Source organism: Sporosarcina sp. SAFN-010, from assembly GCF_059415065.1.
This window is the reverse complement of the sequence record NZ_JBPFDS010000001.1, coordinates 1-57,671: the sequence shown is the minus strand read 5'-3', so window position 1 is coordinate 57,671 and position 57,671 is coordinate 1. Positions and strand designations below refer to the sequence as shown.

The following is a 57,671-nucleotide window of genomic DNA, read 5'->3' as shown; positions in this document are numbered from 1 at the left end:
CATTTTGAGTGCAGTTGTATTTGCGGTACTATTTCAACTTATACAGCCTGTCGCATCTACATTCCTGATCTTAATAGGTATCACAATCGTTGCGTCCGTTATTGGGCAACTTGGAGATCTTGTTGAATCCGCCTTGAAGCGAAATTACAACGTGAAAGATTCAGGTAAGTTGCTTCCTGGACATGGCGGCATTTTAGATCGGTTTGACAGTTTGTTATTTGTTTTGCCGCTCCTTCATTTATTGCACTTTGTTAGTTAATTGAAAGGGATGTTTTTGATGAAAAAAAAGATCAGCCTTCTTGGTGCTACAGGTTCTATTGGGCTACAAACACTTGAAGTAATTGCAGCTCACCCAAATCAGTTTGAACTTGTAGCATTTTCTGCTGGGCGTAATATTGAGAAAGTAAGGGAAATTGTTGCTTTCCAAATGCCGCAGCTTGTTTCTGTCATGGAGAAGGCAGATGCTGAAACACTTCAAGGTGAATTTCCAGCGATCCGCTTCCTTTATGGAGCTGAAGGATTAGAAGAAGTCGCGGCTAATTCGGGTGCAGATGTACTCCTTAACTCTGTAATCGGAAGTGTAGGACTTAAACCTACGCTTGCAGCCATTCGTCAAGGAATCACGATTGCAATTGCAAACAAAGAAACACTCGTAGCTGCAGGTGATATCGTGATGGCAGAAGCGAAACGCTATGGGGTGTCTATTTTACCGGTAGATAGTGAGCATTCCGCTATTTTCCAAGCGTTGAATGGCGAACAATCCAAATCAATCAGCCGTCTCATCTTGACGGCATCTGGAGGAAGCTTCAGAGACTTAACACGTGACCAGTTAGCTAATGTGACACTGGAACAAGCACTCGCTCATCCGAACTGGTCTATGGGGAATAAGTTGACCATTGACTCAGCGACGATGTTTAACAAAGGGCTTGAAGTAATTGAAGCCCACCACCTTTTTAATATGCCTTATGACCAAATCGATTGTCTTTTACACAAAGAAAGTATCATCCACTCCATGATTGAGTTTGAGGATACAAGTGTCATGGCTCAATTAGGTTCTCCTGACATGCGTGTGCCGATCCAGTATGCGTTGTCTTATCCAGAACGAATTCCCATGAAAGATCCGCAACGCCTAAAACTTGAAGACATTGGTGCGTTACATTTTGAAAAAATGGATCTAACTCGATTTAAAGCTCTTGCTCTTGCATACGAAGCAGGACGTGCTGGAGGCACAATGCCGACAGCTATGAATGCAGCAAATGAAATGGCTGTGAGTCAATTCATGGCTGGCCATATTCCATTCGTTCAAATCGATGAGTTGGTTGAGCGAGTGATGGAGCAACATAGAACCATTCATGAACCTGATTTGGAAACAATAATTGAGACGGATATGCAAACTCGTAAAATCGTCCATTCCATGATAAAATAAGGTATTTAGTACAGTAGCCTAGAAGGCTGAAAAGGTGGGTATAAATGGCGACGACAGTTATCTCGTTTATAATTATTTTCGGCTCATTAGTCTTTTTCCATGAGTTTGGACACTTTCTATTTGCCAAAAAAGCTGGCATTATGGTCCGTGAATTTGCGATTGGAATGGGACCGAAGATAATTGGTATTCAAAAAGGTGAGACTTTATATACGTTACGCTTACTGCCCCTTGGCGGTTATGTCCGGATGGCTGGAGAAGACTTTGACACAGTTGAATTATTGCCAGGCTATCGTGTAGGTTTAATACTTAATGCACAAGATGAAGTGACTAAAATTTATTTGAATTCAAATGTTTCGAATCCAGATGTGCTCTTTCTTGAAACAGAAGAAGCGGATCTGAATGATAAGTTATTCATTAAAGGATACGATGATGAAGGAAGTCTTGTTCGCTTTTCAGTATCTCGGACGGCTGTCATTCATGAAAAAGGACAGAAGACCCTTATTGCTCCTAAAGATCGACAATTCGACTCGAAACCCCTTATGGGAAGGTTCTTGACGATACTAGCAGGACCGGTCTTTAACTTCATTCTCGCATTTTTTGTCTTTGTTGCACTCGGTTTATTGAATGGTGTTCCAACTAACGAACCCATTATTACCGATGTTCAAGATAACAGTCCAGCTCAAGCAGCTGGTATAGAAAAAGGCGATTATGTAAAATCCTCGAATGGGGTAGCTGTAGATACTTGGACTGAATTCACAGAAACAATTCAAGATAATCCAGGAAATTCTGTTGATTTGGAAGTTGAACGTGACGGGGAAGTTATAACGTTGCAAGTAACTCCAGAAGAAATGGAAGATGCGGGCCAAAAGTTTGGCCAAATAGGTGTTTTCTATACAAGTCCAGTTGAGAAAAATCCTTTGAAAGCCATTGCTTATGGTGCCGAACAAACTTGGTTTTGGATTGCTAAGATATTTGAACTTCTTGGTATGCTGGTAACAGGTCAGTTTACTCTTGATGCCCTATCAGGACCAGTAGGGATTTACAAGGCGACAGAGGAAGTTGCGCAGTATGGTATTTTCAATCTCATGAATTGGGCTGCCGTTTTAAGTATCAACTTAGGAATTATGAACCTTTTACCACTTCCAGCACTTGATGGCGGCCGATTGTTGTTCTTCTTAGTTGAAGCATTGCGTGGAAAACCGATTGATCGCCAAAAAGAAGGTATGGTTCACTTTGTAGGAATCATGCTGCTTATGTTACTCATGCTTGTTGTAACATGGAACGACATTCAAAAGTTCTTTTTCTAGAAATGACGATCTAATCGATCAGAGAGTAACGGAGGCGACGCACGATGAAACAATCAGGTGTATTCATACCCGCTGCTGAAACTTCAACTAACTGTCTGGCAGATCAGCTTCTCACTCAATCTGGTTATGTCCAAGAAACATCTGAAGGTATGTATGCGTACTTCCCATTGGCTGGAAAGGTCTTGGAAAATATAAAACGTGTGATCCGGGAGGAAATGGAGTCAGCACGTGTCCTTGAAGTGGATCTCCCGTATGAACAATTTGAACATGCGACAGGAAAATCAGATGAAATGATTTTCCTGTCATTCATTGCAAATGAAGTTATTAGTTCAGAGCAATTACCCATATCAGTATTTCATATAAAACAGCATATCAGGAAGGCTTGGAAGCCCATTCAGGATTCCAGTCTTCTGTATGCGAAAGAGTATTCGTTGGTAAGTGGATATTCTTTCCACACGGATGTGATTGAAGCGAAAAAAAATGGTGAGACACTTTTTTCGGTCTTTTCAACAATTGCGAATAGAATAGGGATCCCATATCGGGTTATTGAGTCACAAAACGATAATGGAAGAACTGAATACGAGTTTATCGCATTTTCTGAATGCGGCAAAGAATCGTTTGCACAAAGTACGAATTCTCCTTATACGTCAAAAGCAGAACTAGCAGAAGCAGTCCGGGAAGAACTTGAAGAATCCAAAAAGCTGAAGAAAGCTGAAAAAGTTAGCGGGCAAGGTAAAGAAATCGGTCCTCTTGCTGAATCACTTGGATTAGACTGCTCACAAACTATACAAGCATTTCTATATGACATTAATTCGGAACCTGCACTCATTCTTATCCGAGGGGATCACGAACTGAATGAGCTGAAATTGAAGAAAGTATTTGGTACTTCAACTATCAGTTTATTAGACTCGAAGGAAATGAAAAAAGTGTTAGATGTCGAGCTGAAATCGATTGGACCAGTACAATTACCATTTGGTCTACCGGTTTATGCTGACTTTGGTGTATCGTCTATTGTTAATGGGATTTGTGGAGCAAATGAAAAAGATACATTCTTGTTGAATGTCAATCCGGATCGTGATTTTGCAGTCGATCGTTACGTAGACATACGTCTCGTGAAGGAGGGAGAACCCTCACCTGATGGAAATGGTACGATAACATTTCGTCAAGGCGTCACATTCGCCCGAATTATTGAACCTGAACCAGTATTTAGTAAAATTAACGTTGCCAACAAGGATTCCCTTGAAATCTTAACGGGATATTATTATATGGATATGACACGCCTATTTGCAGTAACTGCTGAACATTTCAGTGATTCACTTGGATTGAAATGGCCAATTCAACTTGCCCCATATGACATTCATTTATTGATTGAAGATACGGAAGATGAAATCCAACAGCAGCTAGCTGAAGAGATTCACTCAGTCATGAATGGATATCGGTATCGTGTGCTGTTTGATGATCGAAACGTAAGCTCTGATAGTAAGCGTAAAACTTCGAATCAGTTAGGCGTTCCAGTGAAAATAGTGGTTGGTGATGAAGCTTCTGCTGGAATGGTGGAAGTCACTTATCGAACAATGGGTGAGGCAGTTAGCATGCGGAAAGAAGAAGTGACAGAAAAACTTCAGGAATTTTTCAGAACAGAGTAAAGACATGGGAAGGCCGACTTACGGTCCTTCCCTTCTTTTTACGGGAAAGGAGAGACGGATGGACGCTAAAAGAAAGATGTCAATGTTACTCCAACAAATTGGACTTACGGAAGATGCGTTTGTCATGCATTTTCAAGATGCAGAGCTAGAGCGGGTGGATATTTACAAAAAATCGAAGGTGTGGCAATTCACCGTAACGCTAGAGAATTCATTGCCGTTTGATGTGTTTCAGCTATTCCGTAAACGAGTTGAACAAGCATTTTCTAATATCGCGGCAATTCGTTTACAAATCAGTACGAAAACAGAAGTGAATGATGCAGAAATGATCATTGCCTACTGGCCAGCGATTATGGACGAGTTAGGTGAAGTTTCTCCGCCAATACGGGAAGCGCTAACTTCACAAAAACCAGTTTTATCTGGTGATAAAATCACGGTTTGTTGTGTAAATGATGTTCAACAACGGACATTGAAAAATAAGTATGGGCATCTCATTTCGAATGCTTATGAGTCATTCGGATTTCCTCGGATCTATCCAGAATTTACGATTTCTGAATCTCCTGTTGAAGAAGAACAAGCCCGAGTTGCATTCTTTGAGGAGCGTAAAGCTGAAGAAGTTGCGTATGCACAAAAAGCATTAGAAGCGATGCAACAAAGAGAGACAACGAAAAAAGAAAGCGACGGAGTTCCAAGTGGACCGATTTCTCTTGGCACACCAATCCGTGCGGATGAACCACTACTAGAAATCCAACAAATACAAGATGAAGAACGACGTGTAGCAATAGAAGGCTATGTGTTTGATGCTGAAGTAAGAGAGCTGAGAAGTGGACGATCACTGTTAACGCTAAAAGTGACCGATTACACCGATTCAATTCTTGTGAAAATGTTCTCACGTGATAACGAAGACGCAGAACTCATGAAAGCACTCACGAAAGGGAAATGGGTGAGAGCACGGGGAAGTATTCAAAACGATACATTCGTCCGTGACCTGATCATGATGGCGCAAGATATTATGGAAGTTGCTCCGGTTGTTAAGAAAGACAAAGCACCTGAAGGACGAAAGCGTGTTGAATTACATACCCATACGAAGCTTAGTCAGATGGATGGGGTTTCGTCTGCCGCTGCACTTGTTGGACAGGCTGCAAAATGGGGCCATCCTGCAATTGCAATTACAGACCACGCGAACGTACAAGCTTTCCCTGATGCTTATAACGCGGGTAAAAAGCATGGCATAAAAGTTTTGTTTGGCTTGGAAGCAAATCTTGTGGACGATGGTGTTCCAATCGTCTATGACGAACAGCATCGTCTGCTTGAAGACGATACGTATGTTGTATTCGACGTAGAGACGACTGGTTTATCCGCTGTGTATGACACGGTGATTGAACTTGCCGCTGTTCGTGTCAAAAACGGAGAAATTTTAGACACGTTTGAGCGTTTTTCCAACCCCCATCATCCTTTATCGTCTACAACGACAGAATTGACTGGAATTACAGACGATATGGTGAAAGACGCACCTGAAGTTTCAGAAGTGATGATCGATTTCATTGAGTTTATTGGTGATTCAATTTTGGTTGCTCACAACGCTTCGTTTGATATGGGATTCTTTTACGAGTCCTGCAAGAAAGCGGGCATAGAAACTGCAGATTACCCTACAATCGATACGTTAGAACTAGCACGCCTTCTGTACCCGGATCTCAGAAACCATCGTCTCAATACATTAGCTAAGAAATTCGATATCGACTTGACTCAGCATCACCGGGCTATTTACGATACAGAAGCGACTGCTCATCTGTTTGTAAGGCTGATGAAAGATGCTACAGAAAAAGGGATCACCTGGTTGGATGATTTTAACAAAAATGTAGGGGAAGGGGATGCATATAAGCGTTCACGACCTAATCATTGCACGTTACTTGCTACCAGTGATGAAGGATTGAAGAACTTATTCAAACTCGTCTCTTTCTCTCACATGAATTATTTTTATAGAGTGCCAAGAATTCCACGATCATTACTCGTGAAATATCGAAAAGGGCTACTTGTCGGTTCTGGATGTGACAAAGGTGAAGTATTTGAAGCGCTCATGCAAAAGTCAATCGAAGAGGCGGAAGAAGTTGCGGGATTCTATGATTACTTGGAACTTCATCCAAAACCGGTTTACAATCATCTGATCGAATTAGATCTCATTCGTGATGAATGGAACTTGGAAGACATTATGCGCAAGATGATTAAACTCGGTAAAAAGACGGGACTTCCTGTAGCAGCTACAGGAAACGTACATTATATCGATGAAACGGATGCAGCCTATCGTCAAGTATTGGTTCGTTCCCAAGGAGGGGCGAATCCAATGAATCGTCATGAACTCCCTGCAGTCCATTTCAGAACAACGGATGAAATGTTAGAGGAATTTGCGTTTTTAGGACCAGAAACTGCCGAACAAATTGTGATTGATAATCCTCTTGCCATTGTAGAACGAGTGGGAGATGTCAAACCGATTAAAGATGACTTGTATCCGCCTGAAATTGAAGGGGCTGACGAAGAAGTGCGCCAGCTAACGTATACTATGGCGCATAAAATCTACGGGGAGACTTTACCAGAAATTATAGAAGCTCGAATTGATAAAGAGCTAAAATCGATTATTGGAAATGGTTTCGCCGTTATTTATTTGATATCACATAAGTTAGTTAAAAAATCTTTGGATGATGGCTATTTAGTTGGTTCGCGTGGTTCGGTTGGCTCTTCTCTAGTTGCAACAATGATGGAGATTACAGAAGTGAATCCAATGCCACCGCATTATGTATGTCCAACGTGTAAGCAGTCCGAGTTCTTTTCCGATGGCTCTGTGGGTTCAGGTTTTGACTTACCAAACAAAAATTGCCCGACTTGCGACGTCCCTTATACAAAGGATGGACATGACATCCCGTTTGAAACGTTTCTTGGATTTAACGGTGATAAAGTACCTGATATTGACTTGAACTTCAGTGGTGAGTATCAGGCGAATGCCCATAATTACACAAAAGAACTTTTCGGTGAAGACTATGTGTACAGGGCTGGTACGATTGGTACTGTCGCTGAAAAAACAGCTTACGGATATGTCCGTGGGTATATGAACGATAACGGGATTAATTTAAGAGGTGCTGAAATTGACCGTCTCGTTCAAGGATGCACAGGTGTTAAACGGAATACTGGTCAACATCCAGGCGGTATCATCGTAGTTCCAGACAATATGGAAATCTATGATTTTACTCCGATTCAATTCCCGGCGGATGATGTTGGTTCGAGTTGGAAAACGACTCACTTTGATTTCCACTCCATTGATAATAACTTATTGAAGCTCGATATTTTAGGACATGATGATCCGACAATGATAAAGATGTTAGAAGACTTATCCGGGATTGATCCTAAAACCATCCCACCTGACGATCCAGGAGTAATGGCTTTGTTTAGTGGGACGGACTCACTTGGGGTAACTGAAGAGCAAATCAACTGTAAAACCGGAACACTTGGTGTGCCAGAGTTTGGTACACGATTCGTTCGTCAAATGCTAGAAGAAACGAAGCCTTCAACGTTTTCTGAGCTCATACAAATTTCTGGATTATCTCATGGAACCGACGTATGGCTTGGCAACGCACAGGAATTGATACAGAACAAAACGTGTGTCCTTGCAGAAGTAATCGGTTGTCGTGACGATATTATGGTGTATTTAATCTACCAAGGGCTTGAACCGGCTATTGCCTTTAAAATTATGGAGTCTGTCCGAAAGGGTAAAGGCTTAACACCAGAATTTGAAGAGGAAATGAAAAAGAACAAGGTTCCAGCATGGTATATTGCATCTTGTAAAAAGATTAAGTACATGTTCCCGAAAGCGCACGCAGCAGCTTATGTTCTCATGGCACTCCGCATTGCGTACTTTAAAGTACACCACCCAATTATGTACTACGCAACGTATTTTACTGTGCGTGCGACAGACTACGATTTGGCAACGATGATTAAAGGACCTGCATCAATACGAGTAAAGGCAAAAGAAATATATGACAAAGGTCTTGAAGCTTCACCGAAAGAAAAAAGCTTAGTCACCGTATTGGAAATTGCATTAGAGATGTGTGAACGCGGATATACATTTGCAAAACCTGATTTGTACAAGTCATCCGCTGATGAATTCATTATTGAAGGAAACACACTCATACCACCATTCAATTCCATCCCATCCCTCGGAACAAATGTTGCGAAGACTATTGTAGAGGTAAGGGGTGATGGAGAATTCCTTTCAAAGGAAGATCTCCAGCGACGTGGGCGTGTGTCTAAGACAATTACGGAATATATGGACTCACTTGGCTGTTTAGAAGGATTACCGGAAATGAATCAACTTTCTCTGTTCTAAGTAGTGAAATGTATTCCAATGTCTGCTTAAGACGAAATATTGATGATTGCAGTGGGAGCCCATCGAAAAAAAAGCTTCCACCAATGAGAGAACTCAATATCTTCTTTTATCAGATATTTGTTGAAAGTGTTGGTATGATAAGCCTTTAATCCAAGTTTTACATTTGGAAAATTTGCGCGGTATATGAATGTATGGTATAATTGAAACAACTTTTGCTATAGTCTTACGCGAAAAGAGTGGGATTCCCCGCTCTTTTCTGTTGTCTGCCGTTATTATTTAAGCAAATTACAACCTGCAAGGGAGGGGTAAGATGAGTAAAATTACTGAAGAGGTAGAAGCGTTAGTGCTCCCGATTGTCAATGAGTTAGCGCTAGAACTAGTCGACATCGAGTTTTTGAAAGAAGGAAGAGATTGGTTTTTGCGCGTCTACGTTGATACGCAGGAAGGGAACATCGATATACTTCAATGTGCTCAAGTAAGTGAACGCCTAAGTGAAGAACTGGATCGTACGGATCCAATTCCGCAAAACTACTTTTTGGAGGTTTCTTCTCCAGGAGCAGAACGACCGCTTAAAAAAGAACAAGACTTCGAGAAAGCGGTTGGTCAGTACATTTATGTGAAAACTTATGAGCCAGTTAAAGATATGAAAGAATTTGAAGGTCACCTACTAGTCAACGAACCAGATGCAGTTGAACTTCAAATTCGTATTAAGACACGTACATTGACAGTCAGAATCGATAAGCAAAAGATTGCAGTTGCACGATATGCAATCGACTTTTCTGCATAATTGAATAATCAGGAGTGATGAACATGAGTAGTGATCTTCTCGATGCATTAACAGCATTAGAAAAGCAAAAAGGCATATCTAGAGAGATATTAGTGGACGCTATTGAAGCGGCGCTCGTAACTGCGTACAAACGAAACTTCAATCAAGCTCAAAACGTCCGCGTGGACTTGAATTTAGGAGTAGGAACTATTAAAGTCTTATCACGTAAAGATGTGGTAGCAGATGAAGTGGAAGATGATCGTCTGCAAATTTCACTTGAAGACGCATTGCTTATAAACCCAGCTTATGAAGTTGGAGACATCGTTGAGCAAGAAGTGACACCTCGCGACTTTGGACGAATTGCTGCGCAAACTGCAAAACAAGTCGTTACCCAACGTGTACGTGAAGCTGAACGCGGCCTTATTTATGAAGAGTATATTGATCGTGAAGACGATATCGTCAATGGAATTGTAGAGCGCTTTGACGCTCGCAATCTGTATGTAGGCTTAGGGAAAGTGGAAGCTGTACTTCCGATGACCGAGCAAATTGCATCTGAAAAGTATAACCCACACGAACGCATTAAAGTGTATATTACAAAAGTGGAGCGCACTTCACGCGGACCACAAGTGTTTGTATCCCGTACACACCCTGGCCTTTTGCGCCGTCTGTTTGAAATGGAAGTTCCTGAAATCTTTGAAGGAATTGTAGAAATCAAATCCATCGCTCGAGAAGCGGGCGATCGTTCGAAGATTTCTGTCTTTACAACAAATGAAGAAGTAGATCCAGTTGGTTCTTGTGTTGGTGCACGTGGGGCTCGGGTTCAATCTATTTCAAATGAACTTAATGGTGAAAAAGTCGATATTGTGGAATGGTCAGAAGATCCAGTTGTCTTTGTTGCGAACGCACTTAGTCCTTCAAAAGTATTGGACGTTCAAGTGAAAGAAGAAGATCGTTCAACAACTGTTGTCGTACCAGATTACCAATTGTCACTTGCTATCGGTAAGCGCGGTCAAAATGCACGTTTAGCCGCAAAATTGACTGGCTGGAAGATTGACATTAAAAGTGAAACAGATGCTCGTGAACTAGGAATTTATCCTCGTTTTGAAGAAGAACAAACTGAGGTAGAATACGATGAAGAGTCTGAGCAAGTAGATGTTTATTCAGATGATGAAACGACGCTAGATTCAACTGAAGAGTCGGAAGAAATCGATGAGGATTCAATCGACTTGTATTCAGATGAACATCAATAAGTAGTTACGAAAGGGTGCATACGCATGGCAGTCAATAATCGAAAAGTGCCGTTGCGCAAGTGTGCAGCTACCGGCCAAATGTTTCCTAAGAAAGACATGATCCGCGTTGTCCGCACTAAAGAAGGCGACGTATCAGTCGATTTGACTGGTAAGAAATCTGGTCGTGGAACATATGTATCGAAATCTGAAGCAGCTGTTGAAAAAGCCCAAGCGACTCGTGCACTCGAGAGTCAACTGAGCAGTGCTGTTCCGGAACAAGTGTATGCTGATCTTTTGCATGCAATTCGGAGAGAGGCCATCAAATGATTTCAAATGAGACTAAAATTTTTCAATTGCTAGGGTTAGCAGCACGAGCAAGGAAACTTACCACTGGTGAAGAGCTTGTAGTTTCTGAAGTTCGGGCACAAAAAGCAAAACTTGTTATACTATCAGAAGACGCATCCGATAACACCAAAAAGAAACTGTCGGATAAATGTAATAGCTACAACGTTGAGAAGCATGTTTTTGGGAGCCGCGAAGCACTCGGGCATGCAATCGGAAAAGAGTCGCGGGTCGTCCTCGCGGTAACGGACAGCGGTTTTGCTAAAAAGCTGTCCTCGCTCCTCAACGAATTATAACGGGGGTGGGCTAATGACGAAAATACGTGTACATGAATACGCGAAGAAGGTTAACAAATCAAGCAAAGAGGTCATTGAAGAACTAGGTAAAATGAATGTGGATGTTACGAACCACATGTCTATGATCGATACAAGCTCTGCGGAGAAATTGGATAAGAAGTTTACAACTTCGAAAAATGCTCCATCCAACAACCAAAGTGCGCCTCGTCCGCAAGGCCAAACAAGCAGCCGTCCACAGGGGCAAGGCAATAGCCGACCGCAAGGCCAAACAAGCAGCCGTCCACAGGGGCAAGGCAATAGCCGACCACAAGGTCAAACGGGAAGCCGTCCGCAGGGACAAAGCAATAGCCGACCACAAGGCCAAACAGGAAGCCGTCCGCAGGGACAGGGCAGCACTCGCCCAACAGGCCAAACGGGTAACCGTCCTCAAGGACAAAGCACGAATCGTCCACAAGGCCAAGCAGGCACTCGCCCGCAAGGTCAAGGCGGCAATAGCCGACCACAAGGCCAGTCTGCCAATCGTCCTCAGGGACAAACGAGCAGCCGTCCAGCAAGTGGCGGTCAGGGCACTCCATCAACTGGAGGACAAAACCGTCCTAACCAAGGGCCATCTTCTCAAAACCGTCAAGGCGGTGGCGGAGGGAATCGTCGTGGCGGACGTCCGCCAGCACGAGGTATTAACCAAGGTCGCCGCAGACACCGTCCGGCTAACCCAATGCCTAAAGTGGAAAAGCCGTTACCAGAAAAAATTACGTTTTATGAGTCACTTTCTGTTGGAGAACTTGCGAACAAACTAGGTCGCGAGCCATCTGAAATCATTAAAAAGTTATTCCTTCTTGGTGTAATGGCTACCATTAACCAGGAGCTTGATAAAGATGCAATTGAACTGATTTGTGCAGAGTACGATGTTGAAGTAGAAGAGGAAATCCGCATTGATGTAACAGATCTTGAAATCTATTTTGAAGATCCAGATACTGATGGTGATGCAGTAGAATCTGATACAGAAGCAATTGAACGTCCACCAGTTGTTACGATCATGGGACACGTAGACCATGGTAAAACAACATTACTCGATTCCATTCGGGATACGAAAGTCACACAAGGTGAAGCTGGCGGAATCACTCAGCATATCGGAGCATACCAAATCAAATCTAACGGTAAAAAGATTACGTTCCTTGATACACCAGGACACGCAGCATTCACAACAATGCGAGCACGTGGTGCAAAGGTTACTGACCTTACAATCCTTGTCGTAGCTGCTGATGATGGAGTAATGCCACAAACTGTTGAAGCGATTAACCACGCAAAAGCAGCAGAAGTTCCTATCATTGTTGCTGTCAACAAAATGGATAAACCATCTGCTAATCCAGATCGCGTCATGCAAGAATTGACAGAACACGGCTTAGTTTCTGAAGCTTGGGGCGGAGATACAATCTTTGTTGAAATTTCTGCACTTAAAGGTGAAGGAATTGACCAGTTGATTGAAATGATTCTCCTTGTGGCTGAAGTTGCTGAATTGAAGGCGGATCCAGGCGTTCGAGCTAAAGGAACAGTAATTGAGGCGCAACTCGACCGTGGTCGTGGTGCAGTGGCTTCACTACTCGTTCAAGATGGTACACTTCGTATTGGTGATCCAGTTGTAGTCGGAAACACATATGGTCGTGTACGTGCGATGATTAATGACGTGGGTCGCCGTGTTAAAGAAGCAGGTCCTTCTGCGCCGGTTGAAATTACAGGTCTTAGCAACGTCCCTCAAGCAGGTGATCGTTTCGTAGTCTTCAAAGATGAGAAAACTGCCCGTCAAATCGGTGAGAGCCGTGCTGGGGAAGCAATCCAAGAACAACGTACAGAAAAAACGCGCGTTACATTGGATAACTTGTTCGATCAGATGAAGGAAGGCGAAATGAAAGAATTGAACCTGATTGTCAAAGCTGATGTTCAAGGTACAGTCGAAGCAATGGCAGCTTCTCTCATGAAGATTGATGTAGAAGGTGTCAATGTGAAAATCATTCACACTGGTGCTGGCGCCATCAACGAATCGGATATTTCCTTGGCTGCTGCTTCAAACGCAATCGTCATCGGATTCAACGTACGTCCAGATGTCAATGCAAAACGTGCTGCTGATGAAGAGGGCGTAGACATCCGTCTGCACCGTGTCATCTATAAAGTTGTAGAAGAAATTGAATCTGCAATGAAAGGTATGCTTGATCCTGAATTTGAAGAAAAAGTAATCGGTCAAGTAGAAGTCCGTGAAACATTCAAAGTTTCTAAAATCGGTACAATTGCCGGAAGTTATGTAACTGATGGTAAGATTACAAGAGATTCCTCAGTACGTATTTACCGAGACAACATCGTCATTTTTGAAGGAGAACTAGATACATTAAAACGCTTCAAAGATGATGCGAAAGAAGTCGCAAAAGGATACGAGTGTGGAATCACGATTAAGAACTTCAATGATGTAAAAGAAGGCGACATTATTGAGCCATACATCATGCAGGAAATTAAGCGCGTGTGATTGTTTACGCAGAGTGTTCGTTCATCATTCCAATGGCGGCTTCTCTAAAAGATAAACGTTCCGTGCTTAAACGTATGATCGATCGTGTTAAAAATGGGTATAATGTTTCTATAGCTGAATTGGATCATCAAGATCTCTGGCAACGTACAACACTGGGTGTTGTCGCAATTGCCTCTTCAACGGAAGCCGCTGAACGTGAAATTCATCGCGTTCAGCGATTTCTTGAGTCCAATCCAGAGTGGGAACTAACTGAAATACAGATTGACTATCCAGGATAGTGAAGCGGGGTGAAACTCCATGTCAATGCGTGTTAATCGAGTCGCAGAACAAATGAAAAAAGAGCTTGGTGACATTATAGGCCAACGTTTAAAAGATCCTCGCATTGGTTTCGTCACAGTTACCGATGTGGAAGTAACAGGGGATCTGCAACAGGCGATGATCTATATTTCTGTTCTCGGAAAAGATTCTGAGAGAGAAGCGTCACTAGAAGGGCTAAAGAAAGCAAAAGGATTCATCCGCTCTGAAATTGGGAAACGAATCCGTTTAAGAAAAACACCAGAGATCGATTTCGCGTTTGATGAATCCGTCGCATACGGCAACCGAATCGAATCACTTCTACGTGAAGTGAAGGACGACGAGTCGGACAATTAAACAAAAGGGATCGGTATCCAATTGGATTTCCGATCCCTTTTTACGTTTACATAGCACTTAACTAGTTGGACAAGAGGAGGCGATGAAATGGACGGAATCCTGCCGCTGTGGAAAGAAAAAGGGTTGACCTCACATGATTGTGTATTTAAATTACGAAAAATTCTCCGCACGAAAAAAGTAGGGCATACAGGCACTCTTGACCCGAATGTAGAGGGTGTCCTTCCGATTTGCATCGGCTCAGCCACTAAAGTCGCATCCTACATTACAGACTCAGGAAAAGAATACATTGCTGAAGTGTTAATTGGAAAGGCAACCGAAACTGAAGATGCGGATGGGGCTGTTGTTCAGGAGGATTTATCGGAAAAGGTAATCACTCGCGAACAAATCCTGCAAGCATTAGAATCTTTGACAGGTTCTATCACACAAATTCCACCCATGTATTCTGCTGTTAAAGTAAATGGAAGAAAGCTTTATGAGTATGCAAGAAAAGGAATTAAAGTGGAACGTCCAGAACGGATAGTCCACATCCATGAAATCGAGTTAATAAGTGAAAATGAGCAATTCAAGGGAGTTGAGCCTCGTTTTACCATTAGAGTTTCTTGTGGTAAAGGGACGTACATCCGTACACTTGCAGTTCAAATAGGAGAACAACTTGGGTATCCTGCTCATATGTCCCAATTAGTTAGAACGGCTTCTGGAACGTTTACACAAAATGACTGTCGCACGATTGATGAAGTGCGCGAGATGCAAGATGCAGGTATTCTTGAAACGTTTTTAAAACCTTTGGAATCAGCATTAAATGGAATTGTTGAGGTGCAATTGGATGAAAACGAAGAACTGCTATCCAAGATTTTAAATGGCCAAGTTCTACCCCTTCATCCGATTTTCGATTCAGTAGACGAAGCCCTGTTTGTGTTAAACAGTAAAGCTCTAGCCGTGTATGCGCCTCATCCAGAAAAACAAGGGCTAATGAAACCGGTGAAAATGTTCCCGGTTAATAGAGCAGAGGAGGACAAGGACCGTGGAAATAATTGAGTTGCAAGTTGACCATGGGATCGTTCAAAATATAGACAAAGAATTCTCAGTAGCTATCGGTTTTTTCGATGGATTGCATGAAGGTCATCAGGCAGTCATACAACGCGCAATTGACACATCAAAACAACTAGATGTGTTGCCAGCTGTCATGACATTCAATCCGCATCCATCTCATCTATTTTCGGGTGAAAAAGGAAAGATTGGTTACATTACGCCTTTGGAAGAGAAAAAGAGGATTCTTAATGAAATGGGCATAGACACATTGTTTATCGTTACATTTGATCGTGGTCTTGCTGACTTGACGCCGGAGGAATTTGTTGACCAAGTGTTGAAAAAGTTGAATGTGCGTCATGTAACAGCTGGTTTTGACTTTACATTTGGTGCAAAAGGCAAAGGAACAATGGATCAGATGGCTTCTTTAGCAAATGGTGCATTTGGTACGACGCAGGTGGAAAAAGTTGCTGAGAATGATGAAAAGATTTCATCCACACGTATCCGTAAGTTACTGGCAGAAGGAGATGTAGCAAAAACTGCATCGTTACTTGGCAGACCATTTCGTTCAATCGGCAAAGTAGTAGATGGGGATAAGCGTGGTAGGCAGCTTGGTTTTCCAACCGCAAATATTATCCCGGGTGCTGAACTCATAGTTCCGCAAAATGGAGTCTATGCAGTTCGATTTACAGTAGACGGCACTACTTATGATGGAGTTTGTAATATCGGCGTTAAGCCAACCTTCGATCATCCTGATGAGGCACGAAAAACGATTGAAGTGAATGTCTTCGATTTTGATGGAGATCTATACGGCAAACAAGGAATTGTTGACTGGATTGCCCATATTAGACCTGAACAGAAATTCGATTCAATTGAAATGCTAAAAAATCAAATTGCGAAAGATAAAGAAACCGCAAAAAAGATTCTTTCTGAAAAAGACTGACGGTTGCAAGGGGAAGTTGCCCATGCTATGATAGGTGAGTGTACAGTGTACACGAACCTTTCCTTGGCATAACGATTCACCAACGTATGCTTGGGACTTGGGGATATTAAAGAATGGGAGGTGACTAGGATGGCTATTACACAAGAGCGTAAACATGAATTGATCAACGAATTCAAGATTCATGAAAACGACACAGGGTCTGCAGATGTTCAGATCGCTATCCTTACTGAAGAGATCAACAACTTGAACGAGCACTTGCGTTCACACAAGAAGGATAACCACTCACGCCGCGGTCTTTATAAGATGGTCGGTACACGTCGTCGTCTTTTGAAATTCTTGCGTGAAACAGAAGTTGCACGTTACCGTGATCTAATCGCTAAACTCGGCCTACGCCGTTAATATTGACAACCGAAAAAGCGGGCTTTGCCCGCTTTTTTCTATGCAAACGGACGGTTTTTCAGACGCCTTTGCTCCCTAAACCCCATTACTTAATGAAATATTTCGCAAACCATTGCTTAATTTGATACACTATTACGTAATACATACTACGTATACACTGGATGTAAATCGAGAGGAGATCAATCATGACAGAACATAAAAAGTTTACAATGGATTGGGCTGGCAGAGAGCTCACCATCGAAACAGGACAGCTCGCTAAGCAAGCAAACGGGGCTGTTTTCGTACGCTACGGAGAAACGACAGTCCTCTCTACTGCAACAGCTTCTAAAAAGCCAAAAGCATTGGATTTCTTCCCCCTTACTGTGAATTATGAAGAACGTCTATATGCAGTTGGTAAAATCCCAGGAGGATTCATCAAGCGTGAAGGACGTCCTTCTGAAAAAGCAATATTGACGAGCCGTTTAATTGACCGTCCAATCAGACCTCTATTTCCTGAAGGATTCCGTAATGACTTGCAAGTAATTTCACTTGTAATGTCAGTGGACCAAGACTGTTCGTCAGAAATGGCAGCAATGATCGGTTCATCACTTGCAATTTCCATTTCAGATATTCCATTTGATGGTCCAATTGCAGGCGTTCAAATCGGTCGTTTAAATGGCGAATTCATCGTCAATCCTACACCAACACAACTTGAAGCAAGCGAGCTTGACCTTGTTGTAGCCGGTACAAAAGATGCAATCAATATGGTTGAAGCAGGCGCGAAAGAAGTGTCTGAAGATATTATGTTGGAAGCAATCATGTTCGGTCATGAAGAAATCAAAAAACTCGTTGCCTTCCAAGAGAAAATCATTGCAGAAGTCGGCAAAGAAAAGATGGAGATCGAATTGTTCCAACTCGATCAGGATCTTGTTGCATCGATTAAAGAGAGCTGTAATAGCGACTTAGTCCAAGCAATTCAGACTGAAGAAAAGCATGCACGTGAAGAAGCAATCACTGCAGTGAAAAACGAAGTGATTGCACGTTACGAAGAAAACGAAGCGGATGACGCGACGATGAAGCAAGTTCGTAACGTCTTAGAAAAGCTTGTGAAGGACGAAGTACGTCGTCTAATTACAGATGAAAAAGTACGTCCAGATGGTCGTGGACTTGAAGAAATCCGTCCACTATCTTCAGAAACAGGCATTCTTCCTAGAGCGCACGGTTCAGGTCTATTTACACGCGGACAAACTCAAGCTCTTAGCGTATGTACACTAGGTGCACTCGGTGAAGTACAAATTATTGATGGGCTGGGGCTGGAAGAAACAAAACGCTTCATGCACCACTATAACTTCCCGAACTTCAGTGTTGGAGAAACAGGTCCAATCCGTGCTCCAGGTCGTCGTGAAATTGGTCACGGTGCACTAGGAGAGCGCGCACTTTCAACAATTATTCCAGATGAAAAAGAGTTCCCATATACAATTCGTCTTGTTGCTGAAGTTCTTGAATCTAACGGTTCTTCATCTCAGGCATCGATTTGCGCATCCACTATGGCTATGATGAATGCAGGTGTTCCAATCAAAGCTCCCGTTGCAGGAATAGCAATGGGACTTGTGAAAAAAGGAGACAACTACTCAGTACTGTCTGATATCCAAGGAATGGAAGACCACCTAGGAGATATGGACTTTAAAGTAGCGGGTACTTCTGAAGGAATTACAGCACTTCAAATGGATATTAAAATCGATGGTCTTTCACGACAAATCTTAGAAGAAGCTTTGGCGCAAGCGAAAATCGGTCGGATGAAAATTCTTGGTCATATGCTTGAAACGATTGCACAGCCTGCACAAGAGCTTTCGAAATATGCTCCTAAGATCATTATGATTCATATCAATCCAGACAAGATCCGTGATGTTATCGGACCTGGTGGAAAAGTTATTAACAAGATTATTGAAGAAACCGGCGTGAAAATCGATACAGAACAAGATGGGACAATCTACATTTCGTCTCCTGATTCTGAGATGAACGACAAAGCGAAGAAGATGATTGAAAACATCGTCCGCGAAGCAAAAGTCGGAGAATATTACATGGCAAAAGTGAAACGCATTGAAAAATTTGGTGCTTTCCTTGAGTTATTCCCAGGAAAAGATGGATTGCTCCACATTTCCGAAATTCAAGAAGAACGTACGAAAGCAGTAGAAGACGTTATGAAATTGGGTGACGAACTCTTCGTCAAAGTCATCGAAATTGACAACCAAGGTCGCGTCAACTTATCTCGTAAAATTGTCATAAAAGAAGAAAAAGAAAAAGCAGAACAAAAAGGCGAGTAATTTATATCGCAAGAAGCCTCCCTCCCACAGTTGTGAGAGCGGGGCTTTTTTGTTTATGCAGAATAGGGAGGCACAACAATGGTAACTATACAAACATTAGAAAATGGTGTAAGGGTCGTAAGTGAAGCTATATCCCACGCCCGTTCGGTATCTCTTGGGATATGGGTAAAAGTAGGGTCTTCCGAAGAACTAAACGGTGAGGAAGGCATTGCACATTTCATTGAGCACATGCTCTTTAAAGGCACCACGTCCCTGACAGCAAAAGAAATCGCACAGCAATTTGATCGATTTGGAGGTGATATCAACGCCTTTACAACAAAGGAAGCGACTTGTTTCTACGCAACCGTTTTAGAAGATCGCGCAGAAGACGCAGCCCGCATTTTAGCAGATATGCTGTTGAATTCTAAATTAGATGAGTTGGAAATGGCAAAAGAAAAATCCGTTATTATCGACGAGCTCGCATCCGTTGAGGATTCGCCAGAAGAAGATGCGGATGAGCGCTTATGGGCACTCATGTATCCCGACCATTCCATAGGTAAACCGATTGGCGGTACACCAGGGCGTGTTCAGTCTTTTACTAGGCAGAACCTTGTCTCATTCATGAATCGTTTTTATACACCGGACCGGATTGTCATTTCTGTTGCAGGGAATTTTGATAATTCCTTGTTACAAGCGATTGAGCAACTATTTGGGACATTTAGCAAGCCCATTTCAAACGAGCCACGCCCAACTTTGAAACAGGCTACTTTCAAAAGTAGAGAAGGACGAAAATCAAAAGATATCGAGCAATCTCATCTGTTCATAGGCTATCCTGGACTTCCCCTCAAGCACCCTGACATATACAGCTTGGCATTGCTCGATAGTATTCTTGGAGGAACTATGTCATCGCGATTGTTCCAAGAAGTGAGAGAAGAAAAAGGTTTGGCGTATTCGGTTTACTCTTACTATGCTTCTCATGCAGATGAAGGTGCATTCGTCATTGGTTGCGCAGCTTCTCCAGAGAACGAACAACAGTTATTTGAAACCGTTCAATCCGTTATTCACGAGATCATCGAGCGTGGAGTAACTGCTGAAGAACTCAGAAATGCAAAAGAACAAATGCGCGGAAGTTACTTAATCGGATTAGAGAGTACAGAAGCAAGAATGCATCGAAATGGTAATAACGAGTTGATCCTTGGTGAACATCGTTCGGAAGAAGAAATCATTGCTCGGATCCAAGCTGTTACGACAAAAGACGTAGCAGAAATGGCAAATAAGTTGCTTGGGAATGCACCTGCAATATCCATTCTTTCTCCAAATCAAGACTAATGAAACGGATTGTCAGCTTTTCACATGTTCAATCATAGACTAGTTGTAAAGAGACTAGGAGGAATGCATGTGCTATTGTCTGAACTCGCTCAAAAAGAATTGATTCAAGTGGAAGAGGGCATCCGTTACGGGTTTTTAGCGGATACGGATTTGTTATTCGATCGCTCGAGCGGTAATATTATTGGATTTGAAATTCGTGATCGAGCGAGTAAAATACCATTTCTGCAGAAGAAAGAAGGGTCAAAACAATATATTCCTTGGAGCGAAATCGTGTTAATTGGCGAACACCGTATTTTATTTGGTCGTACTCACTTATTGGATGGGGCAGAATTTGATGAGTGAAGCGCGTTGGCTGTTGATTGGTTCTGATCTTCGAATAGAAGAATGTGCCCGTTTGTTTAAAGAAAAAGGTTTGGATGTTGCTGTTCATTTAAAAGATGAAGTTACAGATGAGCTTACAAACAAGATTGCTACAATTCATCCCACCCATATTGTGTTGCCGATACAAGGGGTGAAAGGGATGCTCGACTCAAAGCTATTTTCCAAAGGAACTGTATTTTTCACAGGTATTATTCCCGAAATCCAGAAAACGGCATTGGAATTCGAAGGTCATTTTGTATCAAGTTATTTAAGTGATGAACGATTTGTTTGGAATAATGCTCTACTCACGGCAGAAGGGTTCGTGAAAGAATTTTATCTCGAAACAAAAACGCCGATTGCAAGCACCCATTTCCAAATAGCTGGTTTTGGAAGAGTCGGAAGAATGCTTGCTCACGTTCTCTCGGCATCTGGAGCGAAACTAACGGTTTTTGCAAGATCAGAAGCTCAACTCGGCGAAGCTGAAGCATTGGGATTTGAAGTGAAAAATCTATCGCCAGATGTTGAATTCAAACCTGGTTTTCTGATAAACACCATTCCATCACAATGGCTAGCTATACAGCCGGAAGATACTCTGCGTGTGTTAGATCTGGCATCTAAGCCCGGGTGCCTAAAGCCCGGAATGTCCTCTGCATACTATACGTTACACCTCGGTCTGCCGGGAAAACATTTCCCGCAAAGAGCAGCAAGCTATTTGGCAGATACAATTTTGAGGATGTGCAGAGGAAAGGAGTAAAAAAATGCTTGAAAACAAACGTATTGGATTGGGGATTACAGCGTCCCATTGTACGTACGAAGAATTGTTGCCGATGATTACTAAACTTCAAGACGCAGGGGCAACGGTTGTGCCTGTCATTACTCATTCTGTCCTTACAGCAGCTACACGTTTCGGTACTGGAGAAGAATGGATTGAAAAGATCGAGCGGGCAACTGGAGAAAAAGTGATTTCTTCAATTGCGGGCGCTGAACCTTTTGGTCCATCCACTCCGGTCGACTGCATGATTATCGCTCCACTTACTGGGAATTCGATGAGCCGCTTTGCGAACGCTGCTACCGATTCTCCTGTTCTCATGGCTGCTAAAGCGACGTTACGTAACTATTCACCAGTTCTTCTCGGGATCTCAACTAATGACGCACTGGGATTGAATGCAGCTAATCTAGTCAAATTATTAAACATGAAAAATGTGTTCTTCATCCCATTCGGTCAAGACGATCCCTTTAAAAAACCAAACTCCCTCATTAGCGACTTTTCATTAATTGTTGAAGCAGCAGCAGCAGCCATTGGAAAGGAACAGCTCCAGCCTCTATTGATACTTCATTCTTCTGAAAAATAAAACCACCGATTTTTCAATGTTATGGTATAATTCCTGCAATACGAATTATCGATGTTCTCATTTTTTGTGAGTCATCGTGTTAGCGAAGGAGAATCATTATGCAAACTTATACAGTTGCGATTGTTGGTGCAACAGGCGCAGTGGGCGCAAAAATACTCGATAAACTTATTGAACGGGCTTTCCCGTTCCGTTCAGTAAAGTTGTTGGCTTCATCCCGATCAGCGGGTACTGTTATTCAAGCAGGTGGAAGATTATTCACTATCGAAGAAGCGAAACCAGAGTCATTCAATGGCGTCGATTTTGCTTTTTTCAGTGCGGGAGGGGCAATTTCAGAACAACTTGCAACTGAAGCCACTCGTAGAGGGACCATTGTGATCGATAACACTAGTGCGTTCAGAATGGATGCAGAGGTTCCACTAGTTGTCCCTGAAGTGAATCCTAAAGCGTTGAACACCCATAACGGGTTGATCGCAAATCCTAACTGTTCAACGATTCAAATGGTCGTTGCACTTAATCCCATAAAAGAAGCGTTTGGCATTAAGAAAATAATTGTATCTACGTATCAAGCGGTTTCTGGTGCTGGAGCAGATGCGATATTGGAATTAAAATCGCAAAGTGGACAATTTGACAGCAGAGCAGAAAATTCAGCGTCACAGCTGCCGAGTGCTGGTGCTGCACGACATTATCCAATCGCTTTTAACGCGATTCCGCAAATCGATTCTTTTGACGATATGGGTTATACGAAAGAAGAATGGAAAATGATCAATGAAACGAAAAAAATATTCAATGATCCATCCATTGCTGTATCCGCAACTTGCGTAAGGTTGCCGGTCGTCACCGGGCATTCAGAATCAGTATACGTGGAGATAGATAAAGAAGGTATTACAGCGGAGGAATTCAGTCGAGCGATTGCAAAAGCTCCAGGTGTGGTCGTTCAAGATAATCCTTCAACGCAAACGTATCCGATGCCACTTTTTGCGGAAAATAAGGACGATGTCTATGTTGGACGTATTCGGAAAGATCCAGATCATCCAAGAGGCTTTCACTTGTGGGTTGTCGCGGATAACTTATTGAAGGGTGCTGCGTTAAACTCTGTTCAAATTGCAGAACAGCTCCTTAAAAATCGCGACGCACAAAACAACTAGATAACTGAAAAGGAAGGGTGCGCATGAAGTTAGGTTCGATTGGTACAGCGATGGTCACACCGTTTAACGAAGAAGGTGAGATTGACTATGAAGTGACACGACTTCTTATTAATCACTTAATCGAAAACGGAACGAATTCGCTCATTGTCAATGGAACAACTGGGGAATCACCTACTTTGTCAGAAGAAGAAAAAGAGAAATTGCTCGCTCATGCAATTTCGATTGTGGATAAACGGATCCCTGTCATTGCTGGTACGGGTAGTAATGATACTCGCGGTTCAATACGAGCGACGAAACGTGCTGAACAGCTTGGTGCGGATGGGGTAATGCTTGTTGTGCCCTATTACAACAAACCTGATCAAAACGGTATGTACGTACATTTTAAATCCATTGCAGAAAGCACTTCACTACCGGTTTTGCTCTATAACATTCCCGGAAGATCCGGTGTGAATTTATCTGCAGAAACAGTGATTCGATTATCGAAAATAACGAATATTGAAGCAGTGAAGGAAGCGAGCGGAGACTTGGAGCAAATGGCTGCAATCATTGAAGGAACAGACGATACATTCAGTGTCTACAGTGGTGATGATGCATTAACGTTACCGCTGATGGCAATTGGTGGATCCGGAGTTATTTCTGTGTCTTCGCATATCGTAGGACTCGAGATGCAACGCATGATCCATGATTTTCATAACGGAAACATTGCCAATGCTGCTCTTCTCCATCAATCTCTCATGCCTCTATTTCAATCGGTATTTTCAAAACCTAATCCAGTGCCGATTAAGTATTTCTTGAAAAAGGTTGGGCTTCCAGTGGGAGATGTTCGTCTACCCCTTATCGGAATTTCAGAAGAGGATTCTTATTTGGACCTTACTCTACAAACGTTTAAACAACAATTTGATTCAAAATGGGAATAGCCGGCGAGACTGCCGGCTTTTTTTGTTTGTGCAGAAGTGCTATGTCAAGTATAATGAGAACTAGTCGTTTAGAGCGGGAATTTTATATAGGAGGAAACAATGTGACTAAAGTCAAAAATGAAGTAATAAAAGTCATTCCGCTTGGCGGGGTGGGAGAATTAGGGAAATCGATGTATGTGGTAGAAATTGATGATGAATTATTTGTTGTCGATGCGGGCCTGATGTTCCCAGAAGAAGAAATGCTGGGAATCGATTTCGTAATTCCGGATATGACATACCTAGAAGAAAACAAAGAACGTGTTAAAGGGATTTTCTTAACGCACGGTCATGAGGATGCAATTGGTGCAATCGCGTATTTGTTACAAAAAGTACAAGCTCCAGTTTACGGGTCAAAACTAACACTTGCACTTGCTAAAGAGCATTTGAAAGTAATGCCTGCTCCTTCGAATGTGAAGTTCTTCGAAGTATCAACAAAGAGTCGTATGAATTTCAAGCGTACATACGTGACATTTTTCAATACGACTCATAGTATTCCTGATGCACTTGGTATTGTGTTCCATACGAGTGAAGGAGCAATCGTTCACACAGGAGAGTTCAAATTTGACCAGGCAGCTAAAGGCCCATACAAGCCGGATCTAGGGAAAATGGCGGCTCTTGGTGAAGAGGGCGTATTTATTTTAATGTCCGATTCAACTGAAGCTGAACGACCTGGTTATACAACATCGGAAACAGTAGTCGAAACTCAATTGTCAAAAACTTTTTATGGTGCAGAGGGAAGAATTCTAGTGGCAGTCTATGCTTCGAATTTCCTCCGGATCCAGCAAGTTTTAGACAAAGCGGCTGAGGCAGGCAAGAAAGTTGCTGTTGTCGGGAAAAGCTTGGAAAGCTACTTTGAAGTTGGCGTGAAACTTGGCTATTTAAATGTCGGCGAAGGTATAGTCATTTCTGTTAAAGATATCGGGAACTACAATGATAGCGAAGTCGTCATTATTTTGACAGGTAACCAAGGTGAACCACTCGAAGCACTTGAAAAAATCGTTCGCAAACATCATCGGGATATTCGTATTAAAGATACAGATACGGTGTTGATCACTGTTACACCTTCACCAGGATCTGAGGTCTCTGTATATTCAATGATGAACGAACTTGCAAAAGCAGGGGCAACCGTCTTGACGTCTGCGCGTAATGTCCATGTTTCAGGACATGGTAGTCAAGAAGATTTGAAAATGATGCTTAATCTTATGCAACCGAAAAACTTCATTCCAGTAACGGGTGAATACAGAATGCTTATTGCTCACTCGAAACTTGCACAAGAGACTGGTATGCGCAAAAACCAAATCTTCATTGCGGATAAAGGCGATATCGTTGAATACAAGAGTGGTAAGATCAGAATGAGTGGGCGCGTAACAGCAGGAAATATTTTGATTGATGGTATTGGTGTAGGGGACGTTGGAAATATTGTCTTACGCGATCGTAAACTCTTATCCCAAGATGGGATCTTTACAATTGTCATTACATTAAGCCGCAAGCAAAAGAAAATTGCAGCAGGTCCTGAAATCGTCTCCCGTGGATTTGTCTACGTTCGTGAATCAGAAGAGTTGCTAGAAGAAGCATCTAATCTGATTCGTAAAATTGTAGAAAAATACGTGAATAAAGAAACGTTTGAATGGACAAACATTAAACAAGAGATCCGAGACACGCTCAGCTCTTATTTGTATCAGCAAACGAAGAGACGACCAATGATTATTCCAATTATTATGGAGTATTGATCGAAAGATTCTTCTTAAGGATTTCCTTGCCGTCAGGCAGGAAATCCTTTTTTCGCAAAAAGGAGGTACAGCATGTCTAAGAAAGTTTCAAAAAAGAAAAAGAAACGATCCCCTAGTAAAAAAAAGGGGAAATCACCATTAAATCCGCTGTTATTTGAAGTAATCGGTTTAACGATGCTTGCACTTGCAGTCATTATGATTTTTGAATTCGGCATCGTGGGTAGAGGTCTAGGTTCATTTGGCAGATTCCTATTTGGTAATTGGCATGTAGCTTTACCGTTCATCCTTATAGTTCAAGCAATACTATTTATGGTGAAACGTGGAGAACTTGGTTGGAAAAATCGTATAGTCGGTGGAAGTCTTTGCATTTTGGCAAGCCTGCTCCTATTCAGCCACATCCTCTTGTTTAAAGAACTGTCCGCTAGTCGTGTCCTTATGTCGGATTCCGCTTTAAAGGAAACGTGGAAAGTGCTTATCTCAAATGGAGGGATTAGTACTAGAGGTGGAACGCTTGGCGGCGGCATGATCGGAGCCGTCCTTTTTGCAATGTTCTATTCGCTCTTCGATTCTGCAGGTGCAGCTGTCGCTGGTGTATTGCTTTTGTTAACAGGGCTGATCCTCGTATCTGGTAAAGCACTTGCACCATATCTTGCTGAGTGGTTCCCAGCTGCATTTTTAACCATAAAACAGAAGCTTAAAGGTATTAATTTCCGTACTGCACCTAAAGCAGCCCCAGAAAAGAAGTCAAAACCAACTCGGACAACACGCTCGAGCAAACATCAGAATGACCTTGTTCAAGAAAAGGGATCTACTATGAATGCTGTAGCGAAGCCTGAGGAAGAGGAACCCTATGTGCAGCCGATCATTTCAGCATTTAATGAACGGAATGATGAAACACAAATTCCGACTCAAAAAGAGACGGAACCCGCACCACATGTAGATGAAAAAGAGCCTGATTCAACTGAAACATCTAAAGATCCCTATCAAGGTGTCTCAGGAGAAAAAGAGAACGAATCGTATCAATTGCCTTCGTTTAATCTATTAAAACAACCCCCTGAAAATGATCAGTCTGGTGAATACAACGCAATTCAAGCAAACGCACAAAAACTGGAACGGACATTCCATAGTTTTGGCGTGAAAGCACGCGTTACACAAGTCCATCTAGGACCAGCAGTAACCAAGTATGAAGTACTGCCTGATACCGGTGTTAAAGTAAGCCGAATTGTCAGTTTGGCCGATGACATCGCGCTTGCGCTTGCAGCAAGTGGGATTCGGATTGAAGCACCAATTCCAGGGAAATCCGCTGTAGGAATTGAAGTGCCTAATACCGCGGTTGCAGTAGTGAGTTTACGTGAAGTGCTAGAAGCGAAAGAGAATAACCGTCCCGATTCGAAACTTCTTATTGCATTAGGACGAGATGTGACTGGAGAGGCAATGCTTTCAGAATTGAACAAGATGCCTCACGTACTCATTGCGGGAGCTACTGGTAGTGGCAAGAGTGTCTGTGTAAATGGAATTATCATCAGTATTATAATGAGGGCTAAACCTCATGAGGTAAAAATGATGATGATTGACCCTAAGATGGTAGAACTCAATGTCTATAACGGTATTCCGCACTTGCTTGCACCTGTTGTTACAGATCCTAGAAAAGCGGCGCAAGCACTAAAGAAAGTCGTGTCTGAAATGGAAAGACGCTATGAGCTGTTTTCTCATACAGGTACGAGGAATATCGAGGGCTATAACTCCCACATCGACACATGGAATGAAGAGAATGATGAGAAACATCCTAAAATGCCATATATCGTAGTTATTGTGGACGAGCTTGCTGATTTGATGATGGTTGCATCTAATGAAGTAGAAGATGCAATTACACGTCTTGCTCAAATGGCGCGGGCCGCTGGCATCCATTTGATCATCGCAACTCAGCGACCAAGTGTAGATGTCATTACAGGGATCATCAAGGCTAACATTCCATCTAGAATTGCATTTTCGGTCTCTTCTGCGATCGATTCCCGAACGATTCTTGACAGTGGTGGCGCTGAGAAACTTCTAGGCAGAGGGGATATGTTGTTCCTTCGGGCTGGTGCTTCCAAGCCAACACGAGTTCAAGGAGCATTCGTCTCGGATCGTGAAGTGGAATCAGTTGTCGATTTTGTCATACAACAACAAAAAGCACAGTATCAAGAAGAGATGATTCCAACAGAAATCGAAGAAGTCCACCAGTTTGACGAGACGGATGAGCTCTATGACGATGCGGTCCAATTAGTCGTAGAGATGCAAACGGCCTCAGTCTCTCTACTGCAAAGACGTTTTCGTGTAGGATATTCAAGAGCAGCACGCATTGTCGATCAAATGGAAATGCGGGGGGTCGTAGGACCACCAGAAGGAAGTAAGCCGAGACAAGTATTGGTAGGGAAAGATTCAACAGACATGTAACACAGGAATTTGTCTGTTTTAGAACAATAAGCAAGTTTGGAAAATTATTTTTTCGAAACGATGTTTATTTTCTCGTCGTTAAATGTTATAGTATGGGTGAATAGAACGACGTTAAACATCAGAGGTCTGACCTCAGCCGGAGGGAGATGGGTTGATGATAAAGGCAGACCAAAGACATTTATATGTCCAAGTCATCGAGCATATTAAGCAGGACATTGAAGCCGGCGTGTTTAAAGAAAATGAAAAATTCCCTTCGGAGTTTGAACTAGCTAGGACGTTAGGCGTAAGTCGGGCGACATTGCGGGAAGCACTTCGTGTATTAGAGGAAGAGAAAATAATTGTTCGAAAACACGGAGTGGGGACATTTTTGAAAGCGCGTCCATTGTTCTCTTCTGGAATCGAAGAACTATCAAGTGTTTCTTCAATGATTCGGGATGCAGGTATGGAGCCAGGAACGATTTTTCTAGAAGTATCAGACGCTCTTGCAACGGAAGAGAGTATTGAAAAGTTCAGATGCAACCAAGAGGACTCCATTGTTACTATTAAGAGAGTTCGAACAGCAGATGGTGAACCAGTTGTTTATTGTGTTGACCAAGTAAATGCAAAGAATCTTCAGACGGAAGCAACAGTTCTTATGAAGAATTCCATTTTTGATGCGTTAGAAAAAGATGGGCTAATCCATATTACCCAAGCGATTGCTCATATTGAACCTGTAGGGTACGATCATGAAGCATCTTCCATACTTAGGTGTGGGGTCGATGTTCCATTGCTCGTGTTGCTACAAAAACACTACACGGAAACTGGTGAGATGGTCCTGTTTTCTAAGAACTATTTTCGCGCGGACAAATTCAACTTCCACGTAGTACGTAAACGGGTATAAGGCGTTATCGCCATAATCATACCAACATATAAATAGGGAGGTCACAAAATGAGTAAACGCAGATTTGGTCTTGCACTGTCCCTTGTACTTGCTGCAGGTACGGTTTTGGGAGCTTGTGGTTCAGACAAAGAAGAAGGCAACGGAAGTGACAAAGGTTCATCTTCTGACGGAGGCAATACATCTGAATTCTCTCTAGGGATGGTAACGGATGTCGGTGGTATTGACGACAAATCGTTCAACCAATCCGCTTGGAAAGGAATTCAGGACTTTGGTTCGGAAAACAGCTTGAAAAAAGGCGACGGAGGATTTGACTACTTGCAATCACAAAGTGATGCAGACTACACAACAAATCTAAACGCGCTCGCTCGACGTGATTTCAACTTGATCTTTGGTGTTGGATTCCTTATGGAAGATGCAATTGATACAATTGCTCAGCAACAAAAAGATACTGAGTTCGCTATCATTGATGGTGTTGTTGAACAGCCAAACGTAGCAAGTGTGCTCTTTAAAGAACAAGAGGGAGCTTACCTTGCAGGTGTTGCTGCAGCTCTAATGACTAAATCCGATAAAATCGGTTTTGTTGGCGGTATGGAAATCCCTGTAATTGAACGTTTTGAAGTTGGTTTCCTTGCAGGTGTTAAAGCCGTTAAGCCAGACCTTAAAGTAGATGTTCAATACACAGGTGCATTTGATAAAGCGGAACTTGGTAAAGCAGCTGCTAACCGCATGTATTCATCAGGCGTAGACATTATCTTCCACGCAGCTGGTGGTAGTGGTAACGGTGTATTCAGTGAAGCTAAAGAACGTAAAACAGCAGACAAAGATGCATATGTATGGGTAATCGGAGTTGACTCTGACCAGTACGACGAAGGTCAAGTTGGAGACGATAACGTAACATTGACTTCAATGTTGAAGCGTGTTGACAACGCAGTAAACGATATCGCTAAGCTATCTAAGGAAGGTAAATTCCCTGGCGGCGAAACAAAAGTTTACGGTTTACATGATGAAGGTGTAGCACTTGCAGATTCACGCGGTGCGATTCCTGAAGATGTACTTGCTCAAATCGAAGAGTATGACAAAAAGATTTCCGAAGGTGAAATCGAAGTTCCAGGTGAAAAGTAAGAGGATTCTCTAATGAAAAGAATGGGGGCCGGTTCATACCGGCCTTCGTTGTTTTTGTATACATAGTCAAAATTAGAAATACCTAAATTGCCAGACTAAAAGGTTCTATTTGGAATCTTTTATTGTGTTAATTTAACAAACTAAACTAGTAGAAACTATAAGCAAGGAAGTGAGATCAGTGGAATACGTCATCGAGATGCTGAATATTAAAAAGAAGTTCGGCACTTTCTATGCGAATAACAATATTACTCTTCAGTTGAAAAAAGGCGAGATTCATGCGCTCCTCGGCGAGAATGGTGCAGGTAAGTCAACATTGATGAACGTATTATTCGGTCTATACCAGCCAGATGGCGGAGAGATAAGAGTCAAAGGTAAAAAAGTCGACATCACAGATCCAAACGTAGCAAACGATTTAGGAATCGGAATGGTTCACCAACACTTTATGCTTGTTGAGAATTTAACAGTTACTGAAAATATTATCCTTGGCAGTGAACCTACCAAGATGGGTATGCTCAACATCAAGGACTCAGCGAAGAAAGTAGCGGAAATTTCAAAGCTGTATGGGCTGGATGTTGACCCATATGCGAAGATTGAAGACATTTCGGTCGGGATGCAACAACGTGTGGAAATTCTGAAAACACTTTATCGTGGAGCAGAAATCCTTATTTTTGATGAGCCGACAGCATCCTTAACTCCACAGGAAATAGATGAATTAATCAGAATTATGCACAAGTTGATTGAAGAAGGAAAGTCAATCATTCTCATTACTCACAAACTACAAGAGATTATGTCAGTTTCAGATCGTGTAACTGTTATTCGTAAAGGGGAAGGGATCGGAACAGTTATTACAGCTGAAACGAATCCTGAAGAACTTGCCACGCTTATGGTTGGGCGCCAAGTGACATTCAAAACAGAAAAAGGACCTTCCCATCCTACAGAAGAAATATTGAAGATTGATAACCTTGTCGTAACAGATTATCGAGGTATTGAAAAAGTGAAAAACTTGAACCTATCTGTACGACGAGGTGAAATTGTAGGTTTAGCTGGAATCGATGGCAACGGTCAGTCCGAACTGATTGAAGCAATTACAGGACTGCGCAAAGTGAAGTCCGGTAAAATTATTATGGGTGATAAGGACGTTACTAATAAAAAACCAAGACAGATTACTGAAAATGGTCTAGGACATATCCCGCAAGACCGTCACAAACATGGATTAATTCTTGATTTTAGTGTAGGTTACAATGCGGCGCTACAGTCCTATTATCAAAAGCCATTTTCTTCGAATGGTCTTATGAACTACAAGGAAGTAACGAAACATGCGAACAAACTTATTGCGGACTTTGATGTTCGAACACAAGGTGAACATGAGCTTGCTCGTGCTCTTTCTGGAGGAAATCAACAGAAGCTGATTATCGGTCGTGAAGTGGACCGGAACCCAGATCTTTTGATTGCGGCACTGCCTACTAGAGGTCTTGACGTGGGCGCTATTGAGTTTATTCATAAACGTCTCATTGAACAACGTGATCAGGGGAAAGCAGTTCTCTTAATTTCGTTCGAGCTAGATGAAGTGATGAACGTTTCAGATCAGATTGCTGTTATTTATGATGGAGCGATTGTTGACACAGTAACCCCTGCAGAAACGAGTGAACAAGAACTCGGTTTGTTTATGGCGGGTCATAATAAAAGTGAAATTGTTGAAGGCAGTGACGGTGCTGTATTGAAAGTAGGTGATGACGACCATGTCTAATCGATTAATAAATGTGCTCGTTCCTTTGATTTCAATCATCCTAGGATTACTAGTCGGAGCGGTTGTCATGCTTGTAAGTGGCTACGATCCAGTTGCGGGTTATATTGCACTTTGGAACGGTATATTTGGAGATTCTTATGCGATTGGAGAAACCATTCGCCAAATCAGTCCATATATCCTTGCTGGTCTCGCGGTTGCATTTGCCTTCCGCACAGGTCTATTCAATATCGGAGTTGAAGGTCAGTTAATCGTAGGTTGGTTCGCAGCGGCTTACGTAGGTATGGCTTTCGAATTACCGAAAATCATTCACTTGCCTCTAGCACTCCTTGCAGCGGCTGCGGCAGGAGCACTTTGGGGTCTGATCCCTGGCTTGTTGAAAGCTACATTGAAAGTTCACGAAGTAATTGTCACGATCATGATGAACTATATTGCACTACACCTTGTGAACGCGCTCATTAAAGTGGTGGCAAAGGGCGGATTTAAAACGGATAAAATCCAAGATACCGCATCACTTCGTTCAGATTTCTTATCGGAGCTAACAGATTTTTCAACGCTTCACTATGGTATCTTTGTTGCACTATTCATGGTATTCATCATGTGGTTCATCCTGGAAAGAATGAAGCTAGGATACGAGTTGAAATCTGTAGGATTCAATGAAAATGCTGCACAATATGCAGGTATGAGTGTTAAGAAAAATATTGTGATGGCAATGGTAATTTCAGGTGCCTTCGCTGGTTTAGGCGGCGCAATGGAGGCACTTGGAACATTCGGTAACATGTCTACAAGAGCTGGATTTACGGGAATCGGTTTTGACGGAATTGCGGTTGCCTTGTTAGGTGCAAATACTCCACTCGGAGTAGTTTTCGGAGCGAGTTTGTTTGGTTCGCTTAAATATGGAGCAAACAATATGCCGAATGCTGCTAATATACCAATTGAAATTGTGTCTATCGTCATTGCGTTAATTATCTTCTTTGTAGCATGTGGCTATATCATACGCGTTGGGTTACAACGAATTGGCAAGAATAAGGAGGCGAAGTAAGATGAGTGGCTTTCTCGATATACTATATTTCATCGTTCCAATATCGATTGCTTACGCTGCGCCTCTAATTTTCACCGCAATTGGTGGTGTGTTCTCTGAACGCTCAGGTGTCATCAACATTGGACTCGAAGGACTTATGGTTATGGGGGCGTTCGTAGGAATTGTCTTCAACCTATTTTTTGTGGATACATTCGGTGCATGGACGCCGTGGGTTTCAATTTTAGCTGCGATGCTTGTTTCGGCAATCTTCTCACTCATGCACGCAGTTGCATCGATTTCTTTTCGTGCCGATCAGGTCGTCTCGGGTGTTGCAATTAACTTGCTAGGTATTGCAATTGCTTTGTTCTCAGTAAAAATGATTTATGGTAAAGGACAGACCGACTTTATCCAGGAGAAAATTCCGCGGTTCAACATTCCATTTTTACAAGACATCCCGGTACTTGGACCAATGTTCTTTAAGTCGGTGTATGGATCGTCTATTTTAGCGGTTGCGATTGCAATCCTTGCCTGGTTTATCATCTTTAAGACTCCATTTGGATTGCGTCTTCGGTCTGTAGGAGAACACCCGATGGCAGCGGATACGATGGGAATTAAAGTTAATCGGATTCGCTATATTGCAGTTATCATTTCTGGTGGTCTTGCAGGAATGGGTGGAGCTGTCTATGCACAAACTATGACGAATGATTTTGGTCATGCAACTATTAATGGTCAAGGATTTATGGCCTTGGCTGCGATGATTTTTGGAAAGTGGCATCCAATTGGAGCGATGGGAGCAGCTTTATTCTTCGGATTTGCACAAGCGCTCGCAATCAGTTCTTCTGGAATACCATTCATGCAAAACATCCCTTCTGTATTTTTGTATATTTTGCCTTACGCGCTTACAATTATTGCGCTTGCTGGATTTATCGGAAAAGCGAGTGGACCGAAAGCCCTCGGAGATCCATACATCAAAGGATCTCGATAATCATCTACTGCTCGAAATGTCCCATCAAGGACACTTCGAGCAGTTTTTTGTTGAATCTGTTCACTTGTATGACAACGTTTGGAAATGTATAGTGAAGTTGGAAAGAAGCATACTACTTGTACACGCGATTTGCGTGAGATTATCGGCATATACTTATCCTATAGATTGAGGTGTTTTTTTATGTTCCATAAATCCGAACTCCAATCTGGCGTGAATTTGTATACACGTCAGACTGCACAGTTTAAAACCGTGAGTGTTGCCATTAAATTCACGGCTCCTTTGACAGAAGAAAACGCAGCGGCACGAACTGTGCTTGCCAATGTGTTAGAGGATTCATCTGCAAACTATCCAACCCGTACGAAACTACGACAAGCGTTGGAGGAGTTATATGGCGCTGTATACTATACAGACACAAGTAAAAGAGGGAATGAGCATATATTTACGATTTATGCTGAAAGCGTAAACGAAGAGTATTTACGTAATCCTGAGGTACCTGTTTTTGAGCAACTTCTAACTCTTGTCACAGAGAGCTTGTTTAAACCGAATTTAAAAGATGGCGTTTTTGACGAAGCCGTTGTAGAAAGAGAAAAACAAACGGTTATTGATCGAATCGGATCCATTTATAATGATAAAACCCGATATGCGAACAAGGGGATGCTTGAACTGATCCGCTCAGGTAAGCCAGCTTCACTATCCGCTTCCGGAACGGAAAAAGCGGTGTCGGCTATAACTAAGGAATCTCTAAAAGCAACGTACGATAAGATGTTGAGCGAGGATACAATTGATATCTATATTCTTGGAGATGTCGATACGGATCAGCTGACAGGTCGTGCACAAACAGTATTCCCTTTCACAAAGGGAACACGTAAATCAGTACCTGTTACATCATCGACAACAAGTGAAGAAGTTCCAACTGCTAAACATATCCGTGAAAAACAAGATATGAAGCAAGGAAAGTTGAACATGGCTTTCAGTACGCCAGTCGGTTTCAGGCATCCTGACTACCCGAAAATGCAAATGCTGAATGGCGTATTAGGTGGATTTGCCCATAGTAAGTTGTTTATCAATGTACGTGAGAAAGAGAGCCTCGCTTATTATTGTTCGAGTTCGTATTCATCTCATTATGGATTGCTTTACATTATGTCTGGAATTGATGCTGAACAGGAAGAGAAAACAGCTGCACTCATCGATCAACAAATTGAAGCACTTCGCAATGGCGATATTTCTGACTTGGAAATTCGACAAACACTAGCGCTTTTGTCAAATAGCATTCGCAGTTCATTCGATTCCGCGAAGGGGCAGATTGAAATTTACGACCAATATAAATTATTGGATGAAAACTTTTCATCGGATAAGCTCATTGAAAAATGGGAGCGTGTGACGAAAGAGGATATTCAGGAGATGGCCAAGTTATTAACGAAGGAAATCACGTATCTTCTTTCTGGAAGGGAGGCAATGGTTCATGAATAAAATTCACTTTGACCAACTACAAGAAACGCTTTATCATCAGAAACTTGAAAATGGACTTAACGTATATGTCCTACCGAAAGAAGGATTTTCAAAAACATATGTAACGTTTACAACAAAGTACGGTTCAGTGGATCGGACATTCGTACCCCGTGGAGGGAAGGAACTGGTAACTGTGCCTGACGGAATTGCACACTTCCTAGAGCATAAGATGTTTGAAAAAGAAGATGGAGATGTTTTTCAACAGTTCAGTGAAAACGCGGCGGCAGCGAATGCGTTCACTTCCTTTACTCGGACTTCGTATTTGTTCTCATCCACATCTGAGCTGTATGAGAATACAAAAACGCTGCTCGATTTTGTTCAACAACCGTATTTCACTGAAAAAACTGTGGAGAAAGAAAAAGGGATCATTGCCCAAGAGATTACGATGTATGATGACCAAGCGGATTGGCGTCAATACTTTGGTACCATAGAGAACTTATTTGAAAACCATCCTGTTCGCATTGACATTGCAGGTACCGTAGAAACAATTCAAGACATTACTGCAGAGCATTTGTATGAGTGTTATGAAACGTTTTACCATCCCTCCAACATGGTGTTCTTTGCTGTCGGTAACGTAAATCCTGAAGAAATGTTGAAGTTTGTGGAGCAAGATCAGCAAACGAAATCATTTGAAGCACCAGAACCTGTTGTCCGCAGTTTCCCTGACGAACCAGATCATGCTGCCGAAAAAAGAAGTGAACTGTATATGGACGTATCCAAACCTAAATTGATGGTTGGAACAAAATGCCGCAATACCGATATGTCTGGAAAAGATATGCTTATAAGAGAATTGGCATCTGATGTGACGCTGGATATATTGTTTGGCAGATCATCAGAATTCTTCACCCAAGCCTATAATGAGGGCTTAATTGATGAATCATTCTCCTATGAATTTAATCTTGAGAAAGGTTTTGGCTTTGCGGCAATCGGGTCTGATACCGAAAAGCCTGAAGAACTTGAAAAACTGATAAAAAGTGTTCTCGACGATGCGAAAAATAATTGGTCCATTACAGATGAGCAGCTTGAGCGAATTCGCAAAAAACGAATTGGATTATTTATGAGAGCTTTGAATTCTCCGGAGTATATAGCGAATCAGTTCACCCATTACAATTTCAATGAGATGAATTTGTTCGACGTTGTACCAGTGCTAGAAGGACTAACAACAGATCAGCTGAAAGCTGCATTTGATGATCTTTATTATGAAGACGGTCAAACCATCATGACAATCTATCCTTCGGAGCAATCGAAGTGAGTTTAAAAAACTATGCCCTCGTTCTCGGTGCGTCTGGTGGGATAGGCGAAGCCATCTGCAAGAGGTTAGCGACCGAGGGCTGGTCTTTGTATATGCATTACAACAGTGGGGAACAAATGGTCAACAAGATGCAAAAGGAACTCAGCGAGAGCTATCCTTCTGGTGATTTTAAATGTGTTCAATCTGATTTTTGTCAGCTAGGAGCAGCCGAACGCTTAGCTTCTCAGCTGACTGATGTCCGAGCTATTATTGTAGCGAACGGGCAATCGATGTTGAAACTCTTAACAGAAACAACAGAAGAAGAGATGGAATCTCTGTGGCGTGTTCATGTCCAAAATCCAGTTCGCATGATTAGTTTACTTTCTGCGAGGTTACGGTCCTATGAATCTTCCTATGTTGTGTTTATCGGGTCTATATGGGGCAACACAGGAGCTGCGGGTGAAGTAATGTATTCGAGTGTTAAAGGTGCGCAGCATGCGTTTGTGAAAGCCTATGCTAAAGAAGCTGCATATGGTGGGATTCGTGTGAATGGTATTGCCCCTGGATGGATTGAAACGCGAATGAATGGAGAAATCCCGGAAGATGAAAGACAAATGGTCATGGAAGAAATTCCACTTATGATCCCAGGAAGACCTGCAGAAGTAGCTGATCTTGTCGACTTTCTAACGAGTGGCAAAGCCGATTATATGACTGGCGAGATTCTGAAGTTGAATGGTGGCTGGTATATTTGATCAGTTTGTGGACAACTCAGGCTCCTTGTTTTAGTTTTTCGCTTTCACTCAAGCACTAATTCAGCTATTATAGAAACTAAGCTGTTGTTTTTTGCGTCCTATCCAATGAGTGGTGAACAGACGAAGGAGGGATTCCATTGGGTGAGTGGTATCTGGAATACAAATTGCAAGTGAATCGCCCTGGTCTTTTGGGGGATATTGCTACATTGCTAGGGATGCTCCGAGTCAACATTGTCACCATCAACGGAGTAGATGGGAATACACGCGGTATGCTTGTACGGACAGAAGACGATGACCAAATTAGACGGTTTGAATTAATTGCATCGACGATGGAACAAATTGAAATCCGTAAAATTAGAGAACCGAAACTAAGGGACGTTCTTGCAGTTCGACACGGACGATATATCCAGCGAACAGTGGATGAGCGTAAAACATTTCGATTCCTACGTAGTGAATTAGGGGTCTTAGTGGACTTTATGGCAGAGATCTTCAAGACAGAGGGACATAAGCTTGTTGGGATTCGAGGAATGCCACGGGTTGGAAAAACGGAGTCTGTTGTCGCGGCAAGTGTCTGTGCAAACAAAAAGTGGATTTTTCTTTCGTCAACGATGATAAAACAGACAGTCCGCAACAGTTTAATGGGTGATGAGTTTTCAAAAGATAATATTTTCATTTTAGATGGAATTGTAACGAGAAAAGCTGAAGATGAACGTCATATGCAGTTAGTTAGAGAAATGATGCGCCTCCCTTCTACAAAAGTTGTGGAGCATCCTGATATGTTTGTTCAACACTCGGAATATTCAATCGAAGATTTTGATTACATTATCGAACTGCGTACAACACCCGAACAGGAGATTACATATGAAGTTATCCAAAATAACGGGATGATTTCTGGCCGTGATGGCGCGGGCGGCTTTGGAATGTTCAATTTTTAAAACAGGCAGGTGATAAAGTTGTCCGGTTTAGGCGATCGCCTTAAAGAGGCGAGAAAAGCAAAAGGATATACCTTGGATGACTTACAAGCAATTACTAAGATTCAGAAGCGGTATTTGGCTGGAATTGAAAACGAAGACTACAGTATGATGCCAGGTTCATTTTATGTTCGGGCATTCATAAAGCAATACGCTGAAGCAGTAGGGCTGGATGCTCAAGAAATGTTGTCGTTGTACCGTGAGAACGAATCCTCAGAGCAAATGAAAGAAGAGGAAATTCAACGAAGTGCTCCCCAACTGTCACAAAAACCAGGCTATATGAAATCCGGTAGAATGAATGAAGTCCTACCTAAAATTATTGCAGCCTTGTTCATCATCGTAATTCTTGCTGTTGTTATTTTTCTTTATCAACACCAGGCAAATGCGCCGGAACCTGAAGTAGGGAAATCCGATGAGATTACAGTTGATAAAAACAAATCAGAAGATTCGAAAGCAGATGGAAAAAAAGATGAGGGTGGCAAAGATGCGGAATCTAAAGATGATGCAACTAAGCCAAACGAACCTGAAGAGGAGCCTGAAGAAGAACCAGCTCCTGAACAGACGCTTACACAAGGTGCTGTAAACGGTCCAACAACAACGTTTACGCTAGAAAACACTGATACATTCAAGTTATCCGTTAAAGTAAAAGAAGGCGGAGAATCGTGGATTGGAGTTACCGATCAAAGCGGCCAAGAACTTCTACCTCAAGGTGCACGCGTAATGAAAAATGGGGAAGAAGAGCAACTTGAATTGACTGACCAACAATCTGCAAGAGTTCGAGTTGGGCGTACACAATTTACAGAAATTCTTGTGAATGGACAGCCACTAACTTATCCAAATGATACGGTCACTCAAAATATTATTATTGAATATAAAAAATAAAAATAGTCATCTGCGAAGATGACTTTTTTCTTTAAGCCCTGCTGGAAGGCAGGGCTTTTCAAAGAGTAAATCTAACGAAAAGAGGGGGCATTACACTATGAACTTGCCTAATAAAATAACCGTTTCACGCGTCTTGCTGATTCCTGTATTCATCGTATTCATGTTAGGTGACTTTGGAATGGGGCAACTTACAATCGGCGGAACTACACTGCCTATCGAACAATTCATCGGTGGTCTTATATTCATATTTGCTTCTGCAACAGATTGGCTGGATGGATACATTGCTCGGAAGAATAACTTAGTTACCAATATGGGAAAGTTCTTGGATCCGTTAGCAGACAAATTGCTTGTCTCGGCCGCATTTATCATATTAGTTGAATTCGGACTAGCGCCTTCATGGGTAGTCATTATTATTATTAGTCGTGAATTTGCTGTTACCGGATTACGACTTCTATTAGCAGGCGAAGGAGAAGTCGTAGCGGCTAATCAGCTAGGGAAAATCAAAACAGTCACTCAAATCTTAGCGATTTCTTCCTTACTATTGAATAATATTTTCTTTGAAGCTATTCACGTTCCATTTGGCACAATCATGTTATACATTTGTCTCTTCTTTACAATATGGTCAGGCTTAGATTACTTCATAAAAAATAAGCACGTCCTTACGAAATCTATGTAAAAGGGGAGAATCGTTCATGCGAGCAGAAATTATTGCTGTTGGATCAGAGTTATTGCTTGGTCAAATAACAAATACAAATGCAAAATTCATGTCTGCCCAACTTGCTGATATCGGTATGGATGTATATTATCAAACAGTTGTTGGAGATAATCCTGAGCGGTTGGAAGAAGCAATTCGAATTGCCGAGGGTAGAGCAGATCTGATCGTCTTCTCAGGTGGATTAGGACCGACTAAAGACGATTTAACAAAAGAGACCATTGCACGACATGTAGGAGTTGAACTCGAATCCAACAACCAGGCATTACAGTCGATTGAAGCATACTTTGAGCGTACAGGCAGACCAATGACCGAAAACAATAAAAAGCAGGCACTCGTCTTGAAAGATTCGGCTGTGTTGGAAAATCGATTTGGGATGGCACCCGGTATGGCTATTACGGCAAATGAAAAAACCTATATTCTATTACCAGGTCCTCCCCATGAAATGGAACCCATGTTTAGAGATGAAGCTATTCCATATTTACAGCGACTATCAGGTAGCCAGGAAGTAATTGTTTCAACTGTCGTGAAATTTTTTGGTATCGGGGAAGCAGAACTTGAATATAAAGTCCAAGACTTATTGGAATCTCAAACGAATCCAACGATTGCTCCTCTGGCTTCAAAAGACGCTGTAACTCTTCGTATCACTGCTAAAGCCGAAACAGCAGAAGCTGCACACCGTTTAATTGGACCGGTACTATCTGAACTACATAACCAAGTTGGCGAATTCATTTATGGAACTGATGACGACACACTATCTTCCAAAGCGGCTTCTTTACTAATTGGGGCAGGTCTTACGATCTCCGCTGCAGAAAGTTTAACGGCCGGACTCTTCACAGCATTACTCGCAGAAGAGCCAGGAATCAGTGCTTCCTTAAAAGGCGGAATGACAGTTTATGATGTACAAGCAAAAACTAAGCAGCTCGGGGTCGATTCACAACTGATCGAAACGTACGGGACTGTCAGTGCAGAATGTGCCGAAGCGTTAGCAGAGAAAATCCGTGACAAGTTTCAAACGGATATTGGAATCGGTTTAACAGGTACTGCAGGACCAGATATACATGATGGACAACCTGCAGGTACGGTTTGGATTGGACTTTCATACAAAGAAAAAACAGAATCCTACAAACTTAGATTATCTGGTTCTCGAAATACAAATCGTTTGCGTGCAGCGAACTTTGCCCTTTATTATCTCATTCGCGAGCTGGAATCTGAAATGAGCTAAATATCAATTTTTACTCAAATTCTCAATTAAAATTCAAAAACACCACGAATTCTCAATTAAAACGAGAATCTCTAATAAAAAGTCGAATACTCGTTCGCTTTTTTCTTGTTTATTTTTCTCAATAGGAGTATAGTAGAGACAGATAGAAAACACCTTGAAGGAGGAATTATTTTTGAGCGATCGTAAAGCGGCTTTAGATCAAGCACTTAAACAAATAGAAAAACAGTTTGGAAAAGGCTCTGTCATGAAACTTGGTGAGAAGACGGATAGAGAAATTTCAACTTCATCTACTGGGTCACTAGCACTTGACTCTGCACTTGGAGTTGGCGGATACCCAAGAGGACGTGTTATTGAAATCTACGGACCTGAGAGTTCAGGTAAAACAACTGTTTCACTTCATGCAATTGCAGAAGTTCAAGCTTCAGGAGGAACAGCTGCTTTTATCGACGCGGAGCATGCGTTAGATCCTGTTTATGCACAAAAGCTTGGAGTGGATATCGATGAGCTCCTATTATCACAACCGGATACAGGTGAGCAAGCACTAGAAATCGCTGAAGCTCTTGTAAGAAGTGGTGCGGTAGACATCGTTGTTATTGACTCTGTAGCTGCCCTAGTACCTAAAGCAGAAATTGAAGGAGATATGGGAGACTCACACGTAGGTCTACAAGCACGTCTGATGTCTCAAGCTTTACGTAAACTTTCAGGTGCTATTAACAAATCGAAAACGATTGCTGTCTTCATCAACCAGATTCGAGAAAAAGTCGGAGTTATGTTTGGTAACCCTGAAGTCACACCGGGTGGACGTGCACTTAAATTCTATGCGTCTGTCAGACTTGAAGTCCGTCGTGGTGAAGCCATTAAACACGGCAACGAAATTATGGGTAATAAAACTAGAATCCGTGTTGTGAAGAACAAAGTGGCACCGCCTTTCCGTACCGCTGAAGTAGATATTATGTATGGAGAAGGAATTTCCAAAGAAGGCGAGATCGTCGACTTAGGTGTCGAAGTAGAAGTCGTTCAGAAGAGCGGCGCGTGGTATTCTTATGAAGGTGAGCGTATGGGACAAGGTCGTGAAAATGCGAAGCAGTTCTTAAAAGAAAATCCAGCAATTCGCGCGGAAATTTCCGATAAAATCCGTAGTAGTTATGGATTGACGAGTGATAATTATGTAATTGCTGCTCACGAATCAGAGGATGAAGATGAATTAGAGTTATTTGACGAAAAGGAATAACATTTACTATACGATTCTAAGCCGGCTTCCCTCTTGGAGGGAGTGCCGGCTTTTCAAATAACTTTTTCATTAACCGAACTACAACTTATCATTGTAGAATCATAGTCTTATCACTTCTCCCGTCTTGACATGGGAATATGACATCGATACAATTAGAGTTGTATAATTCTCACCATTTGAAAAGAATTTGGCGGTATGTTGAAAGTTAATGTACAAGCTGACTGAAAATGAAAAAATAAGCAAGAGGAGGTGACCTGAATGGGTATTACTATCATCTCCGCTTTGATCGGTCTCATCGTCGGTGCAGTTGTTATGTTTGTGTACAACAAAAACGTGAATGAATCAAAAGTGACAGGTGCAAAGCACTCCGCCGCAACAATCGTTGAAGAGGCGAAGCGCGAAGCGGAGGCATTAAAAAAAGAAGCACTTCTTGAAGCGAAGGATGAAAATCACAAATTGCGCGTTGAGGCAGAAACGGATATCCGCGAACGAAGAACAGAACTTCAAAAACAGGAAAACCGTATTTTGCAGCGGGAAGAAAATATGGACCGCAAAGATGACTCACTCAACAAGCGAGAAGCAAGTCTGGAGCGTAAAGATGATGCGCTATCCGGAAGACAACAGCATATTGAAGAGATGGAACGCAAGGCGGAAGAGCTGGTTGTCACACAGCAGACAGAGCTTGAGAAAATTTCAGCTTTGACACGTGATGAGGCAAAACGTCTGATCCTTGATGATGTAGAAAGAGAACTATCTACAGATATCGCAGTGATGACAAAAGAGTCTGAACAACGTGCTAAAGAAGAGTCCGAAAAGAAAGCACGAGAAATTCTATCTCTTGCTGTCCAGCGATTTGCAGCAGATCATGTGGCCGAAACGACAGTATCTGTCGTCAATTTGCCAAATGATGAAATGAAAGGACGTATCATTGGTAGAGAGGGACGGAATATCCGAACACTCGAAACCTTAACTGGTATTGATCTGATCATTGACGATACACCTGAAGCTGTTATTCTTTCTGGTTTCGATCCAGTCCGCCGTGAGATTGCAAGACTGGCACTGGAAAAACTTGTAGCAGACGGAAGGATTCACCCAGCTCGAATTGAAGAGATGGTGGACAAGGCTAGACGTGAAGTGGATGAGCTGATCCGGGAAACTGGAGAGCAAACTACGTTCGACATTGGTATTCATAATTTACATCCAGACCTGATTAAGATTCTAGGTCGCTTGAAATTCCGTACTAGTTATGGTCAAAATGTATTGAAACACTCAACCGAAGTTGCTTATCTTGCTGGATTATTAGCAGCAGAACTCGGCGAAGATGTTACATTGGCTCGACGTGCCGGTTTACTTCATGATATCGGAAAAGCGATTGACCATGAAGTTGAAGGTAGTCACGTGCAAATTGGTAAAGAACTTGCAGTTAAGTACAAGGAACATCCTGTTGTCATTAACAGTATCGCTTCTCACCACGGTGACGAAGAAGCAACATCCGTTATCGCAGTACTCGTTGCAGCAGCAGACGCATTATCAGCAGCGCGACCGGGTGCACGAAGTGAAACACTTGAAAACTACATCAGACGTCTGCAGAAACTCGAGGAAATCTCTGAGTCTTATGAAGGCGTTGAGAAATCGTTCGCGATTCAAGCAGGTCGCGAAGTTCGAATTATCGTACGACCCGATATTATTGATGATATTACAGCCCACCGTCTTGCTCGCGACATTCGGAAACGAATTGAAGAAGAGCTCGACTACCCAGGACATATTAAGATTACCGTTCTTCGGGAAACACGCTCGGTTGAGTACGCAAAATAAGGGAAAAGGCTTCCTGCTCAAAACTGGAAGCCTTTTTCTTTTTGGAAATGAGGAATAGAAATGAAAGTGCTATTTATTGGAGATATTGTTGGTTCACCAGGGAGAGATATGGTTTTTGACTATCTGCCTCGTTTGAAACGAAAATACGAGCCGGATGCAGTCATTGTAAACGGTGAAAACGCAGCTTCCGGCAGAGGGATTACGAGAGCGATCTTTGACGATTTGCTTCGTGCAGGAGTAGACGTAGTGACAATGGGGAATCACACATGGGATCACAAAGAGATTTATGATTTCATCGACGAAACGGATTCACTCATTCGACCTGCAAACTTTTCGGATGAAGCACCTGGTCAAGGAATGACATACATTGAGCGTGGCGGTGTCACATTAGCAGTTATGAATTTGCACGGGCGTACCTTTTTACCGCCACATGATGATCCATTTAAAAAAGCAGATGATCTTATTAAAGAAGCGAAAGAAAGAACTCCTCTTGTTTTTGTTGATTTCCATGCGGAAGCAACGAGTGAAAAGATTGCTATGGGCTGGCATCTCGATGGGCGTGCATCTGCTGTAGTTGGAACACATACACATGTGCAAACTGCTGACAGCCGGATTCTGCCAGAGGGGACGGCTTATATTACAGACGTAGGTATGACAGGACCGTATGACGCAATTTTAGGTATGAAGAAAGAAGACGTCATCTATCGTTTCCAAACAAATATGCCTGTCCGTTTCCAAGTGCCTAAACAAGGCAGAGCTCAATTGAACGGCGTCATCATTGACATTGACAATCAGACTGGGCGCGCGCGTTCTATTGAACGATTAATGATCAATGAAGATTCACCTTTTCAGTCTTGAATTGAGCGTCTAATTGTTCGATCTCCTTCATAGGATAGTGCATGGAGAACTGCATTCCATACACTATTCTTTACAAGGAGGAAATACCATGAATCCATTAAAAGTATCATCACGCTCGAATCCTAATTCAGTTGCAGGCGCTCTCGTTGCAGTCATTAGAGATCAGGGATTTGCTGAAATGCAGGCTGTAGGTGCAGGTGCCTTAAATCAGGCAGTGAAAGCAGTTGCAATTGCACGCGGTTTTGTAGCTCCAAGCGGGAGTGATTTGATATGTGCACCGGCTTTTGCAGATATTGAAATTAATGGAGAAGGCCGGACTGCCTTAAAATTATTTGTCGAGAAAAGAACGCGACAGCAATCATTATGAAAACAAAACTGTGGAGAACTTTCCTCCGCAGTTTTTTTCTGTGACAAATGGGGGACAATCCCTTATGCTCGTATACAGACGTCAATCCCTTCAGTATAATGAGGGTACCTACTGTTTGGTTTCAACTAGATGAACAGAATCAAGAGAGGGGCTCATTACATGAACGAAGAACAACGGCTAGCGGGGCAAGCACCTACTACCAAAGAAAAAGACTACAGTCAGTATTTCGAATCTGTTTATACACCCCCATCTTTAAAAGATGCTAAAAAACGTGGCAAAGAAGAGATTTCCTATCATGATGATTTTGAGATTGATGAACAATTTCATGGAATGGGAATCGGACGCAAATTTTACATACGGACATACGGCTGTCAGATGAACGAACACGATACGGAAGTCATTGCTGGGATTTTAGTGGGTCTTGGCTATGAAACGACCGACACAGTCCAAGATGCGGATGTCGTTTTACTGAATACGTGTGCGATTAGAGAAAATGCTGAAAACAAGGTGTTTGGTGAGCTTGGGCATTTGAAGTCTCTTAAACGTGAACGACCGGATCTGCTGATTGGTGTATGCGGATGTATGTCACAAGAAGAATCAGTTGTAAATAAAATCCTCAAAACATATGACCAAGTTGACATGGTATTCGGTACGCATAACATCCATCGGCTGCCTGCAATTTTACGTGAGGCATACTTATCAAAAGAAATGGTTGTTGAGGTATGGTCAAAAGAAGGCGATATCATTGAAAACCTTCCTAGAGTGCGAAAAGGCAATATTAAAGGCTGGGTTAACATTATGTATGGCTGTGATAAATTCTGCACGTACTGTATCGTGCCATATACGCGGGGGAAAGAACGCAGCCGACGACCAGAAGACATTATTTTGGAAGTGCGTCAGCTAGCTGCTGCTGGCTATCAGGAAATCACATTACTTGGTCAAAATGTAAATGCCTACGGAAAAGATTTTGAATCCGGGAATTATCGATTAGGAGATCTGATGGACGAGCTTCGCAAGATTGATATTCCACGAATCCGTTTTACGACAAGTCATCCGCGTGACTTTGACGATCATCTCATCGAAGTCCTCGCTAAAGGCGGTAACTTAGTTAATCACATCCACTTACCGGTTCAATCTGGTTCTAGTGAGATTTTGAAGTTAATGTCTAGAAAATATACTAGGGAGCACTTCCTAAATCTAGTTTCGAAGATCAAGCAGGCAATTCCCAACGTCACGCTGACAACAGATATTATAGTCGGTTTTCCAAATGAAACCGAAGAACAATTTCAAGAAACCATTTCGTTGTATAATGAAGTTGGATTTGACATGGCCTTCACATACATCTATTCTCCTAGAGAAGGAACACCAGCTGCGAAGATGCAAGATAATGTTCCAATGGAAGTGAAGAAGGATCGACTTCAGCGATTGAACCAAGTTGTCAATGACTTCTCAGCAGCTGGGATGAAACCCTATCAAGGCAAAATAGTGAATGTGTTAGTCGAAGGAGAAAGTAAACGGAATAAAGAAGTACTCTCTGGATATACCGAAAAAAGCAAATTGGTGAACTTCCGAGCGCCAGCTAATGTCATCGGTAAAATCGTTCAAGTTCGTATTACTGAAGCGAAATCTTGGTCACTTGACGGAGAATATATCGGAGTAAAAGAAGAGGAAAAGGTGATGTTATAATGGAAAAGCTGTATACAAAAGAAGAGATTATTGAAAAATCAAGAGAACTTGCACATATGGTTGCAAACACGGAGCAAGTGGAAATGTTCAAGAAAACTGAAGCTCATATTAATGAAAACAAAAAAGTGAGAGAAAAGATTTCGAGCTTGAAGTCATTGCAAAAACAAGCCGTCAATTTCCAAGAGTATGACAAAGAACGTGCCCTTGGTATTATTGAAAAGAAAATTGAGCAAATCGAAAACGAAATCGACGAGATTCCTTTGGTTCAAGAATTCAAGCAATCTCAAAATGATGTAAACGATTTACTGCAATTGATTTCAAATACGATTTCCAATCGAGTAACTGATGAAATTATCGAGTCTACTGGTGGAGATGTACTAAAAGGTCAGACAGGTTCTTACGTACAAAGCACGCAACATAAGCCTTTATCCTAACTTTTAAGTCGGGGGAGAAAAATTCTCCTCCGATTTTTTCACTTTCTGGGCTCCTGTTGCATAGGATGTAAAGAAGTCCACGAAGGAGGAAGAAAACTGAAGAATCTACGACAAGTCGTTACGAAGGCAGTGATTGCAAAAGGGAAGCAGCGTACAGAAAAGGAAGTCACGCTGATCCCGCCTAACCGTCCTTCCAGTATTCTTGGCTGCTGGGTCATCAATCACACCCATAGTGCCAAAAAAACTGGCTCATCCATTGAAGTATCGGGTAAATTTGATGTCAATGTCTGGTACTCTCACCACGATCATTCCAAAACTTCAGTATTCACGGAAACAGTTACGTACAAAGATGTAATCCGATTACGCTATCGGGATGAACCCTCTTCATCTAAAGAAGAAATTCGAGTAGAAGTGTTGCAACAACCAAACTGCACAGAGGCAATCATTTCGGAGTGTAAAGAAAAATTCTTAATCAAAGTGGAACGCGAGCTCGTGGCGGAAGTAATCGGGGAAACGAAGGTCATGATTACGGTTCACCCAAATGACTTCGAAGAAGAGTGGTCATTCGATGAGTCATCTCACCATCAGAGTCATTCAAATGAGGCAGGTTCAAGAGTAGGAAAAGATAATTCTCAGTTTTAAAAGCCGAAGCATGTTTCGGCTTTTTTTCTTTTTTTTGGAATGAAAACGATAGAGCTTTCGTCAACGAATGTATCCATCTTCTGTTATACTTAAGGAATACTATTTAGGCTGTGAGGGAAATAGAATGACAACACATACACCAATGATGCAACAATATTTACAAATAAAATCTCAATACGAAGACGCCTTTCTCTTTTTTAGATTAGGTGACTTTTATGAAATGTTTTTTACCGATGCGACAGAAGCATCTCATATACTTGAAATTACATTAACGAGCCGTGAAGGTGGAGAGTCAGGAAGAATTCCAATGTGTGGCGTTCCGTACCATTCCGCTCAAGGATACATAGAAACACTTGTTGGTAAGGGCTATAAAGTGGCAATCTGCGAACAAACAGAAGACCCAAGACACGTAAAAGGAATTGTAAAACGGGAAGTCGTGAAAGTCATCACACCGGGGACAATTACAGAAGGTAAAAATATCGATTCCAATTCCAATCATTTCATCGGATCCTTCGATCGCATTTCTGAAAACCTATGTGCATTCGCTTATGTGGATCTGGCTACAGGAGAAGGCACGGTGGAACATATTCAAGGGGACGAAAGTGCGCTTGCCGCTGCAGTGGAATCCCTTGGAATGAAAGAAGCGGTCGTGGATGAACAAATGCAGCTGATGCTTGGTGACATTAGCCAAAATAAGGGCATTGTCTTATCCATTTGTGACAGAGATATATATAAGCCTCATGGAAGAGAACTCTTTGAAGCTATTCCTGAATTGGCAACTGGTGCATGTGAACGCCTCGTCGCTTATCTGCAGCAAACACAAAAGACAAGCTTGGAGCATTTACAGCCATTCAATTTTCTAGCCAGAGAAGCTAAACTGACGATTGATGCAAACTCCATGCGGAACTTGGAGCTCGTGCAATCGATTCGTTCTGGTGGAAAAGAGGGAACCTTATTTTGGTTACTCGATGAAACCAATACCGCGATGGGCGCACGGAAATTGAAAACTTGGATCCGCCAGCCACTCGCGGACCGCCTAGAAATCGAGCATAGATTGGATACGGTTTCCGAACTAATGGATGCATACTTTTTACGGGATGATGTGAAGGCAGCACTACGTGAAGTGTATGATTTGGAGCGATTGGCTGGAAGGATTTCAATGGGAAGCGCAAGTGCACGTGATCTTGCGCAATTACGCAATTCGCTGCGAACAGTTCCTGCTCTGAAAAAACAACTTGCTGAGTCAGATAAGAAGAATTTAGTGGAGTTTTCAAAGCGTATCGATCCGTGTACAGAACAATGCGCAGTCCTTGAAACGTCTATTGCAGAGGCACCACCTCTTTCCGCAAAAGAAGGAGGAGTTATTAAAGATGGGTACAATGAAAAATTGGATACGTATCGAGATGCTTCCAGAAACGGAAAGTTATGGCTAGCTGAACTAGAACAGAAAGAGCGTCAGAAAACGGGTATTAAAGGGCTAAAAATCGGTTACAATCGCATTTTTGGCTACTTCATCGAGATTACGAAATCTAATTTGCATCTTGCGGACCTGACGCGCTATGAACGTAAGCAGACCTTAGCAAATGCTGAGCGTTATATAACGCCTGAGCTGAAAGAAAAAGAAGAGCTGATATTAAGTGCAGAAGCAGAGAGCTTAGATCTCGAGTATACGTTATTTGCAAAAGTTCGTGAGCACATGAAACAGGGAATCGAACAAATCCAGCAACTTGCATCTGTGCTTAGTGAATTGGATGTTTTGCTTGCGTTCGCTGAGATTTCAGAATCACAGAGCTATGTAAAGCCAGACTTTACAGAGGATAAGGCACTCGATATTCGAAACGGTAGACATCCAGTCGTCGAGAAAATGATGGACCACTCGCTTTATGTACCGAACAGTTGTAAGTTAGCAACCGATGCCAATATGCTTTTAATTACGGGTCCCAATATGTCGGGTAAAAGTACATACATGCGGCAAGTCGCTTTAACGGTAGTCATGGCACAAATCGGTTGTTACGTTCCTTGTGAGTTTGCATCGCTACCGATTACAGACCAAATCTTCACGAGAATTGGTGCAGCGGATGACTTAGCTTCAGGTCAAAGTACATTTATGATGGAAATGTTGGAATCGCAGCAAGCGATTGCGCATGCCACAGATCGAAGCCTCTTGTTGTTCGATGAAATCGGACGGGGGACGTCCACGTATGACGGCATGTCTTTAGCACAAGCAATGATGGAATACATCCATGACGAAATCGGTGCAAATACACTGTTTTCAACTCACTACCATGAGTTGACTGCTCTCGATGAACAGTTGGATAGACTGATGAATGTCCACGTCGCAGCAATGGAACAAGAAGGTAAAGTTGTCTTCCTTCACAAAGTGATGGGAGGTCCAGCTGATAAAAGTTACGGAATCCACGTCGCTGAACTCGCAGGTTTACCGTCTGAATTACTGCAACGGGCAAGAGAACTACTGGAAGGATTCGAGAATCAGAAAACTTCTGAGAAAATTCAGCTTCCACCGAGTGAACAAATTAGTTTCTTTGACTTACGATCTGAAGAACCATCTGCTGTACAGCCAACTGAAGAAAGCGAAATCCTTGAGAATCTGAAAGCTATAGATTTAGCGAATACAACACCACTACAGGGCTTGCAGCTATTATTTGAACTAAAAGCAAAACTGAAATAAGAAAGGAGCGAGACGATGGATATCATTAAGGTGATGGACGAACCATTGGCAAATAAAATTGCGGCTGGAGAAGTTGTAGAGCGACCTGCATCCATCGTGAAAGAGCTTGTGGAGAATTCAATCGATGCAAGAAGTACATCCATTGAAATTACGCTTGAAGAAGCAGGACTAACAAGTATTCGTATAACGGATAATGGGAAGGGTATGACAACAGCGGACGCAGTTCGGGCGTTTGAAAGGCATGCAACGAGCAAAATCGATAATGAGCATGACCTGTTCAGAATTCGTACACTTGGTTTTCGTGGAGAGGCTCTTGCTAGTATTGCAGCCGTTTCGAAAGTACATCTTTGGACGTCTGATGGGGTAAGTGGAACTGAAGTAGACATTGAAGGTGGAAAGGTCATGAACCACCGGGCGGCATCTCTCCGTCAAGGAACGGATATCACGGTTTCACAAGTGTTCTTCAACACCCCGGCCCGTTTGAAATATATGAAAACGATCCAAACGGAAATCGGTCACACAATCGACTTAGTCAATCGTCTCGCAATCAGTCATCCAAATATTTCATTTCGTCTAGCCCATGGTCAGCAAGTCCTGCTGAAAACGTCAGGAACTGGAGATTTACTTCGCGTGCTATCCGATGTGTATGGAATCGCAGTTGCGAAAAAAATGATCCCCTTCCAAGCCGAAAATGCAGACTATAAAGTTAGCGGTTATGTAACCTTACCCGAAATGACACGGGCCTCTAAGAATTACATGACGGTGCTTATCAATGGGAGATGGGTTAAAAGTTATCCTGTAAATAAAGCTGTATTGGATGCATTGCATACGTATTTGCCGATTGGTCGGTTTCCGATTATTGTATTGCAGGTAGAAGCGGATCCTTATCTAACAGACGTCAATGTTCATCCTTCGAAGCAGTACATTAAAGTAAGTAAAGAAAGTGAACTACTTGCTGCTGTTCGTGAAGGTGTCCATGCGGCAGTAAAAAAAGCAATTATTGTTCCTGATGCAATCGTAAAAGAGAAGAAAAAACCAAGTACACCAAGCGTGCAAGAATCATTTTGGAAGCAACCAGAACGTAGTGTGAAACCTACGCAAAACTTTCAAACGACAAGTAATTATCCATCACAACAAAAACCAACTTGGACGGTTGAAGAGCTTGCACCAAATGAAGATTTGAACATTGATCTAGACGCTCAGGTGCACCATGTTGAGACAACCGAAACTTCTAATACTGAAGATGGATTTGTGTCAGTTACTAGTCAAGAAGAGGTTGCCGAACCTGTTGAACAGTCCGAACCGAAAGCATCATTCCCGAAGCTATTACCAGTCGGACAAGTGCACGGGACCTATATCGTGGCACAAAATGAGGATGGCTTTTATATGATTGATCAGCATGCTGCTCAGGAGCGCATTAAGTATGAGTATTTCCGGACGAAGATTGCGGAAGTGGATCATGAAGAACGACAAATGCTATTAATGCCTTTGATTTTCCATTACTCTGCAGATGAGCAACTCAAGATTGAAGAACGTCTGGATGCGCTAGAGGAAGTAGGCATTTATCTTGAACAATTTGGTCCCTCATCTTACACCGTAAAAGAGTATCCTTCTTGGTTCCCTGCTGCAGAAGCCTCTTCGATTATTGAAGAAATGATTGAACAAGTTTTACACACTCGGCAGGTGAACATTGCAAAATTACGAGAAGACAGCGCGATTATGATGAGCTGCAAAAAATCAATTAAAGCAAATCATTACTTAACGATGGAGGATATGAATCGCTTGTTGAATGATCTCGGTGAGGCAGAAAATCCCTATACATGCCCCCATGGTCGACCTGTATTAATCCACTTCACGACGTATGAACTTGAAAAAATGTTCAAACGTGTAATGTAAGGGAGGAGGAATGAAAATGAAAGAACAGATACTTACAATGTCCGACGGGTTTATACTCGATTCCTATTTCATGGAACCATCTGGAACACCACGTGGACACATCCATCTAGTTCATGGCATGGCCGAGCATATAGGTCGCTATGAGGCAGTGATGAACGACCTTGCACGTGCAGGCTACATCGTAACTGGCTATAATCAGCGGGGACACGGGCAGCGGGCACTGGATCATGACCAGCTTGGAGATTTTGGAGATGGAGTTACATTTGATAGACTTGTTGAAGATGTGCGGGAAGTGATGGATGCATACAAAGTGGAGTATCCCAACCTACCTCGTATTTTGTTTGGACATAGTATGGGATCGTTCGTTGTACGTCGTTTTTCTCAAAAATACGGAGAGGAAATAGACGCGCTTATTTGTTCAGGAACAGCTGGAAAACCAGGTCTGTCAAGAGTCGGTGGCAGTCTATTAGCTTCCATTTTATCCATCAAAGATGGTCCCCATGCTCCGAGTGAGGTTCTCGATACGATCGGCTTTGGAGGCTACAATAAAACAATCTCAAATCCAGAGACGAAGTTCGATTGGCTTTCAACAGATCGACAGACTGTGCGTGACTACATTGAAGATCCCCTTTCTGGCACGGTTTCTACAAATAGTTTCTTCCAAGTCTTATTCGACGGATTAAAATTAATTAGTACAACATCCGCCTACGAATCTGTTCCTAAGAAATTGCCTGTACTTTTATTTGCAGGTACAGAAGATCCTGTAGGGAATATGGGCAGTGGAATTTTTGAAGCAGCTGGAATGTATAAGGACGCGGGCGTTGAAAATGTCACCGCGTATCTTTTCGAGGGTGTAAGGCATGAATCCTTACAAGGACCTTCTAGAGAACCTGTACTGAAAATGATGAAGCAGTGGGTGGAGAAACTATGACTCGTTCAGCGGAAGTATTAGCAATTGCTGGCCCGACAGCCTCAGGTAAGACCGCGCTTGCGGTAGGGCTTGCTCATTGCCTCGATGGGGAAGTGATTAATGGCGATTCAATGCAAGTATATCGGGGTCTCGATATTGGGACAGCGAAAATCACTGCAGACGAAATGGAAGGCATTCCTCATCATCTATTTGATATAAAATCTCCAAAGGAATCGTTTTCATCAGCAGAATATCAGCGAATCGTCCGGGAAAAGATTGCCGAGATCCAATCCCGTGGAAAACTTCCTATACTAGCGGGAGGTACCGGATTATATATGCAGTCAGTGCTTTTTGATTACAGGTTCACTGAAGCAGCAGCCGACTTGGAAGTACGAGCTCGACTTGAAGGTGAGCTTGAAACTTTAGGTGCACACGTACTATACGAACGGCTACTTCAACAAGACCCTGTGAGCGCTGAAAAAATTCATCCTAATAATCACCGAAGACTAGTAAGGGCTTTAGAAATCCTTGAAGTGAGTGGTGAGACAAAAGCGAATCACGAAGCGGACCAAGGGGCGACACCGATGTACAATTCTTATATTATTGGCCTTGAGCTGCCAAGAGAGCTCCTTTATGAAAGGATTGACCGACGAGTTGACCTCATGATGGAAAAAGGATTATTAGGTGAAGTCGAGGGTTTGTGGAAACAAGGTATCCGAGATGTCCAATCTGTTCAAGCGATTGGATACAAAGAACTGTACCAAACGATTGAAGGTACTCTACCTGTAGTAGAAGCGGTAGACCTTATCAAAAAGAATACACGTCACTATGCAAAACGTCAGATGACCTATTTCCGCAACAAGCTTGAAGTCAACTGGTATGATGCCACATCAGAGAAAAATCAGCTAGTTCAGAAAATATGTGACGAAGTAAAGGGATTTCAGTTGCATATAGCGAATACAAAAAGCAAGCATTAATTGCGAAAAAGAACTGTAGGGGGTAATGAGATGGCAAATGCCAATATGCAGGATACGTTCCTGAATTCACTCAGAAAGAATAACACGTTTGTAACTGTATTTTTAACAAATGGTTTTCAGCTAAAAGGTATGATTAAGTCGTATGATAACTATACAGTTCTTTTAGAATCAGACGGCAAACAGCAACTCATTTATAAGCATGCAATCTCTACGTATGTTCCAGTAAAACCGGTTATTCTGAAAGATGAGCAATAAAAAAAGGCCGTGATTGGCCTTTTTATTTTGTCAATAAAGAGCGTTGAGGCAGTTGCCAGTGAAACTTAATAGATAACATACGTAAAGCCGCTGTAACGACTAGCAGCATATAAAGCGCAGCGTCATGTATATACGTATCGAACCCGACAATTAGTCCAGCAAGCGCAGCCCATACCGCATATATGTCACTTTTAAAGACAAGGGGCTGACGTCCAGCAAGTAAGTCACGGATGACCCCTCCTCCGGCACCTGTTAGAACCGCCGCCGCCACTACAGCAAACAGAGACATCTCCATTTCAACGGCCATCAAGGCACCTTGGATCGCAAAAGCGGCTAATCCTACCGCGTCAAAATAAGACCCCCATCGATTCCACGTCTTCAGTAAGTATCCTGAAAAGAAGAAAATCACTGCTATCAGAACTGAAGCAACTGTAAAAAACAGTTCTTGTCCCCAAAGGACTGAAACAGGCACTCCGATGAACACGTTACGGACCGCACCTCCACCAAATGCAGTTACCATTCCCAATATATAGACTCCAAACATATCAAAGTCTTCTTCCATCGCAACAATCGCACCTGAAATTGCAAATGCGGCTGTACCGATCAGACTAAATACATCCCATGTCACTTCAAAGTTCCTCCGTTCAACACGTTTTAAGATTATCCGGATGTCTCTTCCGTTTACCGAAAGCGTTCTACCTGGTAAAATGGGCTAAGAACCTAAGGTACAGATTGGAGCATCCTGAATGAGTATACAGCAATTGAACCATGAAATCTTAAATCGTGCAGAAAAAATCGAAACCGAGCTACAACCTTATGCAAAAGCTACAGAACGCATAGCTTTCATTAATCAAAAGAAAGTATTGGCGGCATTCAGAAAAAATCGAGTGAGTGACTTTCATTTAACCGGTTCTACTGGATATGGATATGATGATGCGGGCAGAGAAGTGCTTGAACAATTATACGCAGACGTTTTTGGTGCGGAAGCAAGTTTAGTACGTGGACAAATCATCTCAGGAACTCACGCGATTGCAATTAGCCTTTTCGGGGTTTTGCGACCTGGAGACGAATTGCTTTATATAACGGGAAAGCCATATGATACATTAGAATCCATCGTTTCAGGTGGAGACCAAGATACTGGCTCCTTAAAAGATTTTAATATCGGCTACCATCACGTGGATTTATTGGAAGATGGAACTGTCGACTATGAAGAGGTAGAACGTCAAATCAATCCAAACACAAGAATGATCGCGATTCAGCGTTCAAGAGGGTACGCAGATCGACCATCCTTCACAGTTTCTGAAATTGCTGACATGGTGAAGAGAATAAAAGCAAATCACCCTGATATTATTATATTTACAGATAACTGTTATGGTGAATTTGTCGAAGAGCTCGAGCCGACTGATGTAGGCGTAGATCTTATGGCGGGTTCATTGATCAAAAACCCTGGGGGCGGTCTTGCCCGAACTGGTGGGTATATTGCAGGTAGAAAAGATTTAATAGAGAAATGTGGATATCGCATGACGTCACCTGGTCTAGGTGCAGAAGCAGGGGCATCCCTCGACACGTTACGAGAAATGTACCAAGGCTTTTTCCTAGCACCACATACCGTAAGCCAGGCAGTAAAAGGTGCACAATTTACCGCGGGAATGCTCGAATCCTATGGACTTGTGACATCCCCTCATTTCTCTGCACAACGAACAGATCTCATTCAATCAGTTTCGTTCCAAAATGCCGAGCAAATGATTGCATTTTGCCAAATGATTCAAGCCAACTCACCAATCGATGCACATGTTAGCCCAGTGCCATCCTATATGCCAGGTTACTCAGATGATGTCATCATGGCTGCAGGGACCTTCATCCAAGGCTCCAGCATCGAGTTGACAGCAGATGGCCCAATTCGTCCACCTTACACAGCCTACGTGCAAGGCGGTCTCACCTACGAACATGTAAAAGTAGCCATCCTCTCTTCCGTCGAGCGACTGATTGAACTTGAATTGATCAAATCATAACTGGCGGGAGTAGTTGTGAGTGATCATAAAGCTAGGAAAGTGCTCATAAATTTGAGAAAGTGATCATAAAGCTGTGAAAGTGCTCATAAACTTGAGAAAGTGATCATAAAGCTAGAAAAGTGCTCATAAACTTGAGAAAGTGATCATAAAGCTAGGAAAGTGCTCATAAACTTGAGAAAGTGATCATAAAGCTGTGAAAGTGCTCATAAACTTGAGAAAGTGATCATAAAGCAAGGAAAGTGATCATAAACCCAAGAAAATGCTCATAAACCGCAAAAAGTGGTATTCCGTCAAGAAAGTGGACACAAATTTGTGAGTGATTATTTTTAAAAGCCTACCGCGCTGCGCTTGCTGGAC

Annotated in this window: 50 protein-coding genes (1 of these 50 running past the window's edge); 49 read left to right on the top strand and 1 reads right to left on the bottom strand. The window is 42.3% G+C overall.

Annotated features, from left to right (window positions below):
* From ACR65F_RS00250 to hfq, 48 genes are all read left to right on the top strand, one after another.
* On the top strand, nt 1-259 hold the end of the coding sequence (locus ACR65F_RS00250; RefSeq protein ID WP_039041946.1) for a phosphatidate cytidylyltransferase. 536 nt of this gene lie to the left of the window's left edge; 259 of the gene's 795 nt are visible here — the last part of the coding sequence; its start codon lies beyond the left edge, outside the window; the stop codon is at nt 257-259.
* Between the two features lie 18 nt (nt 260-277).
* Nucleotides 278-1,426 (top strand): 1-deoxy-D-xylulose-5-phosphate reductoisomerase, encoded by a 1,149-nt coding sequence (locus tag ACR65F_RS00245; protein WP_440502714.1) that lies wholly within the window; start codon nt 278-280, stop codon nt 1,424-1,426.
* 44 nt (nt 1,427-1,470) lie between these two features.
* Nucleotides 1,471-2,733 (top strand): RIP metalloprotease RseP, encoded by a 1,263-nt coding sequence (rseP, locus tag ACR65F_RS00240; protein ID WP_039041948.1) that lies wholly within the window; start codon nt 1,471-1,473, stop codon nt 2,731-2,733.
* A 44-nt stretch (nt 2,734-2,777) separates the two neighbouring features.
* Nucleotides 2,778-4,379, top strand: coding sequence for a proline--tRNA ligase (locus ACR65F_RS00235; RefSeq protein ID WP_440502712.1), 1,602 nt, complete (start codon nt 2,778-2,780; stop codon nt 4,377-4,379).
* A 58-nt stretch (nt 4,380-4,437) separates the two neighbouring features.
* Nucleotides 4,438-8,751, top strand: a complete 4,314-nt coding sequence (locus tag ACR65F_RS00230; RefSeq protein WP_440502710.1) for a PolC-type DNA polymerase III — start codon at nt 4,438-4,440, stop codon at nt 8,749-8,751.
* 310 nt (nt 8,752-9,061) lie between these two features.
* Nucleotides 9,062-9,538: a ribosome maturation factor RimP gene (rimP, locus tag ACR65F_RS00225; protein ID WP_039041951.1), complete on the top strand. Its 477-nt coding sequence runs from the start codon at nt 9,062-9,064 to the stop codon at nt 9,536-9,538.
* A 23-nt stretch (nt 9,539-9,561) separates the two neighbouring features.
* Nucleotides 9,562-10,767 carry a transcription termination factor NusA gene (gene nusA / locus ACR65F_RS00220; protein WP_039041952.1) on the top strand — a complete coding sequence of 402 codons (1,206 nt, stop codon included), beginning with the start codon at nt 9,562-9,564 and terminating at the stop codon, nt 10,765-10,767.
* A 24-nt stretch (nt 10,768-10,791) separates the two neighbouring features.
* Nucleotides 10,792-11,073, top strand: a complete 282-nt coding sequence (gene rnpM / locus ACR65F_RS00215) for an RNase P modulator RnpM (protein ID WP_039041953.1) — start codon at nt 10,792-10,794, stop codon at nt 11,071-11,073.
* Nucleotides 11,070-11,384 carry a YlxQ family RNA-binding protein gene (locus ACR65F_RS00210; RefSeq protein WP_039041954.1) on the top strand — a complete coding sequence of 105 codons (315 nt, stop codon included), beginning with the start codon at nt 11,070-11,072 and terminating at the stop codon, nt 11,382-11,384. The genes rnpM and ACR65F_RS00210 overlap by 4 nt, the downstream gene beginning before the upstream one ends.
* A gap of 13 nt (nt 11,385-11,397) precedes the next feature.
* Nucleotides 11,398-13,899, top strand: coding sequence for a translation initiation factor IF-2 (gene infB / locus ACR65F_RS00205; RefSeq protein ID WP_440502708.1), 2,502 nt, complete (start codon nt 11,398-11,400; stop codon nt 13,897-13,899).
* Nucleotides 13,896-14,177, top strand: coding sequence for a DUF503 domain-containing protein (locus ACR65F_RS00200; RefSeq protein ID WP_039041956.1), 282 nt, complete (start codon nt 13,896-13,898; stop codon nt 14,175-14,177). Before infB ends, ACR65F_RS00200 begins: the two co-directional genes overlap by 4 nt.
* Before the next feature lie 19 nt (nt 14,178-14,196).
* Entirely contained in the window at nt 14,197-14,550 is a 354-nt protein-coding gene (gene rbfA / locus ACR65F_RS00195) for a 30S ribosome-binding factor RbfA (protein ID WP_251659010.1), read from the top strand.
* 87 nt (nt 14,551-14,637) lie between these two features.
* Nucleotides 14,638-15,585, top strand: a complete 948-nt coding sequence (gene truB / locus ACR65F_RS00190) for a tRNA pseudouridine(55) synthase TruB (RefSeq protein ID WP_440502706.1) — start codon at nt 14,638-14,640, stop codon at nt 15,583-15,585.
* Nucleotides 15,572-16,519, top strand: coding sequence for a bifunctional riboflavin kinase/FAD synthetase (locus tag ACR65F_RS00185; RefSeq protein ID WP_440502705.1), 948 nt, complete (start codon nt 15,572-15,574; stop codon nt 16,517-16,519). The genes truB and ACR65F_RS00185 overlap by 14 nt, the downstream gene beginning before the upstream one ends.
* 129 nt (nt 16,520-16,648) lie before the next feature.
* Nucleotides 16,649-16,918, top strand: coding sequence for a 30S ribosomal protein S15 (rpsO, locus tag ACR65F_RS00180; RefSeq protein WP_039041959.1), 270 nt, complete (start codon nt 16,649-16,651; stop codon nt 16,916-16,918).
* A 185-nt stretch (nt 16,919-17,103) separates the two neighbouring features.
* On the top strand, nt 17,104-19,221 hold the full coding sequence (gene pnp / locus ACR65F_RS00175; RefSeq protein WP_440502704.1) for a polyribonucleotide nucleotidyltransferase: 2,118 nt from the start codon (nt 17,104-17,106) through the stop codon (nt 19,219-19,221).
* Between the two features lie 78 nt (nt 19,222-19,299).
* Complete coding sequence (locus ACR65F_RS00170; RefSeq protein ID WP_440502703.1) at nt 19,300-20,529, top strand: M16 family metallopeptidase; 1,230 nt, start codon at nt 19,300-19,302, stop codon at nt 20,527-20,529.
* A gap of 63 nt (nt 20,530-20,592) precedes the next feature.
* Complete coding sequence (locus ACR65F_RS00165; RefSeq protein ID WP_369795180.1) at nt 20,593-20,871, top strand: YlmC/YmxH family sporulation protein; 279 nt, start codon at nt 20,593-20,595, stop codon at nt 20,869-20,871.
* Nucleotides 20,864-21,643 (top strand): dipicolinate synthase subunit A, encoded by a 780-nt coding sequence (locus tag ACR65F_RS00160; RefSeq protein WP_440502702.1) that lies wholly within the window; start codon nt 20,864-20,866, stop codon nt 21,641-21,643. Before ACR65F_RS00165 ends, ACR65F_RS00160 begins: the two co-directional genes overlap by 8 nt.
* A gap of 4 nt (nt 21,644-21,647) precedes the next feature.
* Nucleotides 21,648-22,241: a dipicolinate synthase subunit B gene (locus tag ACR65F_RS00155; RefSeq protein WP_039041964.1), complete on the top strand. Its 594-nt coding sequence runs from the start codon at nt 21,648-21,650 to the stop codon at nt 22,239-22,241.
* Between the two features lie 98 nt (nt 22,242-22,339).
* Entirely contained in the window at nt 22,340-23,386 is a 1,047-nt protein-coding gene (locus ACR65F_RS00150) for an aspartate-semialdehyde dehydrogenase (RefSeq protein WP_440502700.1), read from the top strand.
* A 23-nt stretch (nt 23,387-23,409) separates the two neighbouring features.
* The gene (gene dapA, locus ACR65F_RS00145) at nt 23,410-24,303 is read left to right on the top strand and encodes a 4-hydroxy-tetrahydrodipicolinate synthase (protein WP_440502699.1); all 894 of its coding nucleotides are present in this window, start codon (nt 23,410-23,412) and stop codon (nt 24,301-24,303) included.
* 101 nt (nt 24,304-24,404) lie between these two features.
* Nucleotides 24,405-26,072, top strand: a complete 1,668-nt coding sequence (locus ACR65F_RS00140; RefSeq protein ID WP_039041967.1) for a ribonuclease J — start codon at nt 24,405-24,407, stop codon at nt 26,070-26,072.
* A gap of 72 nt (nt 26,073-26,144) precedes the next feature.
* On the top strand, nt 26,145-28,508 hold the full coding sequence (locus ACR65F_RS00135; protein ID WP_440502696.1) for a DNA translocase FtsK: 2,364 nt from the start codon (nt 26,145-26,147) through the stop codon (nt 28,506-28,508).
* A gap of 151 nt (nt 28,509-28,659) precedes the next feature.
* Entirely contained in the window at nt 28,660-29,388 is a 729-nt protein-coding gene (locus ACR65F_RS00130; protein ID WP_440502695.1) for a GntR family transcriptional regulator, read from the top strand.
* A gap of 48 nt (nt 29,389-29,436) precedes the next feature.
* Nucleotides 29,437-30,510 carry a BMP family lipoprotein gene (locus ACR65F_RS00125; protein ID WP_039041970.1) on the top strand — a complete coding sequence of 358 codons (1,074 nt, stop codon included), beginning with the start codon at nt 29,437-29,439 and terminating at the stop codon, nt 30,508-30,510.
* Nucleotides 30,511-30,688: 178 nt separating this feature from the next.
* Nucleotides 30,689-32,257, top strand: coding sequence for an ABC transporter ATP-binding protein (locus tag ACR65F_RS00120; RefSeq protein WP_039041971.1), 1,569 nt, complete (start codon nt 30,689-30,691; stop codon nt 32,255-32,257).
* Entirely contained in the window at nt 32,250-33,296 is a 1,047-nt protein-coding gene (locus ACR65F_RS00115; RefSeq protein WP_039041972.1) for an ABC transporter permease, read from the top strand. The genes ACR65F_RS00120 and ACR65F_RS00115 overlap by 8 nt, the downstream gene beginning before the upstream one ends.
* Nucleotide 33,297: 1 nt before the next feature.
* Nucleotides 33,298-34,260, top strand: a complete 963-nt coding sequence (locus tag ACR65F_RS00110; protein WP_039041973.1) for an ABC transporter permease — start codon at nt 33,298-33,300, stop codon at nt 34,258-34,260.
* A 180-nt stretch (nt 34,261-34,440) separates the two neighbouring features.
* Nucleotides 34,441-35,730, top strand: a complete 1,290-nt coding sequence (gene yfmF, locus ACR65F_RS00105; protein WP_440502693.1) for an EF-P 5-aminopentanol modification-associated protein YfmF — start codon at nt 34,441-34,443, stop codon at nt 35,728-35,730.
* Nucleotides 35,723-37,021, top strand: a complete 1,299-nt coding sequence (gene yfmH, locus ACR65F_RS00100; protein ID WP_125102109.1) for an EF-P 5-aminopentanol modification-associated protein YfmH — start codon at nt 35,723-35,725, stop codon at nt 37,019-37,021. The genes yfmF and yfmH overlap by 8 nt, the downstream gene beginning before the upstream one ends.
* The gene (ymfI, locus tag ACR65F_RS00095) at nt 37,018-37,752 is read left to right on the top strand and encodes an elongation factor P 5-aminopentanone reductase (RefSeq protein WP_440502691.1); all 735 of its coding nucleotides are present in this window, start codon (nt 37,018-37,020) and stop codon (nt 37,750-37,752) included. The genes yfmH and ymfI overlap by 4 nt, the downstream gene beginning before the upstream one ends.
* 137 nt (nt 37,753-37,889) lie before the next feature.
* A complete protein-coding gene (locus ACR65F_RS00090) occupies nt 37,890-38,687 on the top strand; it encodes a DUF3388 domain-containing protein (RefSeq protein ID WP_025784984.1) in 798 nt (265 codons plus the stop codon).
* Nucleotides 38,688-38,705: 18 nt separating this feature from the next.
* Entirely contained in the window at nt 38,706-39,605 is a 900-nt protein-coding gene (locus tag ACR65F_RS00085; protein WP_440502690.1) for a helix-turn-helix domain-containing protein, read from the top strand.
* Nucleotides 39,606-39,702: 97 nt separating this feature from the next.
* A complete protein-coding gene (pgsA, locus tag ACR65F_RS00080; RefSeq protein WP_440502689.1) occupies nt 39,703-40,281 on the top strand; it encodes a CDP-diacylglycerol--glycerol-3-phosphate 3-phosphatidyltransferase in 579 nt (192 codons plus the stop codon).
* Between the two features lie 16 nt (nt 40,282-40,297).
* Nucleotides 40,298-41,542, top strand: a complete 1,245-nt coding sequence (locus ACR65F_RS00075) for a competence/damage-inducible protein A (protein ID WP_440502688.1) — start codon at nt 40,298-40,300, stop codon at nt 41,540-41,542.
* 172 nt (nt 41,543-41,714) lie between these two features.
* Complete coding sequence (recA, locus tag ACR65F_RS00070; RefSeq protein WP_125102114.1) at nt 41,715-42,773, top strand: recombinase RecA; 1,059 nt, start codon at nt 41,715-41,717, stop codon at nt 42,771-42,773.
* Nucleotides 42,774-43,031: 258 nt separating this feature from the next.
* On the top strand, nt 43,032-44,588 hold the full coding sequence (gene rny / locus ACR65F_RS00065; RefSeq protein WP_039041981.1) for a ribonuclease Y: 1,557 nt from the start codon (nt 43,032-43,034) through the stop codon (nt 44,586-44,588).
* A 60-nt stretch (nt 44,589-44,648) separates the two neighbouring features.
* Complete coding sequence (locus ACR65F_RS00060; protein ID WP_440502686.1) at nt 44,649-45,446, top strand: TIGR00282 family metallophosphoesterase; 798 nt, start codon at nt 44,649-44,651, stop codon at nt 45,444-45,446.
* Between the two features lie 88 nt (nt 45,447-45,534).
* Nucleotides 45,535-45,813: a stage V sporulation protein S gene (locus ACR65F_RS00055; protein ID WP_039041983.1), complete on the top strand. Its 279-nt coding sequence runs from the start codon at nt 45,535-45,537 to the stop codon at nt 45,811-45,813.
* Nucleotides 45,814-45,972: 159 nt separating this feature from the next.
* Entirely contained in the window at nt 45,973-47,499 is a 1,527-nt protein-coding gene (gene miaB / locus ACR65F_RS00050; protein ID WP_039041984.1) for a tRNA (N6-isopentenyl adenosine(37)-C2)-methylthiotransferase MiaB, read from the top strand.
* Entirely contained in the window at nt 47,499-47,933 is a 435-nt protein-coding gene (locus ACR65F_RS00045; protein ID WP_039041985.1) for a YlbF/YmcA family competence regulator, read from the top strand. The genes miaB and ACR65F_RS00045 overlap by 1 nt, the downstream gene beginning before the upstream one ends.
* A gap of 129 nt (nt 47,934-48,062) precedes the next feature.
* Nucleotides 48,063-48,575 (top strand): outer spore coat protein CotE, encoded by a 513-nt coding sequence (cotE, locus tag ACR65F_RS00040; RefSeq protein ID WP_369795181.1) that lies wholly within the window; start codon nt 48,063-48,065, stop codon nt 48,573-48,575.
* A 124-nt stretch (nt 48,576-48,699) separates the two neighbouring features.
* Nucleotides 48,700-51,264, top strand: a complete 2,565-nt coding sequence (gene mutS, locus ACR65F_RS00035) for a DNA mismatch repair protein MutS (RefSeq protein ID WP_440502685.1) — start codon at nt 48,700-48,702, stop codon at nt 51,262-51,264.
* Between the two features lie 15 nt (nt 51,265-51,279).
* Nucleotides 51,280-53,160, top strand: a complete 1,881-nt coding sequence (gene mutL, locus ACR65F_RS00030; protein ID WP_440502684.1) for a DNA mismatch repair endonuclease MutL — start codon at nt 51,280-51,282, stop codon at nt 53,158-53,160.
* Nucleotides 53,161-53,176: 16 nt separating this feature from the next.
* Nucleotides 53,177-54,091, top strand: a complete 915-nt coding sequence (locus ACR65F_RS00025; protein ID WP_440502682.1) for an alpha/beta fold hydrolase — start codon at nt 53,177-53,179, stop codon at nt 54,089-54,091.
* Nucleotides 54,088-55,047, top strand: a complete 960-nt coding sequence (gene miaA, locus ACR65F_RS00020) for a tRNA (adenosine(37)-N6)-dimethylallyltransferase MiaA (protein WP_440502681.1) — start codon at nt 54,088-54,090, stop codon at nt 55,045-55,047. Before ACR65F_RS00025 ends, miaA begins: the two co-directional genes overlap by 4 nt.
* A gap of 30 nt (nt 55,048-55,077) precedes the next feature.
* Nucleotides 55,078-55,302, top strand: a complete 225-nt coding sequence (gene hfq, locus ACR65F_RS00015; protein WP_440502679.1) for an RNA chaperone Hfq — start codon at nt 55,078-55,080, stop codon at nt 55,300-55,302.
* 22 nt (nt 55,303-55,324) lie between these two features.
* Here the strand turns inward: hfq and ACR65F_RS00010 are convergent, their stop codons facing one another.
* A complete protein-coding gene (locus ACR65F_RS00010) occupies nt 55,325-55,930 on the bottom strand; it encodes a trimeric intracellular cation channel family protein (RefSeq protein ID WP_039041991.1) in 606 nt (201 codons plus the stop codon).
* 118 nt (nt 55,931-56,048) lie between these two features.
* On the opposite strand from ACR65F_RS00010, the gene ACR65F_RS00005 reads away from it, so the two are divergent.
* On the top strand, nt 56,049-57,314 hold the full coding sequence (locus ACR65F_RS00005) for a methionine gamma-lyase family protein (RefSeq protein WP_440502677.1): 1,266 nt from the start codon (nt 56,049-56,051) through the stop codon (nt 57,312-57,314).
* Nucleotides 57,315-57,671: the final 357 nt, after the last annotated feature.

Excerpts from the sequence above, each read along its gene's own strand:
- infB (WP_440502708.1), top strand. The coding sequence starts at position 11,398 with ATGACGAAAATACGTGTACATGAATACGCGAAGAAGGTTAACAAATCA.
- ACR65F_RS00235 (WP_440502712.1), top strand. The coding sequence starts at position 2,778 with ATGAAACAATCAGGTGTATTCATACCCGCTGCTGAAACTTCAACTAAC.
- ACR65F_RS00165 (WP_369795180.1), top strand. The coding sequence starts at position 20,593 with ATGCATGTGCTATTGTCTGAACTCGCTCAAAAAGAATTGATTCAAGTG.
- ACR65F_RS00110 (WP_039041973.1), top strand. The coding sequence starts at position 33,298 with ATGAGTGGCTTTCTCGATATACTATATTTCATCGTTCCAATATCGATT.
- pnp (WP_440502704.1), top strand. The coding sequence starts at position 17,104 with ATGACAGAACATAAAAAGTTTACAATGGATTGGGCTGGCAGAGAGCTC.
- rpsO (WP_039041959.1), top strand. The coding sequence starts at position 16,649 with ATGGCTATTACACAAGAGCGTAAACATGAATTGATCAACGAATTCAAG.
- pgsA (WP_440502689.1), top strand. The coding sequence starts at position 39,703 with ATGAACTTGCCTAATAAAATAACCGTTTCACGCGTCTTGCTGATTCCT.
- ACR65F_RS00060 (WP_440502686.1), top strand. The coding sequence starts at position 44,649 with ATGAAAGTGCTATTTATTGGAGATATTGTTGGTTCACCAGGGAGAGAT.
- miaA (WP_440502681.1), top strand. The coding sequence starts at position 54,088 with ATGACTCGTTCAGCGGAAGTATTAGCAATTGCTGGCCCGACAGCCTCA.
- ACR65F_RS00005 (WP_440502677.1), top strand. The coding sequence starts at position 56,049 with ATGAGTATACAGCAATTGAACCATGAAATCTTAAATCGTGCAGAAAAA.
- yfmF (WP_440502693.1), top strand. The coding sequence starts at position 34,441 with ATGTTCCATAAATCCGAACTCCAATCTGGCGTGAATTTGTATACACGT.
- ACR65F_RS00045 (WP_039041985.1), top strand. The coding sequence starts at position 47,499 with ATGGAAAAGCTGTATACAAAAGAAGAGATTATTGAAAAATCAAGAGAA.
- ACR65F_RS00115 (WP_039041972.1), top strand. The coding sequence starts at position 32,250 with ATGTCTAATCGATTAATAAATGTGCTCGTTCCTTTGATTTCAATCATC.
- ACR65F_RS00160 (WP_440502702.1), top strand. The coding sequence starts at position 20,864 with ATGAGTGAAGCGCGTTGGCTGTTGATTGGTTCTGATCTTCGAATAGAA.
- ACR65F_RS00135 (WP_440502696.1), top strand. The coding sequence starts at position 26,145 with ATGTCTAAGAAAGTTTCAAAAAAGAAAAAGAAACGATCCCCTAGTAAA.
- rbfA (WP_251659010.1), top strand. The coding sequence starts at position 14,197 with ATGTCAATGCGTGTTAATCGAGTCGCAGAACAAATGAAAAAAGAGCTT.
- ACR65F_RS00170 (WP_440502703.1), top strand. The coding sequence starts at position 19,300 with ATGGTAACTATACAAACATTAGAAAATGGTGTAAGGGTCGTAAGTGAA.
- ACR65F_RS00155 (WP_039041964.1), top strand. The coding sequence starts at position 21,648 with ATGCTTGAAAACAAACGTATTGGATTGGGGATTACAGCGTCCCATTGT.
- ACR65F_RS00150 (WP_440502700.1), top strand. The coding sequence starts at position 22,340 with ATGCAAACTTATACAGTTGCGATTGTTGGTGCAACAGGCGCAGTGGGC.
- ACR65F_RS00210 (WP_039041954.1), top strand. The coding sequence starts at position 11,070 with ATGATTTCAAATGAGACTAAAATTTTTCAATTGCTAGGGTTAGCAGCA.
- ACR65F_RS00025 (WP_440502682.1), top strand. The coding sequence starts at position 53,177 with ATGAAAGAACAGATACTTACAATGTCCGACGGGTTTATACTCGATTCC.
- ACR65F_RS00125 (WP_039041970.1), top strand. The coding sequence starts at position 29,437 with ATGAGTAAACGCAGATTTGGTCTTGCACTGTCCCTTGTACTTGCTGCA.
- ACR65F_RS00075 (WP_440502688.1), top strand. The coding sequence starts at position 40,298 with ATGCGAGCAGAAATTATTGCTGTTGGATCAGAGTTATTGCTTGGTCAA.
- yfmH (WP_125102109.1), top strand. The coding sequence starts at position 35,723 with ATGAATAAAATTCACTTTGACCAACTACAAGAAACGCTTTATCATCAG.
- mutL (WP_440502684.1), top strand. The coding sequence starts at position 51,280 with ATGGATATCATTAAGGTGATGGACGAACCATTGGCAAATAAAATTGCG.
- truB (WP_440502706.1), top strand. The coding sequence starts at position 14,638 with ATGGACGGAATCCTGCCGCTGTGGAAAGAAAAAGGGTTGACCTCACAT.
- miaB (WP_039041984.1), top strand. The coding sequence starts at position 45,973 with ATGAACGAAGAACAACGGCTAGCGGGGCAAGCACCTACTACCAAAGAA.
- ACR65F_RS00230 (WP_440502710.1), top strand. The coding sequence starts at position 4,438 with ATGGACGCTAAAAGAAAGATGTCAATGTTACTCCAACAAATTGGACTT.
- ACR65F_RS00055 (WP_039041983.1), top strand. The coding sequence starts at position 45,535 with ATGAATCCATTAAAAGTATCATCACGCTCGAATCCTAATTCAGTTGCA.
- rimP (WP_039041951.1), top strand. The coding sequence starts at position 9,062 with ATGAGTAAAATTACTGAAGAGGTAGAAGCGTTAGTGCTCCCGATTGTC.
- rseP (WP_039041948.1), top strand. The coding sequence starts at position 1,471 with ATGGCGACGACAGTTATCTCGTTTATAATTATTTTCGGCTCATTAGTC.
- rny (WP_039041981.1), top strand. The coding sequence starts at position 43,032 with ATGGGTATTACTATCATCTCCGCTTTGATCGGTCTCATCGTCGGTGCA.
- nusA (WP_039041952.1), top strand. The coding sequence starts at position 9,562 with ATGAGTAGTGATCTTCTCGATGCATTAACAGCATTAGAAAAGCAAAAA.
- rnpM (WP_039041953.1), top strand. The coding sequence starts at position 10,792 with ATGGCAGTCAATAATCGAAAAGTGCCGTTGCGCAAGTGTGCAGCTACC.
- mutS (WP_440502685.1), top strand. The coding sequence starts at position 48,700 with ATGACAACACATACACCAATGATGCAACAATATTTACAAATAAAATCT.
- hfq (WP_440502679.1), top strand. The coding sequence starts at position 55,078 with ATGGCAAATGCCAATATGCAGGATACGTTCCTGAATTCACTCAGAAAG.
- ACR65F_RS00245 (WP_440502714.1), top strand. The coding sequence starts at position 278 with ATGAAAAAAAAGATCAGCCTTCTTGGTGCTACAGGTTCTATTGGGCTA.
- dapA (WP_440502699.1), top strand. The coding sequence starts at position 23,410 with ATGAAGTTAGGTTCGATTGGTACAGCGATGGTCACACCGTTTAACGAA.